Genomic DNA, 56698 nt, shown 5'->3' with positions numbered 1-56698 from the left:
TTCCTCGGCGTCCACCTGACCCGTATGATCGACGGTAGCGTTACCGTCGGCCCTAACGCGGTGCTGGCGCTGAAGCGCGAAGGCTATCGCAAGCGCGATATCTCACTGAGCGATACCCTTGAGATCCTGACCTCGCCCGGCATTCGCCGGGTACTGCAAAACAACCTGCGCTCCGGGCTTGGCGAAATGAAGAATTCGCTGTGCAGAAGCGGCTATCTGCGGCTGGTGCAGAAATACTGCCCCAGCCTGACATTAAGCGATTTGCGCCCGTGGCCTGCCGGCGTGCGGGCACAGGCGGTATCGCCGCAGGGCAAGCTGATCGACGATTTCCTCTTTGTCACTACCGCGCGTTCCATCCACACCTGTAACGCACCGTCGCCGGCGGCCACGTCGGCTATCCCGATCGGCGCGCACATCGTCAGCAAGGTGCAAACCCTGCTGGCAAGCCAGAGCAATCCCGGACGCACGCTGCGTGCGGCACGTAGCGTGGAGACACTACACGCCGCTTTTACTCGTTAACCCCTTAAGACAGGAAGCGATTATGCAACTTAAAGATGCAACTCTGTTTCGCCAGCAGGCGCTAATTGATGGCCAGTGGCGCGATGCGCAAAACGGCGACGTGATTGCGGTGACCAACCCCGCCAACGGCCAGCAGCTGGGTAGCGTGCCGAAAATGGGCGCCGACGAAACCCGCGAAGCGATTGAAGCCGCCAACCGCGCCCTGCCAGCCTGGCGTGCCCTGACCGCCAAAGAGCGCGCCACGCTTCTGCGCCGCTGGTTCGATCTGATGATGGAGAACCAGGACGATCTCGCCCGCCTGATGACCCTCGAACAGGGGAAACCGCTGGCGGAAGCCAAAGGCGAAATCAGCTACGCCGCCTCCTTTATTGAGTGGTTCGCCGAAGAAGGTAAGCGCATTTACGGCGATACCATTCCCGGTCATCAGGCCGACAAGCGCCTGATTGTCATCAAGCAGCCCATCGGCGTTACCGCCGCCATCACCCCGTGGAACTTCCCGGCGGCGATGATCACCCGTAAAGCGGGCCCGGCGCTGGCCGCCGGCTGTACCATGGTCCTGAAACCGGCGAGCCAGACGCCGTTTTCCGCGCTGGCGCTGGCCGAACTGGCGAATCGCGCCGGTATTCCCGCCGGGGTATTTAACGTGGTCACCGGTTCCGCCGGGGCCGTCGGCAACGAACTGACCAGCAACCCGCTGGTACGCAAGCTCTCCTTCACCGGCTCGACCGAAATTGGCCGCCAGCTGATGGAGCAGTGTGCGAAAGACATCAAAAAAGTGTCGTTAGAACTCGGCGGCAACGCGCCGTTTATCGTCTTTGACGACGCCGACCTCGATAAAGCCGTCGAAGGGGCGCTGGCGTCGAAGTTCCGCAACGCCGGGCAGACCTGCGTCTGCGCCAACCGACTGTATGTGCAGGACGGCGTCTATGACCGTTTCGCTGAAAAACTGCAGCAGGCGGTGGAAAAACTGCATATCGGCGACGGCCTGCAGGACGGCGTCACCACCGGCCCGCTGATCGATGATAAAGCGGTAGCTAAGGTCGAAGAACATATTGCCGACGCCCTTGCGAAAGGCGCGCGCATCGTCACCGGCGGCAAACCGCACGCGCTGGGCGGCAACTTCTTCCAGCCCACCATCCTGGTCAACGTCCCGAGCAGCGCCAAAGTGGCGAAAGAAGAGACCTTCGGCCCGCTGGCGCCGCTGTTCCGCTTTAAAGATGAAGCCGATGTGATTGCCCAGGCCAACGATACCGAATTCGGCCTCGCCGCCTATTTCTACGCCCGCGACCTGAGCCGCGTCTTCCGCGTCGGCGAAGCGCTGGAGTACGGCATCGTTGGCATCAATACCGGCATTATCTCCAACGAAGTCGCACCGTTCGGCGGCATTAAAGCCTCCGGTCTGGGCCGCGAAGGTTCGAAGTACGGCATCGAAGATTATTTAGAAATCAAATATATGTGTATCGGCCTTTAACAGGAGAGCAGGACATGACCAGCAATAAAGCGTTAATGCAGCGCCGTAGCGACGCGGTGCCGCGCGGCGTCGGACAGATTCACCCTATCTTTGCCGACCGTGCGGAGAACTGCCGGGTATGGGACGTTGAAGGCCGTGAATATCTCGATTTCGCCGGCGGTATCGCGGTGTTAAATACCGGCCACCTGCATCCTGAGGTGATCGCCGCGGTGGAAGGCCAGCTGAAGAAGCTGACCCACACCTGCTTCCAGGTGCTGGCCTACGAGCCCTACCTGCAGCTTTGCGAAATGATGAACCAGAAAGTGCCCGGCGATTTCGCCAAGAAAACCCTGCTGGTGACCACCGGTTCGGAAGCGGTGGAAAACGCGGTCAAAATCGCCCGCGCGGCGACCGGGCGTAGCGGCACCATCGCCTTTACCGGCGCCTATCATGGCCGTACCCATTACACCCTGTCGTTAACCGGTAAAGTGAACCCTTACTCCGCGGGTATGGGGTTAATGCCGGGCCACGTTTATCGCGCGCTCTACCCGTGCGCGCTGCACGGCATCAGCGATGATGACGCGATCGCCAGCATCCATCGCATCTTCAAAAATGACGCCGCGCCGGAAGATATCGCCGCTATCGTCATTGAACCCGTCCAGGGCGAAGGCGGTTTCTACGCCGCCTCCCCGGCCTTTATGCAGCGCCTGCGCGCGCTGTGTGACGAGCACGGCATCATGCTGATCGCCGATGAAGTCCAGAGCGGCGCGGGCCGTACCGGCACGCTGTTCGCGATGGAGCAGATGGGCGTGGCGCCGGATATCACCACCTTTGCCAAATCCATCGCCGGCGGTTTCCCGCTGGCGGGCGTCACCGGACGGGCGGAAGTCATGGACGCCATCGCGCCGGGCGGATTGGGCGGCACCTATGCCGGCAACCCGATTGCCTGCGCCGCCGCGCTGGCGGTACTCAAGGTTTTCGAACAGGAAAACCTGTTGGAAAAAGCCAATCAGCTCGGCGACAAGCTGCGTAAAGGCCTGCTCAATATCGCCGAAACGCATCGCGAAATCGGCGACGTCCGCGGCCTGGGGGCGATGATCGCCATTGAACTCTTTGAAGAGGGCGATCACAGCAAACCCAACGCCAAACTGACGGCGGATATCGTCGCCCGCGCGCGCGATAAAGGCCTGATCCTGCTCTCCTGCGGACCGTACTACAACGTGCTGCGTATTCTGGTGCCGCTGACTATCGAAGATGCGCAGATCGCGCAGGGACTGAAGATTATCGCCGACTGTTTTAACGAAGCTAAACAAGGCTAACACTCCTGCACCGGATGGCGACGCTCACGCGCCCCGTCCGGTTGCCTGTCGGCCGGATTGGGCGCAACCGCTATCCGGCAAACGGCGCCAAAAAACAATAAAAGGGGTTAATGATGGGGCAACTGTCGCAATCACATGATTTAGGGGGCGGGCTGAAATCACGCCACGTCACCATGTTATCTATTGCCGGCGTTATCGGCGCAAGTTTGTTTGTCGGTTCCAGCGTCGCCATTGCCGAAGCGGGCCCGGCGGTGCTGCTCTCCTACCTGTTCGCCGGGCTATTGGTGGTGATGATTATGCGTATGCTGGCCGAAATGGCCGTCGCCACCCCGGATACGGGCTCCTTTTCGACCTACGCCGACAAAGCGATCGGCCGCTGGGCGGGTTATACCATCGGCTGGCTGTACTGGTGGTTTTGGGTCCTGGTTATCCCCCTGGAAGCCAATATCGCCGCCATTATTCTCAACTCATGGATCCCCGGCGTACCGGTATGGCTATTCTCGCTGGTCATCACCCTCGCCCTCACCGGCAGTAATCTGCTGAGCGTCAAGAACTACGGCGAATTCGAGTTCTGGCTGGCTATCTGCAAAGTTATCGCCATTCTGGCCTTTATCGTGCTGGGCGCGGTGGCCATCACCGGCTTCTATCCCTATGCCGAAGTGAGCGGGATTTCGCGCCTGTGGGATCACGGCGGCTTTATGCCTAACGGCTTCGGCGCGGTGCTCAGCGCCATGCTCATTACCATGTTTTCATTTATGGGCGCAGAGATCGTCACCATTGCCGCCGCCGAATCGGATACCCCGGATAAACATATCGTTCGCGCCACAAATTCCGTTATCTGGCGCATCTCTATCTTCTATCTGTGCTCCATTTTCGTGGTCGTCTCGTTGATTCCGTGGAACATGCCGGGGCTGAAGAACGTCGGTTCATACCGTTCGGTACTGGAGTTACTGCATATCCCCTACGCCAAGCTGATTATGGACGGCGTGATCCTGCTGTCGGTGACCAGTTGCCTGAACTCGGCGCTGTATACCGCTTCGCGAATGCTCTATTCCCTGAGCCGCCGCGGCGATGCGCCAGCTATAATGGGCAAAACCAACCGCAGTAAAACGCCGTATGTGGCGGTGCTGCTCTCCACCGGCGCGGCCTTCTTAACCGTGGTGGTGAACTACTATGCCCCGGCGAAGGTCTTTAAATTCCTCATCGATAGCTCCGGCGCCATCGCCCTGCTGGTCTATCTGGTCATTGCCGTATCTCAGTTGCGGATGCGCAAAATCCTGCTGGCGAAAGGCGGTGAAATTCGCCTTAAGATGTGGCTCTATCCGTGGCTCACCTGGCTGGTTATCGCCTTTATCACCTTCGTACTGGTGGTGATGCTGTTCCGTCCGGCGCAGCAGCTGGAGGTCATTTCCACCGGCGCGCTGGCGATCGCTATCATCTGCACGGTGCCGATTATGTCGCGCTGGAAAAAGCTGTTATTGTGGCAAAAACTGCCGCTACAAAATACGCGTTAACCCTGTTCCCGGCGCAAGCCGGGAAATGTGTTCAGGAGCAAGACTATGACCGCCATTCCTCAAGCGACGGCCATTGATGGATACCGCTGGTTGAAGAACGACATCATCCGCGGCGTTTATCAGCCTGATGAAAAACTGCGTATGAGCCTGCTGACGTCGCGCTATGAGCTTGGCGTCGGGCCGCTACGGGAAGCGCTCTCGCAGCTGGTGGCCGAGCGGCTGGTGACGGTGGTCAACCAAAAAGGCTATCGTGTCGCCTCGATGTCCGAGGCGGAACTCCTCGATATCTTCGATGCCCGCGCCAATATGGAAGCCATGCTGGTGCGCCTCGCCATTGAGCGCGGCGGCGATGAGTGGGAAGCCGAGCTGCTGGCCCGCGCGCATCTGCTTAATAAGCTGGAATCCAGCGAAGCCAGTGAGCGCTTACTCGATGAATGGGATCAGCGCCATCAGGCGTTTCATACCGCCATTGTCGCTGGCTGTGGTTCGCAGTATTTACTGCAGATGCGCGAACGGCTGTTCGATCTGGCGGCGCGCTACCGCTTCATCTGGCTACGCACCACCGTGCTGTCGGTAGAAATGCTGGAAGATAAACATGTCCAGCACCAGACGCTGCTGGAAGCCATCCTGGCACGCGACGCCGAGCGAGCCAGCGCGCTCATGCGCGAGCACTTACTTACCCCCATCCCGATTATCCAACAGGCGATGGCCGGCAAACTGCAGACGCAGCAGACCTGATTCAGGCGGCGGGCTTTTTATAATACGGCAGCTGCGTGACCGGATACTCGTAGTGTTCCTCCACCACGCAGCGGTCCGGCGTCGCCATTCCCGAGTAGAAGAAAAAGTACTCCTGACTGTCCGGAAAAAAGACCAGATCGTCGCCGTTACGAAAGCTGGTTACCCGATAGGGAATATGATTTTTGGTCTGCGCCTGACGCATGCCGGAAGCGACCTGGAAATGGTCGCCCCACTTCATGGTCGATAGCTGGTAATGGAAACGCGAGATGGTCACGTTTTTGCGTAAAGAGCAGGATAATTTTACCGCTGTGCCGGCGAAAGCCGGAGAAAGGAAGCAGCTTAATAAACTGATAGATAATAAAAATTTCATGAAGGTCTTATAATTTTAGGGTCAATATTTGACGGTAACATGAATTGGCTGCGCAGGCAGGGATCGCGGCGGATTTTCGTGCCGCCACGTCCTATTCCAGGAATATTCCTAATTATTCTCGCCGCGTAGCACTTCGCGAAAGTGCATCACCAGCGGGCGCTGGTTAGCTTTGTGCCATACCGCCCACAGCTGGGTCGAATAGCTCATCCACGGAATTTCCCGCAGCACGACCCCCTCAGGGGCGTTATGCCGCAGGCTGTGCTGGATCAGCGCCACGCCCAGTCCCGCAGCCACCAGCCCCAGGGCCGTTAATGGCTCTCCGGCTTCCAGACGAATATCCGGATTAAAGCCCGCACGCACGCAGGCGGCGACAAAATCATCGCGCGAATGGGCATCGTCGTTATGGATAACCGCGATCCACTGCTGATCGGCCAGCTGCGCCGGCTGCAAGTTTTCCGCAGCGGCCAGCGGATGATTCTGCGGCAAAGCCAGCAGCATCCGGTCATCAAGCACCTGGGTATACTCCAGATCCTGTTCGCCCGCCGAAGGCGGCATGTCCACCAGCGAGAAGTCCAGACTGCGCTGGCGCAGGCCCTCAATCTGCGTGGCTGGCGGCTGGCTATACAGCGCGATATGCACGTCCGGGCGAGACGTTCGTAGGCTGCGCAGCGCGGTAGAAAGCACGCCGGAGTGCATGGCGTTTTCGATATAACCGATACACAACCCGCCATCTTCGCCGCGCCCCAGTCGTTTACCTAATGATTCGAGACGGTTGGCATGGGTCAGCAACGAGCGCGTTTCGGCCAAAAACGTCTGCCCGTCCGCCGTCAGGCGAATACGCTGCTGGTTACGTTCAAACAGCATGAGCCCAAGGCGCTCCTCCAGCTGGGCTATCTGGCGGCTGAGCGGCGACTGCGAAATATGTAAGCGTTCGGCGGCACGGCCAACATGCTCCTCTTCCGCTACCACCACAAAGTACTTCAACTGGCGTAAATCAATCATGTGAGACCTCAAAGGACTTAAGTCAGACGAATTATGTCCTATCAAGTCATAACACCGCAAGGTATTGTGATCTCCGTCACAGGGCGACAGCACAAATCGCCCGCACAGAACCCTTCCCACAACGGGAACCCAATATCGAGGACATCTTAGATGAGCATCAAACATATTCTACCAGGCAACATTGGTTTAGGCGGCGCGCCGCTGGGTAACATGTTCCGCAACATCCCGGAAGACGAGGCGCACGCCACCGTCGCCGCCGCCTGGGATCTGGGCGCTCGTTACTTCGATACCGCGCCGCTGTACGGGTCCGGTCTTTCTGAAATCCGGATGGGCGAAGCGCTCTCGCAATACCCTCGCGACCAGTTCGTTCTGAGCAGCAAAGTCGGCCGCATCATGCTTGATGAAATGGAAGACCCGGCTACGCGTGATTTCGGTGAGAAAGGTGGTCTTTTCGAATACGGCCTGAAAAACAAAATCCTCAACGATTACTCGGCCGACGCCACCCTGCGTTCTATTGAAGACAGTTTAAAACGGCTGAAAACCGACCATCTCGACATCGTATGGATCCACGATCCGGCGCAGGATTTCTACGGCGACAGCTGGCTGGAGCAGTTCAACATCGCCCGTACCGGCGCCTTCCGCGCGCTGACCCGCCTGCGTGAAGAAGGCGTAATTAAGGCATGGGGGCTGGGCGTGAACCGCGTCGAACCTTGTGAATTGACCTTAGCGCTCGACGAACCGAAGCCGGATGCGTTCCTGCTGGCTGGCCGCTACTCGCTGCTGGACCACAAACGCGCCCTGCAGCGCCTGATGCCGGAAGCGCTGGAACAGAATGTCGATATCGTTGTCGGCGGCCCTTACAGCTCGGGCGTTCTCGCCGGCGGTGAACACTTCGAATACCAGAAAGCCTCTGCGGCGATCCACCAGCAGGTGGCGCAGATCAAGGCCATTGCCGCCCGTCATCAGGTGGATGTGAAAGCCGCGGCGCTGCAGTTTGCCCTGGCTCATCCGGCGGTGGCCGCCGTGATCCCAGGCTCCAGCCGTCCGGGCCGTATGGCGGAAGATCTGGCCGCGTTGAAAGCGACCATCCCAGCCGCTTTCTGGGAAGAGATGCGCAGCCAGAATCTGGTGGCTGATAACGCGCCGCTGCCGATTCGTTAATTTTAGCGGGGCCACAGGGCCCCTCTTAAAACAAGAGAGACACCATGAAACTGGATCTAACCCATAAAGTCGCCGTGGTGAGCGGCTCCACTTCCGGCATCGGGCTTGGCATCGCTAAAGGCCTTGCTCAGGCGGGCGCGACCGTGGTCATCGTCGGCCGTCAACGGCGCGGTGTTGATACCGCCATGGCGGCGATGAATGCCGAACTCCCGGATGCGCAGCTGCGCGGGGTGGTCGCCGACCTCAGCACCGAGGAGGGCGTCAGCGCGCTGCTCGCCGCCGAGCCGCATGCTGATGTGGTGGTTAACAACCTCGGCATCTTTAACGATAAAGATTTCTTTAGCGTACCGGATAGCGAGTGGATGCACTTTTATAACGTCAACGTGCTTTCCGGCGTGCGGCTGTCGCGCCACTACGCCCGGGGGATGATCGACAACGGCTGGGGACGCATTATTTTCGTCTCCTCGGAATCCGGCGTCGCGATTCCTGCCGACATGATCAACTACGGCGTGACCAAAAGCGCCAATCTCGCGGTCTCCCACGGGCTGGCGAAACGTCTGGCCGGTACCGGCGTCACCGTTAACGCCATTCTGCCCGGCCCCACCTTCACCGAAGGTTTGCAGGAGATGCTGGCGGAGGCCGCCGCGCAGTCTGGCCGCAGCCCGCGTGAACAGGCTGATGAATTTGTGAAGACCGCGCGCCCAAGCTCGATTATCCAGCGGGCGGCGGACGTCGACGAAGTGGCGAACCTGGCGGTGTATCTCGCCTCGCCGCTCTCGTCAGCCACTACCGGCGCTGCGCTACGCGTCGATGGCGGCGTCGTCGACACCCTGGCAATGTAATTCTAATTATCTGACATAAAGAGAGAAATAAAATGGCTAATACTACTGTATCTATCGAAATCCCGGCTTCTGTCGACCAGGTCTGGCAACTGATGGGCGGCTTTGACTCGTTGCCCGACTGGCTGCCGTTCATCCCGAAAAGCGTAGTGAGCGAAGGAGGACGCGTGCGTACGCTGACCACTTCCGATGGCGGCACGGTCATTGAACGTCTGGAGGCGTTTGATAACCGCCAGCGCAGCTATAGCTACTCGATAATCCAGGCGCCGTTCCCGGTTGTGGATTACCTCTCCACGATCGCGGTAGTGGCCACTGCCGATAGTAATATCACCCGCGTCGAGTGGTCCGGCAGCTTCACGCCGGTTAACGTCAGCGACGCGGATGCCGAAGCGCTGTTCAGCGGTATTTATCGCGACGGCCTGCAGGCATTGAAAAATAACTTTAGCGCCTGATTGTTGCCAGGAATGGCCAGGCCATTCCTTTTATGAACAAAAGAAGAAAAGTCTATTGCCCGTTGCCGTCTTTTTCAGACAACGGGCGGGGCATATCCTTTACGCCATCACGTTGCAACGGGCGACGTTAACGAAACAACTTACCAGGATTATGAACATGAAAACCGTATCGACTATTTTTTCCGCAGCCGCACTTTCACTTTTTGCCTTTACCGCTTCCGCGCATAGCGTCACTGCGACCGGTAATACGCTTGACTCCGCTGAAGCGGTGATTGCCAAAAAAGCGAAAGAACTGAATGCGAGTGATTATAAAATCACCAGCGCCCATATGGGGAATAAGGTGACGATGAGCGCCGAGCTGTACAAGTAAAGTCGGATACTCTTCAGAGCCCCGGCAACTCAGCATCTTGAGTTGGCCGGGGGCTAAGAATTCTCACTCTCCAGACTCCGGTTGTTTCACCTGCAATTAGTCCTTCACCCTGAATTCCACTCTACGTTTACGCTCAACAACAATTAATACTTCGGTATTAATCCCCCTCTTTCCCGCTTAAATAACTCGCATAAAGAACATTAAAAAACAGTTTTATTTTTAAACTGAGATTTGTCGACACTACCCAACTCATAGTCTACAATGATGATTGATAACCATTTATTGCAAATGTGAATGATTATCAGGCTTTCCAGTTAGTTTAAAAAAATAGCATAACGATGTTTAAATAACTCATTTTAAACGAGCAAAAAATGGCAGATAACAATATAAAAATTTATCACTCCCGTTATAGCAAGTTGATAAAACTACTGGATTTCCTCACCGTCAACATTTTGATTTTTATCTATTTAAAATATTTTTACACTGAACCCTCTACCGCTTCCGCGCTCGTTGGCATTATCTATTCATTAGTATTCATAAGAATTAATGAGTATTTCCAACTGTATTCCGGACAATTTAAAGGCCACTATTTCACAAAATCAGCCGCACTTATATTAAGCGTATGCCTAAGTAGTATTGTTTCATTTTTATTTTTTGTCGTTGCCGAGTGGTTAATTAACGCACAATCTGTAGTTAATTTTATCCCGCTGGCCGTCAGTTTGGCTAAGTGTTCGATATTTATATTTTTAATTGTCTTTGTGGTGCGGGCAATCACCGCGCATTATCTGTTTAACTCGGTGTTACGGGTGGCGATTCTTGGTATTACGCCTGCGGGCCTGGCCATCGAGCAGGCTTTACAAAAAGAGTACTCACAGCGCGGCATCATCATCAGCTATTTTGAAGATCGCAACAACCAGCGCGATAGCCGACTGATGAGTATTGAAAGAAAAGGCAACTCGCGCGATCTGCTGGCTCTGGCGAAAACAGGCGGCGTTGATGAAATTTACATCGCGCTCCCCATGGTTGCGCAGCAGCGTATTAAGCAATTTCTCAATGAATTCTCTGACACAACCGTCGATGTATTCCTGGTACCGGACCTGTTCTCTTACAGCTCACATATTTCCCAGCTGCGCATGTTCGGCAATCTGCAGACTATCAGTATCTTCACTTCGCCTTTTGATGGCGAAGGGGCGATCATCAAGCGTATTGAAGATATCATTCTCGGCTCTTTCTTTACCTTAATTAGCCTGCCGGCGATGCTGTTCGTGGCGATTGGTATCAAGCTCACCTCGCCGGGGCCGATTTTATTTAAACAGAATCGTTATGGCCTCAACGGCAAGCAAATAGAAGTATGGAAATTCAGGACCATGCGGGTCATGGAAAATAGCGCCGTGGTCACTCAGGCGACCCGCAACGATCCGCGCATCACCAAATTCGGCGCTTTTTTGCGTAAAACCTCACTGGATGAACTGCCGCAGTTTTTCAACGTGCTACAGGGGCGGATGTCGATCGTCGGTCCGCGCCCGCACGCGGTGGCGCATAACGAGCAGTATCGCGTGCTGGTGGAGAACTACATGATTCGCCATAAGGTTAAACCAGGGATCACGGGGCTTGCGCAGATTAACGGCTTCCGCGGCGAGACCGATACGCTGGACAAAATGGAGAAGCGAATTCAGTACGACCTGGCCTACATCCAGTCCTGGTCGCTGTTCCTCGATCTCAAAATCGTCTTTTTGACTTTCTTCCGGGGCTTTGTTGGCAAAAATGCGTTCTAGGTTCGCCGTTCTGGCCGGTTTGTTGTCTGTGCCTTACGCACACGCCGACCTGCAGGCAAAACCGCATACCGGGGTTGCCGGCATCGATTTCGAGAGCCAGTTGGGTTATGACATCGGTTACGATGACAACGTGACCTGGCAGCGCTACGACCAAAATAAAATCGGTTCCAGCTACCAGAATATTAAACCTATCGTCAAAGCCATCGGCGAACGTTATGAAGACCGCTACCTGTTGATGTATTCCGGCGATTACCGCAACTATGGCAACGATAGCGCGGATAATCGCAATAACCATTTTTTTATGTTTAACGGCAAATGGCGATTTGGCAGCATGCACGGGCTGTCATTGGATCTCGATGAGACGCTGGGTCATGAAGAGCGCGGCCGCGACACCACCGAAGGCTTTTTGCCCGAGCAGTTTAAAGAGTTTGGCATCAACAAACCGATCGGCACCCGCTTCTTTAATAGCGAGCTTCGTTACAGCTACGGCGCGCCGGAAGGTCGCGGTAAAGTTGAAGTCGCGCTACTGCATAAACAGTTGCGTTTTCGCGACCTCGACAGCATCAAAGACGCCAGCGATGACTTTAACTATTACATGCACGATCAGGAGTGGCATGAAAACAGCCTGGTGGCAGAACTGTTCGACCAGAAAGCTAAAACGCTGCGCTATCGCTATAGCTTTATCACCAACCAGCGCCGCTACGAGCTGAACCCGTTAAAAGACAGCAATGAGTATTACCTGCTGTTCGGCATGAAGAATCGCCTGTCGGGTAAAACGGAGATTAACGGTAACGTCGCCTGGCTCTACAAAGACTTTATCCATAACCCGGACTCACAGGGTTTTAACGGCTTGAACTGGGATATCAACGCCGACTGGAAACCGCTGGAACAAATGAAAGTTAACCTACACAGTTCCCAGCGCATCAAGGACCCCACCGACTCCGGCGGCTATATCCTGGTGTCAAATTTCGGCGTCGGCTATGAACATCACTGGCTGGTGGATCGTTTCTCAACTCTGGTCGATTATTCATATATCACCGAAGACTATAAGCATCAGAGCAATAAGCGCAAAGATAAGTCTAATCTGCTGTCGCTGACCTTTAACTATGATTTCCGACCATCGGTTAACTTTAAGCTGAAGCTGCAATGGAACACCATGCACTCAAATAAAGATACGGACACTTTTTATATTGGCCCGGACTACTCGCATGCGGTTGACCGCACCCTGGGCTACGACGATTCGGCCATTATTTTTATGACGCAGGTACAACTATGACCTTTTTAAACAGGACACTGGTGATGCTTCCGCTGCTGGCGCTACTGCTGGCGGGCTGTTCGACGCCGCCGCAGACCATTAAAACGCCGCCGGACGCCGTCTACCTTTTGGACCAGGGCGATGAAGTCAATATTGCGGTCTCCGGGGAGCAGGATCTGACGATGCGGGTAAAAATCGATAATAGCGGCAGCATTGATTACCCCTATATCGGATCGCTGCTGTTAAAAGGCAAAACGCCTGAACAGGTGAGTAATGAAATCGCCGATAAACTGCGCGGTAACTACCTACAGGCGCCGATGGTCACGGTGAGCATCGCCGAATACCGCAAAGTTTATCTGCTCGGCGAAGTGAAAAAACCGGATGGTTATGCCTGGGAGCCGGGTTTAACGGCGGAAAAAGCCATCGCCCTGGCCGGCGGTTTCACCGACCGCGCCGATCGTCATGATATTCAAATTCGACAGGCCCGCGGCGGAAGGCTGCTGGAACATGTCGCCGCCGACTCCGCCGTGCAGGCAGGAGATACCATCATTATTGGCATGAGTTTCTTCTGATATGGCAATTTCACTGGTCGAAAACGCGAAAAAGAAAGAAGGCTTTATCGACTTCACGCCTTATTTCAACAAAATTAAGCACAAGCTTATCTGGTGCCTGGCGGTGGTGATTGTCGCCGCCGTGGCGTCATTTATTCTGACGCGCTTTATGTCTTCCAGCTACACGGCGACCGCTACCGTGCTGTTCAAAGCGCAGTCGCAGGACGTCTCTCCCCTACCGCGGCTGGAAAACTACGACTCCACGCGCAGCGATTACTACGAGACCAAGTACGCGTTAATGGGGTCACGAGTAGTGCTCGATGCCGCGGTGCGTAAATTAAAGCTGGAGCAGGATAGCGAATTTAACGGCGGCGATAATCTCGACGAAACCGCGCGTATTAATAATGCTATTCAGGCGCTGCAAAAAAGCCTGACCATTTCCGGCGTGCGCACCACCCAACTGGTTGCCGTATCGATGGAAGCGAAATCACCGCAGAAAGCCGCCGATATCGCCAACGGCGTCGCCCAGGCCTTCATCGATTACAGCCTGCAGCAGAAGCAAAACACCTTGCTTCAGGCGCAGGGCTGGAACGAAAAAATGATGGACGACCTGAAAACCAAAATGGATCAGCAGAAGGCGGACATCGATAACTTCCTCAAGCAGAACGGATTACTAACCTTCCGCAGCATGGATGGTTATGAGACCGAGCGGCTGGGGATTGTGATTAACCATCTGGCCGACGCCACCCAGCGCCGCCTGAAAGCGCAGACGGTATGGGACAAGGTCCGTCGCCAGCAGGGTAAACCGGTAGAACAGATTATCTCGCTGCCGGAAATCTCCGGTCATCCGCAGGTGCAGGATTTACGCATTGCGCTCATCCAGACGCGGCGCAATCTTTCCGAAGCGGCCAAACACTACGGCCCGCAGCATCCGAAATATCTGCAGGCCCAGGCGCAGCTACAGGCGGTGAATGCCCAGCTCGGCCAGGTACTGGGCGAGCTGTTTAACGGCCTGCGCCAGCAGTATCAAATCGCCCTCGACGATGAGCAGCACTACCAAAAAATGCTCAACGATCAGAAGGCCGATTTCCAGGCGCTCGGCGCCAAGCGCGACCAGTACAACACCATGACCACCGCGCTGAATAAAACCGAAGAGCTTTATAAGTCGCTGTACCAGCGCGCTAACGAGCAGAAATTGTCGGAGACCTTCTCGGTACCGGATGAAGTCATTTACGACGCCGCCGTGCCGCCGGACCGCCCTTCTAAACCCCAGCGCGGCCTGTTAATCGTGATGATTACCATGATGGCGCTGGCGCTGTATATCATGTACCTGATCGTCAGTACCGCGCTGGATAAAACGGTGAATAGCCTCAGCGAGCTCAAAGCGAAAACCGCCCTCGAGGCCAGCGGCGAATTTCCGCTCCTGACGCATCTGGAAAATGCGCAGCAGATTTTCCATAACGTGCTCTACGCCGATATGATCCACAGCCTACGGCTGGCGTTGCTCAATCAGCGCGATAAACCCGCCACCATCCTGGTGACTTCGGTGCAATCCCGTTCCGGCAGTTCGTTTATTGCCGAACTGCTGGCTTGCTCAGCCTGCAAATCGCGTAAAACGCTGCTGATTGACCTCGACTACCTGGCCACTCAGGGATTATCGGCCAAATTTCCGCAACATAAACAAGGCTTTAGTCAATTGCTGAACGGCGAGTGCATGCCGGAGCAGTCCGTCGTTAAACTGGATGATCAACTGGACTTTATGCCACGCGGCAAACTCAACGACTCTTCGCTGCTGTTGCTCACCTCTGAACGCCTGCCGGCGCTGCTGACAACGTTGCATCAGACTTACGATACGCTAATCATCGACGCTCCGGCGCTCAATCAGGCGCAGGATAGTCTGCTGCTGGCGGCACAAAGCGATATGACTCTGCTGGTGGTTAAGGCCGGCGAACTGGCTCCGCGGATCCGCAAAGCGGAACAACGTCTGCAGAGTGCGGGCAATCGCCGGGTGGCAAGCGTGCTCAACCAGGTGCGCGAAGAACATCTGGAAACGCAGGAAGGTAAACGCCTGCTTGAGCGCCAGATGCGCGAACTCATTGCTCCGAAATAGCGCCTATGAATCTGATTAAGAGTATTTCATCCATCGCCAGTTCATCGGTGCTTTCACAGCTGATCGGCGCCTTTTCGGTCTGGCTCATCTCTCATCGCTACGGGATGGCGGAGGTCGGCCATTACGCGATGATCTACAGCAATGTGCTGATCGGCGCGCAGGTTTGTACCTTTGCCTCGCAGTTGCTAATCCCCCGTCAGGAGGATCACGAGCTTGGGCAGAACGTGGTGTTCTGCCTGCTGCAGAGCCTGGTGATGGCCCTCCCCTGGGCAGTCATTACCGGGCTTATCTTCGAACTTAACATTGCGTTTCTCTATTTGCTGACCTTTGGCTATGCGCTGGTGCTGGTGGCGGAAAACCTTTCCCTGCGCGGCGGCAACTATCCTTTCCTGACTTTCCAGCGCATTGCGGTGTCGCTGGTGGTGGCCATTGCGCTGCTGGTGATGCCCAACCCAACGCTGTTTTATCTGGCGTGGATGGTCGGGATCCTGCTGCTATTGATCGCCTGCCTGATTCGCCTGTTTAACTTCAAAAGCTTAACGCTGCGCCACTTTTCGATTGCCACGAATCTGCGTTTTTTACGCGAGCACTGGCAGCATATTAGCCGCGTCGGCAGCGCCGAGGTGCTGGCGATGGCCAGTAATAACCTGCCGACCATGCTGATTAACATCTGGTTCTCGCCGCTGGTCGCCGGCTACTTTTCGGTAGTCAGCCGTTTCTGCCTGTCGCCGGTGATGATTATCGGTAACGCCGTGCGCAACTCCATCTTTTCTAAATGGTCGATGGATTTTCGCAACCACACCTTTAACTATCCGGAATATAAAAAGGTTCGCCTGCTGCTGCTGGGCGCCGCCGCGGTATGCATCCTTGGTATCTGGATTTTCTATCCGCTGGTGATGCGCCTTGGCTTTAGCGAGGAGTGGCTGAATTCGATCCCCACCTCGCGCTACATGCTGCCTTATCTGTTCGCCGCGCTGGCGGTCAGCCCGCTGACGGTGATCGAACTGATCTTCGGCTCCCGGCGCTACTTTTTGCGTATTCAGATTGAGCAGTTGCTGATTATCGTTATCGCCTTCATCGCCTTGCCGTACTTTGGCGTCAGTTATGAAATCGCCCTGCTGGCCTTCTCGTTCCTGACCTTCGCGCGTTACTTGTTCATTTTGCTCAAAATGAATCAGCGGGCGAAAACGCTTTCGCTGCAGGAGCAGAAAATATGCAGCTAAACACCGGCCGCTATCTCGAAGCCTATGCCCTGATGACGCTGGTGTTCTGCGGTACGGTCCAGTACTTCACCGGTATCGCGGCCGTGCTGTGGCTGCCATTTTTTCTGGTGCTGGTGATGGCGGTGCTGCTCCTGATGCAGAGCCGCCCGCAGCCGCTGGCGCTCACCGGGCGGGAAAAGCTGATACTGGCGCTGTATCTGACTTTTATCGTACTCGGGCTGGTCTCAACGGTACTGCAGTCAGGGATCGTCACCGCCATCGTCGGCTTTAAAAACGAGCTGGCGCTCTCGCTGCTGATGTTCTGCATGCTGTTGGGCATGTTTAGTGAATCACAGCTGTACCGTCTGACGCGGCTTTTCTACTGGATCTACTATGTGCAGATCCCGGTCGCTATCTATCAGGTGATTTTCGTGGTGCCTAAACGGGTGGCGTTTCGCGGCGAAGATGAGAAGTGGGACTCGGTGGTCGGCACTTTCGGCGGCGACCCGATGGGCGGCGGCAACACCGCGGCGATGGGGATGTTCTGTCTGCTGATCATGCTCATGAAAGTGTCGGAGTTTAAGCACGGCATCTGCTCATTTAAATCGCTGGTGATCCACATCGCGCTGGGTTTCTTCCTCTGCGTAGTGGGGGAAGTAAAATTCGTCATTCTGCTATCGCCGTTCCTGCTGGCCCTGCTATGGATCCTGCCCGGCTACGTAAGCGGCGTGAGTAAAGTTAGCCTGCGATCGCTGCTGATCATCGCCGCCGGCATGGCGCTATTAATTTTTGTCGCTATTACCGTGTTGGCCTCCAACTATTCCTCGGCCTTCGGCGGCGACCCGACCAAAAGCGCGCTATCGGTATTTATCGATTCACTGGGCTATATTTTTGATACTAACTACATTATGCCAAGCGGCGAATTGGGGCGTTTTACCACCCTCTTCTTCTGGCTGCAGCATAACGAACTGTTCGGCCCGGGCGGCATGCTGTTTGGTTACGGTCTTAACGCCACCAACAGCGGCAGTACCGTCTCGCCGGGCTATATCGGCGTCTGGTATCACCTGATCCTCGATTCCACCGCCTTAAGCATGCTGCTGTGGGAAGTGGGGATTATCGGCATCATTCTGTTCATTGGCACCATCGCCTCAATACTGGTCGCCATGCGGCCGAAAGAGACCTTTTCGCGCCACGATCTCAAGCTTGAGGATCTGCAACTCCTTAGCTCGGCGCCGGCGTTCTACGTTTTTGTCATTGGCTGTCTACTCAGCCTGCCCTACAGCCAGATCCTGATGATCATTCCCATGCTACAGTTTTTATTATGGTTATCCCTTGGGGCGCTGATTGTCATCCACCGCGCTGTCCGTCTTAACTCCGGTACCCACTATGAATAAAACGCCATCAATTACCGTCAGCATCAAGACTCTGAATGAAGCGCAGGGCATCGAAAAAACCATCGATAGCGTGCGCAAACAGCTGCAACCGTACCCGCATCAAATCATCGTCGCCGACAGCTTATCAACGGATAACACCCGCGAACTGGCTATCGCGAAAGGTGCGATGGTGGTGTGTCTGGATAACGCCGCCGACCGCTGCTGCGGTATCGGCCACCAGCTGGGCTGGCTGTATAGCGAAGGCGATTATTTGCTGCTGCTGGATGGCGATATGGAGCTGGAGCCGGGCTTTCTGGATACCGCGGTCGAATTCCTGGAGACACATCCGGAGTACGCGGGAGTCGCCGGCAGCGTCGAGATGGATGATGCCTCTAACTATGAGTTCAAATCGCGCAAGCAGCGCCTGCACCTGATCTATCCGCAGGGCGACACCGATCATCTGGGCGGCGGCGGCCTGTATCGCCGTGAAGCGATCGAGAAAATCGGCTATCTGACCAACCTCAACCTGCACGGCTACGAAGAAGCGGAGCTGGGTATTCGTTTACAGGCAGCAGGTTACAAGCTGCATCGCCTGGCGGCGCCCTACTTTAGCCACGCCTCTTACACCATGCCAACCTTTAAAATGCTGGCCTACCGTTGGAAGAACGGCTTTCTGTGGGCGCCGGGCGAGTTGCTCCGTAACTGCTGGGGTAAAGCCCATTTCCCGGCGGCGCTGCGGATTGTACGTAATGAGCTGATCTTCACCCTCTATCTGCTGGTTTTACTGATTTGTCTACTGACCTTCAATGGCAAGGTTATCGCCATCGCCCTGCTGCCGCTGCTGGCGTTTATCGCTCTGAAGGCCATTAAAAATAAATCGCTGCGCGATGGCGTGCAGAGCGCGATTAACTTATCGCTATTTTCAGCGGGGCTGCTGCGCGGAGTGATTAATTCAGTGCGCGATCCGATGAAACGCCCGGCGGTGACCGTCTCGAATCCACAGCATATTGATACTGAAAATGAAAATTCTCTTCGTTAACAAATTCTTCTTTATCAAAGGCGGCGCGGAAACCGTTTATTTTCAGGAGCGCGACGCGATGCTGCAAGCCGGCTACCAGGTGGTCGACTTCAGCATGCAGCACGCGGAAAATAAACCGTCGCCGTGGGAGGAATTTTTCGTCCATAACGTCGATTATCACGACAGTCACGGCCTGATGAGCAAAATCAAAGCCGGGGTGGACTTTATTTATAATGCCGAGGCCTGCGCGAAGCTCAACACGCTTTTGTTGCGCGAGCGGCCGGATATTGTTCATTTTCATAATATCTATCATCAACTTACGCCTGCCGTTATCGGCGTGGCGAAACGCTTTGGCTGCAAAACGGTACTCACCGCCCACGATTACAAAATCGTCTGCCCTTCCTACACCATGCTGCGCGATGGTCATGTCTGCGAAGAGTGTCTCACCGGGTCGGTGATCAACGCTTTTCGTCACCGCTGCCAGCAGGGCGATACTTTCAAAAGCCTGCTGCTATCGTTGGAAGCCTACTGGCAGAAATTCGCCCAAAATTACGCCATGCTCGACTGTATCATCGCCCCGAGCGAGTTTATGCGCCAGACCCTGCTGCGTAAGCTGCCCGACGCCCGCATTGAAGTGATCGTCAACGGTATTGATGCCAACAACACCGTGCCCGGCGAAACCGCAGGCGACTATTTTCTCTATATTGGCCGCCTGAGCCGGGAAAAAGGTGTACCGACGCTGGCGCAGGCGCAGCAAAAAATGCAGGAGGCGATGCCGCTTAAGATTGTCGGCGACGGCCCATTGGGCGCAGACCTGCGCGCGCGTTTCAGCGGCCCGCAGTTCCTCGGCTATATGAAACACGGCGAGGAGCTGAATAACCTCATTCGCGGGGCCCGCGCGGTAGTCGTCCCCTCTGAATATTATGAAAACTGCTCCATGTCGGTGCTCGAAGCCATGGCTTTTGGCCGCCCGGTGATCGGCGGCAATATTGGCGGTATCCCGGAACAGATCCGTGACGGCGTCGACGGCTATCTGGTTGAGCCCGGCAATAGCGATGCGCTGGCGCAACTGATGGACAAACTGGCTGCGGACCCTGAACTGGCCCGCAGTATGGGAATTAACGCCCGCCGGCGGCTGGAAGAAAAATACGATCTCGCCCGCCACATGCAGGTGCTGCAGGCGCTTTATCAGCAACTTGTCGGGGAGAAAAAATGACCATCAACGTCACGGTATTAGGCACTCGCGGGATCCCCGATGTGCAGGGCGGCGTGGAAACGCACTGCCAGAATTTATACCCGGAAATCTATCGCCAGGGCAGCGCGGAAGTTTGCGTGATCGCCCGCTCGCCCTATGTGAACTACCGACGCAGCGAATATCAGGGCGTTAAACTCAAGAGCCTGTGGGCGCCGAAAAGCCGTAAATTCGAGGCTATTATTCACTCGACGCTGGCGGCATTCAGTACCTTATTCGACGGCTCCAACGTGGTTCACGTTCACGCCGTCGGCCCCGGCCTGGTGGTGCCGTTGCTGCGTCTGCTGGGAAAACGCGTCGTCTTTACCCATCATGGCCCGGATTACGATCGGCAGAAATGGGGCCGGATGGCCAAAGAGATGCTGCGCCTTGGCGAAAAATGGGCGGTGAAATACGCCAATGAAGTGATCGTCATTTCCGAGGTCATCAATAATCTGATTAAGCACAAGCATGGCCGCCATAACGCCCATGTTATCTACAACGGCGTGCGCCAGGTCGACCTGCCTCCTGCGGATCGGCAGGCGGAGATCCTCGATAAATACGGTCTAAAACCGGGCCAGTATATCGTTGCCGTGGCCCGTTTTGTCGAAGAGAAAGGACTACACGATCTCGTTGCCGCCTATACCGCCGCCGGATGTTCGGTACCGCTGGTGCTCATTGGCGATGCCGACCACGCCGATGAATATAGCGAGCGTCTGAAGCAACAGGCGACCGCCACGCCAAACGTTATCCTTACCGGCTTTATCAGCGGCGCGCCGCTGCATACGCTGTTCTCGCAGGCCGGGCTATTCGTGCTGCCCTCTTATCATGAGGGATTGCCGATCGCGCTGCTGGAAGCCATGTCGTGGTCGCTGCCGGTGGTAGTCAGCGACATTCCGGCCAACCTTGAAATTGGCCTACCGCCAGCAGACTACTTCCCGGTCGGCAACGTTCCGGCCCTGACGCAGAAACTGCAGCAATGGGTCGCAGGTGAAAAAGCGGATTACAGTGAGTTTATGCCGAAGTACCGCTGGCCGGAAATTGCCGCGCAAACCGCGCAAGTCTATCAGCGCTTAACGTAAGCAGGTTACTCGTGCCGAAATCTACAGCTGAACTGGTAGTCGAGCGCTTTTATGCCGCGCTTGACCAGGAGGTGGAAACCTCATTAACCGCGGAGCAGAAACGGGGAATCGAGCAGGCGCTGGTACGCGCCAACCTGGCGTCACGCCATCGCATCGATTTTCGCCACAGCTTTCCGTTCCTGCATCGTCGCTATTTTGTGGTGTTTCTTTTTGGTCGCGATCTGCGCAAAGTTTCGCGCGAAAGCACTCTGTTCGGACGCATCTTCGCGACGCTGCTGATTACGCTTGGCGTGGTATTCGCCCTGCTGTCGATCCTGCTGGCGCTCTATATGCTGAAATCAGCATTAGGCATTGATGTATTTAAAAATTTCCACGTCGGTATCTGGACGTGGTTTGTTAATCTTCATGACCACATGACAAAGTGAATTGAGTATGGCGAAATCATCTCGGCGTAGAGCCCCCCTGTTTCGCGCCCTGCTGCTGGCCAGCACGCTGGCGTCAGCATCCGTTGGCGCGCAAACCACGGTCATCACCCCGCCCCCATTCGACGGTCTGCTCACCAATCCGGGCATCGGCGTCGCCAGCTTTCATGATGGCTATGGTGAAAAACCGACCCGCGCCGAGTATCCCGATACCGGTTTTGAGTACGATCGCTTCTACTGGAGCGAGCTGGAACCACAGGAAGGGGTCTACAATTTCGCGCCGATCGATAACGCTTTTAGCGTCGCCGCCAGCCATCAGCCAGCCATGAACGTCGGCCTGCGGGTAATGGCGCTCGACGAGCCGCAAACGGGATCAAAAATTCCCGACTGGCTGATCGCTAAAGGGATCAAAGGACAGTGGGTCGCCGACGGCAAAACCTTCGTGCCGGATCTCAGCGATCCAACGTTTATCGCCTATGCGCAAAAACTGCTGAATGCCCTTGGTCAGCGCTACGACGGCAATCCGGAACTGGCCTTTATCGATATCGGCATGGTCGGATCCTGGGGCGAATGGCACAACTCCAACTTTAGCGACATTCCGCCGTTAATGGAGAAATACACGCCGGAGCAGCTCAATCGCTATGTTGATATGCATTTCGATAGCTTCCCGAAAACGCCGAAAATCATGCTGATTAGCGGCGGCGATTCGCTAGCCTCGGCCAGCCGCCGCGGCGCGGGCTGGCGGGCAGACTGCTGGGGCGACTGGCATAACTTCTCCAGCGAGTGGAGCCATATGCGCGATGATTATCCGCAGCGTCTGGCCGCCGCCCAGGCCGCCGCGCCGGGGTTTGTCGATAGCTGGAAACGAGCGCCCGTCAGCCTTGAGATCTGCGGCTATATGAGCGAATGGCAGAGCGTGCAGCACTACACGCGTGAAGAGGTGCAGGCTACCTTCGACTGGGCGCTGCAGCAACACGCCAGCAGCCTGAACCTGAAATCAAGACCGATTCCGGCGGAATACCGCGATATTGTCGATAAAGCCTTACTGCGAATCGGCTACCGTTTCCGGGTTAACAAACTCGCCTTCGAGACGCCGGTTAAGGCTGGTAAGCCGTTAGCGATCAATGTCACCTGGCGTAATGATGGCGTCGCTCCGGCCTACCTGTTCTACCCGGTACAATGGCGCGTGGTCAACGCCGCCGGCACCACGGTTACCCAGTTAAAAACCCAGGATGATGTGCGCCGCTGGCTGCCGGGGGATATGCAAAGCACTGTCACTCTCACGCTACCCGCCTCGCTGCCCGCAGGCGATTACGCATTGCAGACCGCCATTACCGATGCCCAGGGCAAGCCGCGGCTGCTGCTGGCCAACCAAGGCAAAACCGCCGACGGCTGGTATCAACTGACCACCTTTTCCCTTAAGTAAACGGAGAATTCATGCCTAATGCCATCAGTCAGGTCCGCCGCGAGATCAAACATACCGGCAGTATGAAGGCGAAAATCGCGATTCTGCTCTATCGCCTCGCGACGCTGTATCGCAGCCGCAACCCGTTTTACAAGCTGCTCGGCATTCCATTCGTTATTCTCAATAAAGTGATTAACGAATGTCTGTTTTGCGTCGAACTACCGTGGCAGACGCGGATCGGCTACGGGCTGAAGCTGTATCATCCGCACTGCATCGTCCTCAACCGCGGCACCGTCATCGGTGAAAACTGTATCCTGCGTCAGGGAGCCACCATCGGCAGCCTGACGGATAGCGAAGGCCGCGAAGGGGCAAGCCCGGTGATTGGCAATAATGTCGAATTCGGCGCCCACGTGGTGGTCATCGGCCCGGTGACGTTGGGTGATAATGTTAAAATTGGCGCGGGTACCGTGGTGACGAAAGATCTGGCCGCCGGTCAGGTAGTGGTCGGCCAGCCATTCCGAGTGTTGAAATCGTAATACCGGCAACGGAGATAGCCAGCCTTAGCCTGGCTCCGTTATTCCTCAGGCCCGGCGAATAAGTACCGGTACGCTCTTATAAGCCGGCGTCAGGCTCTCTTTATCGACCGCATCCAACGACAGCAGAATATTGGCCTCCGGTAGATAAGCGGCAACCGAGGCCGCCGCCATCGGTACGATAAACACCGTCTGATTCAACAGCGCTTTCTCACCGTCCGGTTCGCCCCGCGCATCCAGTGCCATGATATTGACCCGATCCCCCTGCCTCAACTGACGCTTACGCGCTTCTTCCTCACTGAGGAAGATAATATCGCGGCGGCCGGTTACGCCGCGATAGCGGTCATCCATGCCGTAGATGGTGGTGTTGTATTGATCGTGGCTGCGGATGGTAGTCAATACCAGACTATCCACCGGTAGCGCATCATCAACGGCGGTCAGATTGCAGACATGGAACGTCGCTTTACCCGATTCGGTACGATATTCGCCACGCGAAGCCGGGTTATCAAGGCGGAAGCCGCCCGGCGCGGCAATGCGCGCATTAAACTGATGGAATTCCGGGATCACCGCTTCAATCGCGTCACGGATCAGACGGTAATCACCCGTCAACCGCTCCCAGGAGACTGGGCTATCCGGTAGCGTCGCGCGGGCCAGTCCGGCGACAATGGCCGGTTCGGATAGCAAATGCGGAGAAGCAGGCTTCAGCGAACCGGTAGAGGCATGTACCATGCTCATCGAATCTTCGACGGTGATCGACTGTACGCCCGAGATTTGCAGATCGCGTTCGCTGCGGCCAAGCGCCGGGAATAAAAAGGTATCTTTGCCCGCCAACAGATGCGAGCGATTCAGCTTGGTAGCGATATGGACCTGCAGTTCCAGGCGGCGCATGGCCGGGAATGTACGCAGCGGATCCGGCATCGCTACCGCCAGATTACCACCCATGCAGATCAGGCCGCGCGCGCGTTTATCTTCAATCGCTTTGATACTTTCGACCGAGGAACGGCCATGCTGGCGCGGCGCCTTGATGCCAAAGTAGCTCTCCAGTCGCAGATTAAACTCTTCACTCGGGGCTTCGTTAATGCCGACGCTTCTGTCGCCCTGCACGTTGGAGTGACCGCGCAACGGACAGATGCCCGCGCCTTTGCGCCCCATATTACCGCGCATCAACAGTAGATTAACCAGTTGTTGTACGTTCTGCGTGCCGTTGCGATGTTGAGTGATACCCAAACCATAGCTAATGATCACCCGCTGATGACGGCTGTAGATCCCGGCAAAGTATTCGACCACTTCGCGTTTAACCCCTGCTCCACGCTCGATATCGTCCCACGATAGCGCTTCAAGATCGGCCAACAGCGCCGGATAGCCCGAAGTGTGCCCGGCAATAAAGTCGTGATGAATGACCGGATGCTGCGCATCTAAGGCCAACAGCGCTTTCATTGCTCCGCGGAAGAACCAGGCATCGCCGCCGACGCGGATCTGGAAATAGTCGCTGGAAAGGTCGGTATGCTGACCTAACAACATATCGGACGGCGACTGCGGAAAACTAAAGCGTTCCAGACCACGCTCGCGTAGCGGGTTAACCGAGATGATTTTACCACCGCGCTGCGCTACTTCCCGTAGCGTAGAGAGCATTCGCGGATGGTTCGTTCCGGGGTTATGACCCACGCAAATCACCAGATCGGCCGCCTCAAAATCGCTAAGTTCAACGGTTCCTTTACCAATACCAATAGACGAGCCCAGCCCCGTGCCGGTGGGACTATGGCACATGTTGGAGCAGTCAGGGAAATTGTTGCTGCCATATTCCCGGGCATACAGTTGATAGAGAAACGCCGCTTCGTTGGAGGTGCGCCCCGAGGTATAAAACTCCATCTCGTCCGGCGCAAAACCACGCATGATCTCGCCGATTTCGGCAAAGGCCTGTTCCCAGGCGACCGGTTGATAGGTATCGCTGATGATGTCGTACTTCATCGGATGAGTGAGACGACCGTAATTTTCTAGCTCATAATCACTGCGCTGCCACAGTTCCGCAAGCGTATGATGAGCAAAGAATTCAGGCGTCGCTTTCTTTGCCGTTGTCTCCCACGACACGGCCTTGACGCCGTTTTCGCACAGCTCCATCGGCGAGCGGTGTTCTGGGTCCGGCCAGGCGCAGCCAGGGCAGTCAAACCCTTTAACCTGGTTCATTTTAAATAGCGCGATGGTATCGCGCAGCGGCGTTTTTTGCCCCAAAACGTGGGTGGTACAAGCTTTAACGGCCCCCCATCCGCCGGCGGCTCCGGCGTATTGTTTCAGGCCTCGGGTATTATTAGTCATCAGAATACATCAGCGTTATTTTCAATCGCTCTTTATTAACACAGCGTTTCTGATGTGCTGATTCCCACCATGGAGTAACGGTAAGCGGATAAATAATAAAAAAGAAGTAGAATTATAATTCGAATAGCGTCCAGCATTAATAAAATACGAATTAACCATTAATAAACAAATGGTTATATTTATTTAAAGCATTGATTCAGGCTGTAATATGTCACCCAAATATCATTACATGGTAAACAGAACGTAAAACCACAGCATTAGCCCCCCAGGAAGGGGTAAATAATATTTTCGTTTAACTACCTACTATATTGCCGCCTCGTATAACGAGAGGCGGATTGGTGCGGCGGTTATTTACAATTGGTATCGATTTTTATCGGACGGTGCCTGCGGCAACAGGCACCGGGGAGAAATTACGCGCGCAGGCGAACCGGTTCGCTGAAATCGTCAGCCGGTTCGAGTTTCAGATTGAACGTTGCCAGCAGCGCCGCAGCGCGCTCGTGGAACTCACGCAGCGTTTTTTCGAGTCTTTCACGAACTTCAGGATCGTCGATGTCGACCGCTTGCCAGTCACCCTCTTTATCAAACAGGCCGAACTGGTAGCTATAAGTGAAACGAGATTCCTGTGCTTCCATTTCCATCCACCAGCCCCAGAATTCCCGCTTCTCCGGCGCTGGTTTAACGTTGACGCAAACTGCCAGGCAGTCGAAAAAAAAGCGGTTCTCTTCACACTGCCCTTCACGGATATAGGGGCCTAGCGCCGTGAATTTTTTAATCAGCTTACTTTTCAGGTGTCCACTCGGTAACGTCATTGCGATCTCCTTTAGTGATGCAACTGTTTTACCAAACCAATAAAATTTAGCAATATATTAACCAAATCTATGATTGATCCAGCGGGCAATCTGACGCAATGCGTGATCGAAATTACGGTAAACCGGCTTAAACGGTATCTCCAGCAGCTTGCCATCCGCCGAGGACGAGGTGATTAACCGCGACTCCTCTTCGGGGCTAAAGGGATCGTCTTTCCAGTAGCCGGAGAGCATCGGCGTAGGGCAACGGCGGCCCAGCAAGCCCTGGGTTTTTAATGAATAACGGTTGAGCTCGACGCGCAGCGCTTCGTCGGAAGCATCGTGCATGCCAAGACGCGATGCCAGCACATCGAGGAACATCTCAGGCACCCGCGCCATCAGTTGCGGATCCACCAGCAGGTTATGCACCACCGGTCCCAGACAGGCCACCGCCTTCAGCCGCTGCGATTCCAGATACCCCAGACGAACCGCAATATTGGCGCCGAAGCGGAAACCAAATGCCGCCACCCGGGTATGGTCAACCCAGGGGACATTCTGCAGATGCTGCAGCACGTACTGATGCAGCATGCTGGTGTCCTGGCTCAGCGTCCACTTGGTTGAGAAACCGATGGACGGCATGTCCAGCGTCAGCATGGCGATACCCAGCGGGGCAAAATACTTCTCATACAGGCTGTAATAATCGGTTTGCAGCGAATCCAGACCACCGCACATCAGCACCGTCGGGAACGGGCCTTCGCCTTTCGGCATATGCAGGAAGCCCGTCACCGGCGCGCCGCCGGGGATAGCGAACTCCAGTTCACGCAGCTCGCCCGGCAGTCGTTGCGCCGCCTCTTCATAGGCCCGATTGGCCAGCGTCTGCGCCTGATCGGCTAGCCCATCGCCCTTAATATGCGGGTAGGCGGCGATGCTATAGAGGTTGGAGGCGTGCAGCCAGTGGCGACCGCTCTGCAGAGGATCGGCTTCCTGAGTCGCTTTTTGCTGCCACATCATCGCTTGTTTAGTCCACTCATACACCCAGTTGCCGCCGCGATAGCCAATCACCGTATCGTAGAGTTCAGGGTCGGAGCGTTCGGCATCGCTCATCACGATGCGCGCCTGGACATCCCATATCTCTTGCGGCGAGACGCCGCGCCAGATCCACATCAGGCGATTGATTAAGCGATACCAGTGATCGACGTGATTACCGCTCAACGCGGTCTGCATGCCCTGATGCTGGCCGGATGAAAACCGACGGACCAGCGTTGAGGTTTCCGGGTATTTGAATCGGGGTTTAAACAACGTTTCGCTAAGGTTAGCCTGTGACATGTGCCGCCTCCATCATGTTGCTGCTTGCGCTATTGTAACCCGCGTCAGAGTAAAAAAAACCACGCCCGGCATAACCGGGCGTGGTAATTATTCACTATTGGCGGGAATTAACGGCCAGCGATTGGCGGTACGAAGACGACGCCCATATCCCACGGCTGTTCAATCCAGGTATCCTGCGGGATATCAACCACATAATCATCAACCAGCGGACGGCCCGCCGGCTTGGCGAAAATGGTGACAAAGTGCGCTTTAGGATACATTTCGCGGATAGCGACAGCGGTGCCGCCGGTATCGACCAGGTCATCAATAACGATGAAACCTTCGCCATCGCCTTCAGCGCGCTTCAGTACTTTCAGTTCGCGCTGGTTGTCGTGATCGTAGCTAGAGATACATACGGTATCAACATGACGAATACCCAGTTCACGCGCCAGTAAAGCTCCCGGTACCAGACCGCCACGGCTAACGGCAATGATGCCTTTCCATTGTTCAACCGGCAGCAGACGGCTTGCCAGTTTGCGGGCGTGAATCTGCAACATGTCCCAGGTGACGACGTATTTTTCGCTCATGTGAATTGTCCCAGCCTGTGTATAACGGCTTAAATATTGTTCGAGGGGGAAAATGGTTGCGCGAGATTATAGAGACCTGACGCACTAAAAACCAGTATTAAGCGCCTCCAGCAACGCTTTTTGCGTGCTTTACACTAGCAGAGCGCGCGGAAAGTGGTATTCTCAACCACATCGCGCAAGCCCGAGCTTGTAGTGAATCTTATTGCTAACCCTCGACCTGTAAACGACTTTTGCAGGTGACTGTAAGGAGACTCATCGTGTCTGAATTGTCTCAATTATCCCCGCAACCGCTTTGGGATATTTTTGCCAAAATTTGCTCCATCCCGCACCCGTCCTATCACGAAGAACAGCTCGCCGAGCACATCATGGGTTGGGCAAAAGAGAAAGGCTTACACGCGGAACGCGACCAGGTTGGCAACATTCTGATTCGTAAAGGCGCGACTGCCGGTATGGAAAACCGCAAGCCGGTAGTTCTGCAGGCGCACCTCGATATGGTGCCGCAGAAAAATAACGATACCGTGCACGACTTCACCAAAGACCCGATTCAGCCGTATATCGACGGCGAGTGGGTTAAAGCGCGCGGCACCACCCTGGGCGCGGATAACGGCATCGGTATGGCCTCCGCGCTAGCGGTGCTGGCCGACGATAGCGTTGCCCACGGCCCGCTGGAAGTGCTGCTGACCATGACCGAAGAAGCCGGCATGGATGGCGCGTTCGGTCTGCAGGCCAACTGGCTGCAGGCGGATATCCTGATCAATACCGATTCGGAAGAAGAAGGCGAAATCTACATGGGTTGCGCCGGCGGTATCGATTTCACCTCTAACCTGGCGCTGACTCGCGAAGCGATTCCTGCCGGTTTCCAGAGCTTTAAACTGACCCTGAAAGGCTTAAAAGGCGGCCACTCCGGCGGTGAAATCCACGTCGGTCTGGGCAACGCTAACAAGCTGCTGGCGCGCTTCCTGGCGGGCCATGCCGATGAACTGGATCTGCGTCTGGTGGATTTCAACGGCGGTACGCTGCGTAACGCCATCCCGCGTGAAGCCTTCGCGACCGTCGCCGTCGCCGCGGATAAAGCGGATGCGCTGAAAGCACTGGTGAATACTTACCAGGAGATCCTGAAAAACGAACTGGCGGCCAAAGAGAAGAATCTGGTCGTCCTGCTGGAAGCGGTCGCTAACGATAAAGCGGCGTTGACTCAGGCCTCCCGCGACTGTTTCGTGCGCCTGCTGAACGCGACGCCGAACGGCGTGATCCGCAACTCTGACGTCGCCAAAGGCGTGGTTGAAACCTCGCTGAACGTCGGCGTCGTGACCATGACCGACGACAACGTACAGATCCACTGCCTGATTCGCTCGCTGATCGACAGCGGTAAAGACTACGTCGTCAGCATGCTGGATTCGCTGGGCAAACTGGCGGGGGCGAAAACCGAAGCCAAAGGCGCTTACCCAGGCTGGCAGCCGGATGCCAATTCCCCGGTTATGCACCTGGTGCGCGAGACCTATCAGCGTCTGTTCAACAAGACGCCGAACATTCAGATTATCCACGCTGGCCTGGAATGCGGTCTGTTCAAAAAACCGTATCCGGACATGGACATGGTTTCCATCGGCCCAACCATTACCGGCCCGCACTCCCCGGATGAGCAGGTTCATATCGAGAGCGTCGGCCAGTACTGGACGCTGCTGACCGAACTGCTGAAAGCGATTCCGGCTAAGTAAGCCCTACACCGGCGGCGCCATGCCGCCGGTTGTCTCTCCGACCCGGTTATGACCTGTATTGTCGGGTGGCGGCTAACGCCTTACCCGACCTACGCCGGCTACAGTAATGTGCAGTTTGGTAGCCCGGATAAGGCGCAACGCGCCGCCTCCGGGAAAATCCCGGGCGGCGACTGGACCACAACAGACTCTCAGCTTTATAAGATAAAAGCTTTTCTCAAGCTAAAGAAGTCGCAAACCGATAACAGTATCTATTCAGCCTTCCCCGAACCGCGTTTTTCCATTCGATAGTTGGTGAACCACTCTCCACGCGATTCTACTCGCTGCTCAGCGACGACACGGAATCCCTGACGAAGAAAACTGGATCGTGCCGTTATACTCGCATCGACCGACAGTACCTTTCCCGGATGGCTGGCGCAGACCGCCCCGATGAGCGCATGGCCTATTCCCCGGCGGGTATAATCCGGCGAGACGAATAAAAGGTCGATATAATCATTAACGGCAGTGATAAATCCAACCGGCTGATTATCAATAACCGCCACCAGCACTTGCGAATGAGCAAGCTTCTGCCGCCAGCGGGATTCATCAACCTGCGCCCAGGCGGCAATTTGCGCGGGAGAATAATCCCGGCTGGCGGTCTCTCTCACCGCGCGCAAAAAAATGGCGCACAGCGCCGGAAAATCATCTTCTAGATACGACCTGATCGTTAACATCGTTATAGTCCAAGTACCAGTTGTCTTTCGAGCTGTGGGTCGAGCAGCGTCACGTGTAACCCCACCAGCCGCACGCCGCGGCTGCCCCGACGTTCAAGCCAGGCGTTGCGTGCGGTCGCGATTAAATCCTCTTTGTTTAACCGCGGCCAGACGTGCTCCTGAGTGGTGAGCTGAAAATCGTTAAACTTCAGTTTGATACCTTGGCGGGCGATCAGTAGATCCGGTTTTACCTTCGCCAGACGGCGTTCGAGCTCGGGATAGAGATTTTCGATAATCGCTTCGCAGTCTGACCACTCGTGAATATCCTCCGCCAGAGTGCGCTCGACGCCGACCGATTTACGCTGACGATCGTTATGGATTTCGCGCTCGTCAATGCCGTGGCTGCGCTCCCACAGGATACGGCCAAACTTACCAAAGCGTTTAAGCAGCATCGCCAGATCGCTGTTCTGCACGTCGCCACAGGTACGCAGCCCCATATTTTCCAGCTTCGCCGCCGACACCTTCCCGACGCCTGGGATTTTCGCCAGCGGCAGAGACCGCACAAATTCCGCCACCTGGTGCGGGGCAATGACGAACTGACCATTCGGCTTGTTCATATCTGAAGCGATTTTGGCGAGAAATTTAACCGGCGCCACCCCCGCCGAAGCGGTGAGGTTCAATTCGTGCTCGATGGTCTGGCGGATCTCCTGGGCCATCAGCGTGGCAGAACCGTGGCAGTGTACGCTGTCGCTCACGTCAAGGTAGGCTTCATCCAGCGACAGCGGCTCGATTAATGAGGTATAGCGGGAGAAAATTTCGCGGATATGGTTCGAGGCTTCTTTGTAGGCATCAAAGCGCCCCGGCAGCAGCGTGAGGTGCGGACACAGTTTAAGCGCCGTCGCCGTCGGCATTGCGCTGCGCACGCCAAACTTACGCGCAGGATAGTTCGCGGTACTAATCACGCCACGCTGTACCCGGCTGCCGCCAATGGCAATGGGGATATCGCGCAACGCCGGGTTGTCACGCATTTCCACCGCTGCGAAGAAGCAGTCCATATCGACATGGATAATTTTACGCATCGCCTTGCCCAACACTGTATACCCATACAGCATAGCAAAACTACGTGCGAATTTTATTCTTTTTTTAATTCAACCGCCAAAAAAGCTGTTACAACATAAAAGTGAAACAAATCACGTTTATTTTCATGCATTTAAATAATGAATCAGGAAGATACAATCATGAAGAAAATACTCACGGTACTCTGCCTGCTGGCAACCGGCAGCGCTTTCGCCAACCCGCAGCTGATTGCCCACCGCGGCGGCACCGGCGATGCGCCGGAAAACACCCTACCGGCCATCAAGCTGGCGCTGGAAAACCACGCGCAGGCCATCTGGATTACGGTACAGCTAAGCCGCGACGGCGTACCGGTGCTCTATCGCTCAAGCGATCTCTCCGCCCTGACCAACGCCGAGGGCAAGGTCTCAAGCTTAACCGCCGCCGAGCTGGCAAAAGTCGATGCCGGCTGGAAATGGGGCGATGACAGCCATCCGTGGCGCGGCAAGCAGGCCACGATCCCGACCTTACAAAGCGTGCTGCAGCAGTGGCCGCAGACCTTCTTCTACATCGATATAAAATCACCGGATGCCGATCCGGCGGTGATGGGCGAACGCCTGCTGGAGGTGTTAAAAAATACCCATAGCCTCGAGCGGGTGCGGGTTTATTCCACCGAAGACCGCTATATCGCCGCTCTGCCGCAACCAATCCCACGCTTTGTTAGCCGCAGCGAAACCCGAACCAGGCTGGCAAACGTTTCGCTCAGCCACCAGTGCCAGCAAGACAGCCAGCGCGATGGCGATAAGTGGTACGGGCTGGAACTAAAGCGCAAGGTAGAGGTAGTCGAGAAGTTTACCCTCGGTGAAGGCGTTTCTCCGGCGACGCTCACCTGGGATAAAGAGGCGATGGATTGCTTCCGCTCGCAGGGTCCGGCCCACATCATTTTCTTCGGTATCAATAGCGCGGAAGATTATCGTACGGCGAAAGAACTGGGCGCCGACGGCGTGATGGTGGACTCTCCGGCGCAGGCGAGAAACTGGCAGTAAGATAAAAAAGGCCGCGAAAGCGGCCTGAAAACGCAAGCGTAGCGCCGTCGGCGCATTAGAGAATGCGCTGCTGCTGGCGCTGCGCCTCGCGGGCAAGACGTTTCTTACGCGCGTCGCACGGTTCCGGACAGTCGCAGACTTTCTCCAGCCCCAGCGAGGAGATCCCGCCGCAGCTGCCTTGAATACTCTTACGCTTCACCAGGTAGCCCAGGGACATGCCGAGGATCACCAGCGCAAAAATCACAAAGGTCGCGACAAATACCGTCAACATCATCAGCCTCCAAAGTCGTCGAGCATGATGTTCTCATCTTCAACGCCCAGGTCTTTGAGCATTTTAATCACTGCGGCGTTCATCACCGGCGGCCCGCACATATAGAACTCGCAATCTTCCGGCGCCGGATGGTCGCGCAGATAGTTTTCATACAGAACATTATGGATAAAGCCCGTATGCCCGGTCCAGTTATCTTCCGGCAGCGGATCGGAGAGCGCGACGTGGAAGGTAAAATTGGGGTTTTCGCGCGCCAGCTGTTCAAACTCATCGTCATAGAACATTTCACGCAGCGAACGCGCGCCGTACCAGAAGCTGATTTTACGCGTGCTGTGCAGGCGCTTAAGCTGGTCAAAGATGTGTGAACGCATCGGCGCCATGCCCGCGCCGCCGCCGATAAACACCATCTCGGCGTCGGTCTCTTTGGCGAAGAACTCGCCAAACGGCCCGGAAATCGTCACCTTATCGCCAGGCTTCAGCGACCAGATATAGGACGACATTATCCCCGGCGGCGCATCCGGAACCTTCGGCGGCGGCGTGGCGATACGCACGTTGAGCATAATGATGCCCTCCTCTTCCGGGTAGTTAGCCATCGAGTAGGCGCGCAGGGTCGGCTCTTTCACATCAGAGACATAGCGGAACAGGTTGAACTTGTCCCAGTCTGAGCGATATTCATCGGGAATATCAAAGTCGGCATAGGCCACTTTATGCGACGGGCATTCGATCTGAATATAACCGCCGGCGCGGAACGGCACCGCTTCACCATCCGGCACCCGTAATTTGAGCTCTTTAATGAAGGTCGCTTTGTTATCGTTAGAGATAACCTCGCACTCCCATTTTTTCACGCCGAAAATCTCTTCCGGCAGCTCAATTTTCATATTCTGCTTCACCGCCACCTGGCAGGCCAGGCGGCACCCTTCTTTGGCTTCGCGTTTGGTGATATGCGAAAGCTCGGTCGGCAGAATATCGCCGCCGCCTTCTTTGATGGTCACCCGGCACTGGCCGCAGGAGCCGCCGCCGCCGCAGGCGGAAGAGACGAAGATACCGTTGCTGGAGAGCGTGTTCAGCAGTTTGTCGCCCGCCGGCGTGCGGATCTGTTTATCCGCTTCGTTATTGATTTCAATAACCACGTCGCCCGCGTTCACCAGCTTCGAGCGCGCCACCAGGATGAGCCCCGACAGGACCAGCACGATCAGCGTGAACATCACCACGCCAAGAATAATTTCCATACTTTTCCGCCCTTATAGCTGCACACCGGAGAATGACATAAAGCCGAGCGCCATCAGTCCGGTGGTGATAAAGGTGATCCCTAACCCGCGCAGACCGGCGGGCACGTTGGCGTACTTCATTTTTTCGCGGATCCCCGCCATCGCGACAATCGCCAGCATCCAGCCAATACCGGAACCAAAGCCGTAGACAATAGATTCCGGGAAGTTGTAATCGCGCTGCACCATAAACGACACGCCGCCGAAAATAGCGCAGTTAACGGCGATAAGCGGCAGGAAGATCCCTAACGCGTTATAGAGTGCCGGGAAGTACTTATCGAGAATCATCTCAAGTATTTGCACCAGCGCCGCAATCACCCCAATAAAGGTGATGAAGTTAAGGAAGCTGAGGTCTACGCCTTCCATCAATGCGCCGTCGCGCAGCACCAGGTTATAGACCAGATTGTTGATCGGTACGGCAAGACCCAGCACCACCGTGACCGCAACGCCGAGGCCAAACGCGGTGGAAACCTTTTTCGACACCGCGAGGAAGGTACACATCCCGAGGAAAAAGGCCAGCGCCATGTTCTCAACGAACACCGCGCGGACAAACAGGCTAATGTAATGAGCCATGACCGGTTACTCCTTTTCCTGCTGTTCAGGCTTCCAGCTACGCAGGGCCCAAATCAGCAAACCGATAATGAAGAACGCGCTCGGCGCCAGCAGGAACAGGCCGTTCGGCTGATACCAGCCGCCGTTCTGCACCGTTTCCAGTACGGTGATACCGAACAGCTTGCCGCTGCCGATAAGCTCGCGCAGGAAGCCGACGATAATCAGGATCGCGCCGTAACCGAGACCGTTACCGATACCATCCATAAAGCTGGCCAGCGGCGGCGATTTCATGGCATAAGCTTCGGCACGCCCCATCACGATACAGTTCGTGATGATAAGCCCGACGAACACCGACAGCTGCTTAGAGGTCTCATAGGCGAAAGCCCGCAGCAGCTGATCCACCACGATAACCAACGAGGCGATGATCGCCATCTGCACGATGATACGTACGCTATTGGGAATATGGTGGCGAATCATAGAGATAAACATGCTGGAAAACGCCGTCACCAGCGTCACAGCAATGGTCATGACGAAGGCGGTTTCCAGTTTGGTGGTCACCGCCAGCGCGGAGCAGACGCCGAGCACCTGCAGGGCGATGGGGTTATTGGCGATAAGCGGCCCCACCAGCACGCGCTTCACCTCTTTCATATCGCTCTGTTCAGCCATTATTCAGCTCTCCCTCACGAACTTTTTTCAGGAACGGACCAAAGCCCAGTTCGCCCATCCAGAAATCAAAGCTATGCTGCACGCCGTTTGATGTCAGCGTGGCGCCGGATAAACCGTCAACCGCGTGGAGATCGCCTGCGCGCGCGCCGCCTTTTACCACCTTCAGCGACGGCATACCGTTGTCATCCAGCACCTGTTTACCGACAAACTGCTGACGCCAGTTCGGATTTTCCACCTCGCCGCCCAGCCCCGGCGTTTCGCCCTGGTCGTAGTAAGTAATGCCTTTCACCGTGCGCCCATCGACGTCCAGCGCCACGAAGGCGTACATCATCGACCACAGGCCATTGCCATAGATAGGCAGCACGACTTCCTGAATCTGCTGCTGCGCGTCACGCACCAGGTAAATTTCCGCCAGGTTGCTGCGGCGTTTAATCCCGGCCGGATCCTGGCTGGCGTCCAGCGCGATGCTCTGCTGCGGATCTTTCAGCGCCTGAGCCTGATTAAATTTGCCTGGGTCTTTATCCAGCAGTTCGCCGGTCGCCAGATTGACCAGCCGCGGGGTAATGCGCGCGGCGAAGGTTTCCGCCACCGCGTCAGCATCCATCCCCTGCTGCATCAGGCCGGCGACGGCCAGGATATTGCGCTGTTTATCCAGCGCGCGTTGTTCCTGCTGACGCGACTTGAGGCCCACGGCGGAACCGGCGACCACAATGGAGCACACCAGACAAAGCACCAGCACCACCAGCAGCGTTTTGCCGATGCTATCGTTACTTTTCTTCTCAGCCACGCGACTTCCTCCGCTTGATATTGGCCTGCACCACCAGGTAATCGAACAGCGGCGCAAACAGGTTGGCGAACAGAATCGCCAGCATCATCCCTTCCGGATAGGCCGGGTTGACGACGCGAATCAGCACGCACATCACGCCAATCAGCAGGCCGTAGCTCCATTTACCTTTATCGGTAAAGGAAGCCGATACCGGGTCAGTCGCCATAAACATCATGCCGAAGGCGAAACCGCCGAGCACCAGATGCCAGTACCACGGCATCGAGAACATTGGGTTGGTATCGGAACCGATAAAGTTAAACAGCGTGGCGGTGGCGATCATGCCGACCATCACCCCGGCGACGATGCGCCAGGAAGCGATACGGGCAAAGATAATGAACGCGCCGCCGATGAGGATCATCAGCGTCGACACTTCGCCAATCGAGCCGGGAATGTTGCCGAGGAAGGCGTCCATCCAGCTCACCGGGATGCCGGTGGCGACGTTAACCAGCGCTTCACCGCCGCCGCTAGCCCACTGGGAGAGCGGCGTCGCGCCGGAGAAACCGTCCGCCGCCGTCCACACCAGGTCGCCGGAAATCTGCGCCGGGTAGGCAAAGAACAGAAACGCGCGCCCCGCCAGCGCCGGGTTGAGGAAATTGCGCCCGGTGCCGCCGAAAATTTCTTTGGCAATCACCACGCCGAAGGAGATCCCCAGCGCCGCCTGCCATAGCGGCATCGTGGGCGGCACAATCAGCGCGAAGAGAATCGAGGTAACGAAAAAGCCTTCGTTGATCTCATGTTTGCGCACAATCGCGAACAGTACTTCCCAAAAACCGCCAACGATGAATACGGTCAGGTAGATAGGCAGGAAAAATACCGCCCCCAGCGTCATCATGCTGAGCCACCCGGCATCGGCGCTGAAGCTCACCCCTAACCATTGGGCAACGCTATAGTGCCAGTTGTTGGCAATCACCTGCTGCAGCTGTTCGGCGCCGTATAGCTTGTGCAGCGCCGGAATTGTCTGCAAGCCGACGTTGTACATGCCCCAGAACATCGCCGGGAACACTGCAAACCAGACGAGGATCATCATCCGCTTGAGGTCGATGGCGTCACGTACGTGCGCGGCACCGCGGGTGACTAAACCCGGGGTGTAGAAGATTGTCGCCGCCGCTTCATACAGCGGGTAATATTTTGCTAACTTGCCGCCGTGGGTGAAATGCGGCTCAAGTTTCTCAATCAGGTGCTTTAAGCCCATCTCTTATCCTTCCTGCTCAATCTGGGTTAACACGCTGCGCAGCGCCGGGCCGTATTCATATTTGCCCGGACAAACGTAGGTGCAGAGCGCCAGATCTTCTTCATCCAGCTCCAGACAGCCCAGCGCCTGGGCGCTATCGCTATCGCCGGCGAGCAGATCGCGCAGCAATATGGTCGGCAGAATATCCAGCGGCATCACCCGCTCATAGTTGCCGATCGGCACCATCGCCCGCTCGCCGCCGTTAGTATCAGTGGAGAAATTAAAGCGCTTGCGCTTAAAGAAATGACCAAGGGTGGTACGGGTAATCGAGAACTTCTCTTTGCCCGGCATCACCCAGCCAAACAGCTCTTTTTCACGGCCTTCTCGTACCACGCTGACCTGCAAATGGTAGCGCCCGAGGAAAGCGTGAGGGCCGCAGGCATGGGTGCCGCTCAAGACTGAACCGGAAATTACCCGGTTTTCATCATCCACCAGCTCGCCCGCCAGCAGTTCATCGAGGCTGGCGCCGAGACAGGTTTGCAGCAATCGCGGCTGTTTTACCTGCGGGCCGCCAAGGGCAATGACGCGGTCGCTGTACAGCTCGCCGTCGAGGAACAGTCTGCCAATGGCGATGACCTCCTGATAGTTGAGATGCCAGACCTGTTTGGTCAGGCTGACCGGCTCAAGGAAGTGAATGTGCGTACCGGCAAGCCCTGCCGGATGCGGGCCGCTAAACTGGTTGAATGTCACCTGCCCGGCGGGATGGCCGCCCAGCTTGCCGCCGCTGGCCTGACAGACGTGGACTTTACCGTCCGTCAGGTGCGTTAGCACCGTCAGACCGGCATCAAAGGCTTCACGCTGGGCCAGGATAATCGGCTGCGGTTCAGCCGCCAGCGGGTTGGTATCGATAGCAGTGACGAAAATAGCCGCCGGAACGCTATCCAGCGCGGGAATTTTGCTGAAAGGACGGGTACGAAACGCCGTCCACTGCCCGGAGTCCAGCAGCTGTTGCTGCACCGCTTCCCGCGCTAAATCGTTAAGATCTTCTAATGCGTAGCGGGTAAACGACACCGCATCATTACTGCCGTCGACGTCAATCACCACCGATTGCAGCACCCGGCGCTCGCCGCGATGAATGGCGCTAACTACCCCGCTGGCTGGCGCGGTAAAACGTACCCCGGCGTTCTTTTTGTCTTCGAACAGCACCTGGCCTTTCTGCACCCGATCGCCTTCGCTCACCGCCATCGAGGGGCGCATGCCGACGTACTCCTCGCCGAGCAGCGCGACGCGTTTCACCGCAGGCCGGGACGAGATCTGCTGTAATGGCATGCCAGCTATGGGCAAATCCAGCCCTTTCGTGATTTTAATCATATCGTTAGCAGGTATCCGTAACCTAAACCCCGGCTCAAGCCGAGGCCAGCATTATTGATGGAATATCAGAATAAGAAAGGAATAGCGGTGCCACGGGGGCACAAGACGGGAGAGAAGCATCCTTTCTTACCCTGGTCATAAACGGCGGGAGTGTAACATTTTGTGAGTGGCAGAAGTAGGAAAAGCGCCAATAAGTGCTTCTAAAATGCGAGCTATTGCGCAAAGTTCTCACTGCGCTTTGCGGCAATATTCGCTATAAAGGAACATTAAATTGTAAACGCAGCCACACCGTGCTTGCGAAAAACTGCCGTGATGCTAATGTGAGCGCTCTAAATCCAGAAAACTCTGATTTCGGGTATCTCTTGCCGTCCTGGCATGTGGTTTTTTGTTTTATCAAGGAACAAGCAGTATGCGCAAAATCGCATTCTTTATTGCGATGCTTCTGTTGCCGTGCGTGTCATTTGCTGGGTTACTCAGCAGTAACAGCCCGACAACGCCGGTTAGCAAAGAATATAAACAGCAGTTAATGGGCTCCCCCGTTTATATTGAGATCTTCAAAGAAGAGCGGATGCTCGATCTCTATGTCAAAATGGGCGAAACCTACCAGCTTCTCGATAGCTACCGGATCTGTAACTACTCCGGCGGCCTCGGGCCGAAGCAACGCCAGGGCGATTTTAAAAGTCCGGAAGGATTTTATAACGTCTCGCGCAGTCAGCTAAAACCAGACAGCCGCTTTTATAAAGCGATCAATATCGGCTTCCCGAATGCCTACGATCGCGCGCACGGCTATGAAGGTAAATACCTGATGATCCACGGCGCCTGCGTTTCCGTCGGCTGCTACGCGATGACCGACACCGGCATTGACGAGATCTTCCAGTTTGTCACCGGCGCGCTGGTATTTGGCCAGCCAAGCGTGCAGGTCAGCATCTATCCGTTCCGGATGACCGACGCCAACATGGCGCGGCATAAGTTCTCGTACTATTCGGATTTCTGGAAGCAGCTGAAGCCAGGCTATGACTACTTCCAGCAGACCCACAAACCGCCGGTGGTTTCGGTGATGGATGGCCGCTATATCGTCAGCAAGCCGCTCAGCCACGAGGTTATCCAGCCGCAGCTGGCCTCAAACTATACGCTCCCCGAGGCAAAATAACGCCCACTCGCCTGGCATGATTTTATTCCAGGCCTCATTGCCGGTCAGCGGCTGAGTGGCGATAACGGAGACCACATCGTTTGGTGTGGTCTCACGTTGAAAATCAATTTCCACATCCTGATCCAGCAGCTTCGCCACGCCAAACGGCGCCCGACGGGTGATCCAGTACAGGTTGGTTGAACAGTACGCCATTACATAGCGCCCGTCCGATAACAGCATATTAAACACGCCCTTCTCACGCATTTCGCCCGCCAGCGTCGCGATGTATTTAAACACGCCGACCATATTGCCCGGCGTGCGCGGATAGCGCTCGGTTAAACGGTGCAACAGCCAGCAGAAAGCCGTTTCGCTGTCGGTCTCGCCCACCGGGCGGAAATTCCCCGTCTTCAGCGATTTATAACCTTTGAGCTGGCCGTTATGGGCGTAGGTCCAGTGGCGCCCCCACAGCTCGCGAGTAAACGGATGGGTGTTTTCCAGCGCCACCTCGCCGCGGTTAGCCTGACGGATATGGGCGATGACGGAACAGGATTTGATGGGATAATCCTGTACCAGTTTGGCTATCGGCGACTGAAAGCTCGGCTGCGGATCTTTAAATGTGCGACACCCTTTCCCTTCGTAAAAGGTAATGCCCCAGCCGTCTTTATGCGGCCCGGTGCCGCCCCCGCGCTGAACCAGCCCGGAGAAGCTAAAACAGATATCGGTCGGCACATTGGCGCTCATCCCGAGCAATTCGCACATAGATCACCTCATACCACTGCACAAAATATCCTGCCGCTAAAGCCTTGTCGCCGCAGCTCCTCAACATGGAAGCCACGGCGCCGTCATCATGGCAAGTTAAGCTTTAACCATCTCTTTTTCGATCAACATAATCAGAATATGAATCACCTTAATGTGAATCTCCTGAATGCGATCGGCGTAACCGAAATGCGGTACGCGGATTTCAACATCGGCGGAACCCGCCATTTTGCCGCCGTCTTTACCGGTCAGGGTGATCACTTTCATTCCCTGCGCACGAGCGGCTTCAATCGCTTTGATCACGTTGCCGGAGTTGCCGGAAGTGGAGATCCCCAGCAGAACATCGCCTGCGCGGCCAACCGATTCAACGTAGCGGGAGAAGACGTATTCATAGCCAAAATCATTACTCACGCAGGACAGATGGCTGACATCAGAGATAGCGATCGCCGGATAACCAGGGCGGTTTTCGCGATAACGCCCGGTCAGCTCTTCCGCAAAATGCATCGCATCGCAATGAGAACCGCCGTTGCCGCAGGAAAGCACTTTACCGCCAGCTTTGAAGCTATCCGCCAGCAGTACCGCCGCGCGTTGGATAGCATGAATGTTGGCCTCGTCCTGCAGAAAGTTGGCCAGCGTTTCCGCGGCTTCGTTCAGTTCGTTACGAATAAGATCCTGGTACATGAGGATAATCCTTCAGTATTGGTTGGAATAACCCTGGCAGTGTACCGGATAGCCGCCGAAGCGAGAAGCAGCAGGCGACGTTATCCCCCGTCCTTTTGATTTTACGTGCCGCTTTTCCAGCCAACAATGTGAGCAAGGTTGTAATTATTTTGTAAACACATTGCTAAAACAAATTACATCCACTACAACCAATACATCACAAGTGGTCAGACCTCCTACAAGATAAGGGAGCATTTCTCTATGATGATTTTGAGTATTGTTGCAACCGTAGTGTTACTCGGCGTGCTCTTCTATCACCGAGTCAGCCTGCTTCTCAGCAGCGTGATTTTGCTCGCCTGGACCGCGGCGCTCAGCGTGGCGGGGCTGTGGAATATCTGGCTGCTGCTGCCGCTGGCGATTATCCTGCTGCCGTTCAACTTTGCGCCGATGCGTAAATCCCTTTTCTCCGCCCCGGCATTCCGCGCTTTCCGTAAAGTAATGCCGCCGATGTCGCGTACGGAAAAAGAAGCCATCGATGCCGGCACCACCTGGTGGGAAGGCGATCTGTTCCGCGGCAACCCGGACTGGCACAAGCTGCATAACTATCCGCAGCCGCGCCTCACCGCCGAAGAGCAGGCTTTCATCGACGGCCCGGTAGAAGAAGCCTGCCGCATGGCGAACGACTTCGAAATTACCCATGAGATGGCGGATCTGCCGCCGGAGCTGTGGGCGTACCTGAAAGAGCATCGCTTCTTCGCGATGATCATTAAGAAAGAGTACGGCGGGCTGGAGTTTTCCGCCTATGCCCAGTCTCGCGTGCTGCAAAAGCTGTCCGGCGTTTCCGGGATCCTGGCGATCACCGTCGGCGTGCCTAACTCCTTAGGGCCGGGCGAACTGCTGCAACATTACGGTACCGAAGAGCAGAAAAATCACTACCTGCCGCGCCTGGCGCGTGGTCAGGAGATCCCATGCTTCGCGTTGACCAGCCCGGAAGCGGGCTCCGACGCCGGCGCGATCCCGGATACCGGCGTAGTCTGTATGGGCGACTGGCAGGGTCAGCAGGTGCTGGGTATGCGCCTGACCTGGAACAAGCGCTATATCACCCTCGCGCCGATCGCCACCGTGCTGGGCCTGGCTTTCAAACTCTCTGACCCGGACCGTCTGCTGGGCGGCGAGGAAGAGCTCGGTATCACCTGCGCGTTGATCCCTACCTCAACGCCGGGCGTGGAAATTGGCCGTCGTCACTTCCCGTTGAACGTGCCATTCCAGAACGGCCCTACTCGCGGTAAAGATATTTTCGTACCGATCGATTACATCATCGGCGGCCCGAGCATGGCCGGCCAGGGCTGGCGTATGCTGGTTGAGTGCCTGTCCGTGGGTCGCGGCATTACTCTGCCGTCCAACGCCACCGGCGGCCTGAAATCCGTCGCCATGGCGACGGGCGCCTACGCCCACATTCGCCGTCAGTTCAAAATCTCGATTGGTAAAATGGAAGGGATCGAAGAGCCGCTGGCGCGTATCGCAGGTAACGCCTACGTAATGGACGCCGCCGCTTCGCTGATTACCTACGGGATTATGCTTGGCGAGAAACCGGCGGTGCTGTCGGCAATCGTTAAATATCATTGTACACACCGCGGCCAGCGTTCAATCATTGACGCTATGGATATTACCGGCGGTAAAGGCATCATGCTGGGCGAAGGCAACTTCCTTGCCCGCGCTTATCAGGGCGCGCCGATCGCCATTACCGTTGAAGGGGCGAATATCCTCACCCGCAGCATGATGATCTTTGGTCAGGGGGCGATTCGCTGCCATCCGTATGTACTGGATGAGATGGCCGCCGCGCAGAACAATGACGTTAACGCCTTCGACAAGCTGCTGTTTAAACATATCGGCCACGTTGGTAGCAACAAAGTACGCAGCTTCTGGCTGGGCCTGACTCGCGGCCGCACCAGCAGCGCGCCGACCCGTGACACCACGCGCCGCTACTATCAGCACATGAACCGCCTGAGCGCCAACCTGGCCCTGCTGTCGGATGTATCAATGGCGGTGCTGGGCGGCAGCCTGAAGCGTCGCGAACGTATCTCCGCGCGTCTCGGCGACGTGCTGAGCCAGCTTTATCTGGCATCGGCGGTGCTGAAACGTTATGACGATGAAGGCCGTAATGAAGCGGATCTGCCGCTGGTCCATTGGGGCGTGCAGGATGCGCTGTATCAGGCGGAGCAGGCTATCGATGACCTGCTGAAGAACTTCCCGAACCGCTTTGTCGCAGGCGCGCTGCGTCTCGCCATCTTCCCGACCGGCCGTCACTACGATGCGCCGTCCGATAAGCTGGATCATAAAGTGGCGAAAATCCTGCAGGTTCCGAGCGCGACCCGCTCTCGTATCGGTCGCGGTCAGTACCTGACGCCAAGCGAACATAACCCGGTTGGCCTGCTGGAAGAGGCGCTGCTGGATGTGATGGCGGCGGATCCAATCCACCAACGCATCTGCAAAGAGCTGGGTAAAAATCTGCCGTTCACCCGCCTGGATGAGCTGGCCACTAATGCGCTGGCCAAAGGGTTAATTAATCAGGAGGAAGCCGCAATCCTGACCCGTGCAGAAACCAGCCGTCTGCGCAGTATTAACGTTGATGATTTCGCGGCGGATGAACTGGCGACCAAACCGGTAAAGCTGCCGGAAAAAATCCGCAAGATTGAAGCGGCATAATAAAAGCAATACTGCACATCACGACGAAGGCGGGGAATTTCCCCGCCTTTTCTTTTGTTACTCCCCCGCCAAAGTAGCATTTTTTTAACAAAATATTCCATGCCGCCTCCCGCTGCTGATATGGTATTAAAATTATCTAAACGCCCTCTTTATAATGGAGTTCACCACTGTGCCTGGCTTGAAAATTACGCTGTTGCAGCAACCGCTGGTGTGGATGGATGGTCCCGCCAACCTGCGCCATTTCGATCGTCAGCTGGAAGAAGTGAGCGGGCGCGACATCATTGTACTGCCTGAGATGTTTACTACTGGTTTTGCCATGGAAGCGGCGAAGCAGTCGATGCCGCAGGAAGAGGTCGTTGAGTGGATGCAGGCGAAAGCGGAGCAGACCAACGCGCTGATTGCCGGTAGCGCGGCATTGCAGACCGACCGCGGCCCGGTGAACCGCTTTCTGCTGGTAGAGCCCGGCGGTAAAACGCATTTTTACGATAAGCGTCACCTGTTCCGCATGGCGGATGAACATCACCATTATGAGGCAGGAACCGAACGAGTGGTCTTTGAATGGCGCGGCTGGCGGATTCTGCCGCTGGTGTGCTATGACCTGCGCTTCCCGGTATGGTCGCGTAACCACAACGATTACGACCTGGCGCTGTATGTTGCTAACTGGCCTGCCCCGCGTTCGCTGCACTGGCAATCGCTGCTGGTCGCCAGAGCCATTGAAAACCAGGCCTACGTCGCCGGCTGCAACCGCGTCGGCACCGATGGCAACGGCCACCACTATCGGGGCGATAGCCGTATCATTAGCCCGCAGGGAGAGATTATCGCCACCGCCGAACCGCATCAGGCGACGCGGCTCGATGCCGATCTGTCGTTGGCCGCGCTGCAGGAGTATCGCGAGAAATTTCCGGCCTGGCAGGATGCCGATCCTTTCACGATCGGCTAAACACTTTTCGGGAGCCACTGCGCTCCCTTTTTATTCCACCACGATCCGCAAAGCGCAGTAGACCAATAACGCTGCCAACACCCAGTTCAGTTGGCGCCCGTACAACAAAAACAGGCGCTGAAACAGATGCCCCGCCAGCGCCCAGCACAGATTTCCCAGCGCGCCAATCGCCGCCAGCAGCAGACTCACGCCGATGAGCCAAATCGGCTCGCGGGTAACGGGCAGGACAAAGGTAGAGAGCGCGGTGATGCCATACAGAATAATTTTTACGTTGACGAACTGCAGGCCCAGGCTCGCCCAGAAACCCACCGGCTCTGTACTCAGCGCGCCTGCCCCCGGTTTGCTTTTGGCTATCTGCCAGGCCAGCCACAGGATATACGCCGCGCCAATCCATCCCAATATCCGGGTAAATCGCGAGTCGAGTTCCACCAGCGAAAAGGTTAACGCCGCGCAAATCAGCATGGTGATAATAAAACCGACGCTCATCCCCGCCAGCACCCGCAGGCTGCGGCGTAAGCCATGGGAGGTGACGCTGCTGAGGGCAAGAATATTATTAGGGCCGGGAGTCAGCGCGGTTATCAGGGTATAAGTCAAAAAAGCACTAATCAAAGCTGGGGTCACTTGTCTTCTCCTTCGTTTTGGCAGACAGTACCCGATGCCATTCATTTAAAAAAATGAATGTTTTTTGATTCTGAATTCGATATTTTCGATAGTTGGTGGCGAAATGGATCTGCGGCGTTTTATTACTCTCAAAACGGTAGTGGAAGAAGGCTCGTTTTTACGCGCGGCGCAAAAGCTATGCTGTACGCAATCCACGGTAACCTTTCATATTCAACAGCTTGAGCAAGAGCTTGCCGTTCAGCTGTTTGAAAAAATTGGCCGCCGCATGTGCCTGACCGAATCCGGTAAAAAGGTGCTGCCGCACGTCCATGAACTGGCGAGGGTGATGGAAACCATTCGCGAGGCGGCTCGCGAGGATGGCGAACCGGCTGGCGAGCTACGCGTTGCCTGTGGGGAAACCCTGCTGGCCTATAAAATGCCGCAGGTGCTACAGCGCTTTAAACAACGGGCGCCGCAGGTACGCTTATCGCTGCAGTCGCTCAACTGTTATGTCATCCGCGATGCGCTACTCAACGATAGCGCCGATTTGGGCGTGTTTTATCGGGTTGGCAACGATGACGCGTTAACCATGAAAAGCTTTGGCCAGCAGTCGCTGACGCTGGTCGCCTCGCCGCAGCATCCGGCGGTCGATTTTACCCACTGCGGGCAACATATTCCGCTGAGCTTTGTTATCAATGAGCCACAGTGCGTATTTCGGCAGATTTTTGAAAGCACGCTGCGCCAGCGCGCCATTACCCTGGAAAATACCATTGAGCTCTGGAGTATCGAAAGTATTAAGCAGTGCGTGGCGAGCAATCTTGGCGTCAGCTATCTGCCGCGTTTCGCCGTTGAGGAAGAGCTTAAGCGCGGTACGCTGGTTGAACTCCCGTTCAGCGATATTCCACTCACTATTAACGCGATATGCGCCCATCACGCCGGTAAAGTGGTCAGCCCGGCAATGCGGGTATTTATGCAGTGTGTTGAGGAGGCGTTAGGGGCGGATTAAATGATAATTCCCCCAAACGACGAAGGCCTGAATCATTGCTGATTCAGGCCTTCTTAATAGTGGCGGAACGGACGGGACTCGAACCCGCGACCCCCTGCGTGACAGGCAGGTATTCTAACCGACTGAACTACCGCTCCGCGTTGTTGTTCCGTTGGGAACGAGGCAAATATTACGGTTTCCCTACATCGTCGTCAACGCTTTTTCTTCACTTTTGAATCGTTTGCTGCAAAATTAGCCCGCCCGCCTATTTTTAGCGCATATTGCCGGCAATCAGGCGCGCCACAGGCAGCTTCCGCCCTTCTTCTGCACCAAGTCGAGACGCGATTCATGGTCCGCCAGCTCGCTGTCAGAGGCATAAACCACACGTAATTTACTGGCGGCGCGGACAACGCGCTGTATTCCAATATCGCCGGCCTGCTGTTGGCCTTCCCCTTCCATCGAAAACGCCATGCTGGTCTGCCCGCCGGTCATCATCAGATAGACGTCGGCCAGTATCTGGGCATCGAGCAACGCCCCGTGCAGCGTACGCTTGCTGTTGTCTATCTCATAACGTGAACAGAGCGCATCGAGGCTGTTACGCTTGCCGGGGAACATCTTACGCGCCAGCGCCAGGCTATCGGTGACCTTACAAAAGGTCTCCGTTTTCTCAATGCCGCGGTTCAGCTTTTTGAATTCATAATCCATAAAGCCGATATCGAACGATGCGTTATGGATGACCAGCTCCGCGCCGCGGATATACTCCATGAACTCATCGGCAACGTCGGCAAATGTCGGCTTATCCATGAGGAATTCATCGGCAATACCGTGAACGCCGAAGGCTTCAGGGTCCACCAGCCGATCGGGCTTCAGGTAAACATGGAAGTTATTACCGGTGAGGCGACGGTTGATCACCTCTACGGCGCCGATCTCGATGATCTTATGCCCTTCATAGTGGGCGCCGATCTGGTTCATACCGGTGGTTTCGGTATCGAGAACAATCTGTCGTGTAATTGCAGTGCTCATAGCGGTCATTTATGTCAGACTTGTCGTTTACATATCGATTTCAATTACAGGAAGTCTACCAGAGATGCTCAAACAGGTAGAAATTTTCACCGATGGTTCTTGCCTGGGAAATCCTGGGCCTGGCGGCTACGGCGCTATTATGCGCTATCGCCAGCATGAAAAAACCTACAGCGCGGGCTACCGCCTGACGACTAACAACCGCATGGAACTGATGGCTGCCATCGTCGCTCTCGAAGCGCTTAAAGAGCATTGCGAAGTGGTGCTAAGCACCGATAGCCAGTACGTCCGCCAGGGGATAACCCAGTGGATCCATAACTGGAAAAAACGCGGCTGGAAAACCGCGGACAAAAAGCCGGTTAAAAATGTCGATCTGTGGAAACGTCTTGATGCCGCTCTCGGCCAGCATCAAATTAAGTGGGAATGGGTCAAAGGCCATGCCGGGCACCCGGAAAACGAACGCTGTGACGAACTCGCGCGCGCTGCGGCGTCTAACCCCACGCTGGACGACGTCGGCTACCAGCCGGAAAGCTAATTTCCCCCGTCGCGCCACTGCCTGGTGGCGCCAACGGCCGGACGCAGCTGCGTCTTCGCCTTCCCGGACTTCATCGGATTTAGCGTCAGCGGAATGGTTCTTTTCCGCGCGACGATCATCTGCAAACACCCCAAAGCCGGCAGATGAGTACTTAACATTTTTCCCCCCTGCTTCGACCAGGGCAGCACCTGATAGCGACCGTAGTGCAGCACCTCAAAATTGAGCAGCGCCAGCCAGTCAAGCTGTCGCGTCATGGTAAACATGCGGCTGTTATAGGGGATAGTTTTTCGCAGGATCGGCGTCACTTTGCGCAATCCGACGAGGCTCATCGGATTAAAGGCGGTCAAAATCATCCAGCCATCGTCAATCAGCACGCGGTCAGCTTCCCGCAACAGCCGGTGCGGATCGCTGCACCATGGCAAAGTATGCGCCAGTAAACAGGCATCCACAGATTTGGCGGCGAAAGGAAGATAGAGTGGGTCGGCTTTGACCTGGATAGGACTTCCCCCCAGCGAAACGTTCACCTGATGGGAGATCGCGCAGGCTTCGGTATTGATTTCCGCGCTCAGATTGCCAATCTTAAGTAGATGAAAGCCATATAATTTAGCCAGCCACGGTTTCATATGCCGTTCCAGCGACTCGCGATAGTATTCACCCCACGGCATACTGGACCAATGCTCTGGAGCTGTAATTGTATGAGGTATCCTTGCCGGCTTCATCGCAACCTTCCGCAACGCTTTGAGAGGTAATTTATGAATCTTATCAGTATTCCTGCATTTCAGGACAACTACATCTGGGTTCTTAGCGACGATAACCGTCGTTGTGTGATAGTCGACCCGGGCGAAGCCGCGCCGGTACTCGCGGCCATTGAAGAAAACGGCTGGCAGCCAGAAGCGATTTTGTTAACCCACCACCACCACGATCATGTTGGCGGCGTGAAAGAACTGCGGCAAAAGTTCCCGCAACTTGTGGTTTACGGGCCGGCAGAAACCCAGGATAAGGGAAGCACGGATATTGTATCTGATGGCGATAGCATTACTGTTTTGGGCCGCGAATTTTCTATTTTCTCCACTCCCGGTCACACATTAGGACATATCTGTTTCTACAGCGAACCTTATCTATTTTGTGGCGATACAATGTTTTCCGGAGGCTGTGGCAGATTGTTCGAAGGTACAGCGGACCAAATGTATCAATCATTTATGAAAATAAACGCCCTTCCCGATGACACACTAATTTGTTGCGCACATGAGTACACTTTAGCAAACATGAAGTTTGCATTGAGTATCCTGCCAGATGATATGGATATAAAGGATTACTACCATAAAGTTAATGAGTTACGCGCAAAAAACCAAAAGACACTACCCGTTACTCTGAAAAATGAACGCCGTATAAATTTATTTTTACGTACGGATGACAATGATTTAATTAAAGAAATATCCAAAGAAACAAATTTGCAACACTCAGCGCAGAGATTTGCATGGTTAAGGTCAAAGAAAGATGACTTCTGAGATTTAACGCTTGTCATCCTCGGCCTTCACCGTTATCCTTGCTCGTCTTTTAAGCAACTATTGACACACACATGAAGGCACGAGCGATATTACTCGCCTCTGTCCTGCTGGTAGGGTGCCAGGCGTCGAAGCACGACGGCACCGTAGAGCAGCGAGCACAGAGCCTTTCTGCAGCTGGTCAAGGGGAAGCAGGCAAGTTCACAAGTCAGGCGCGATGGTTAGATGATGGAACCCTCTACGCGCAAGACCAGGATCTGTGGACTTCCATAAGCGACGAGCTAAAGATGGGAATTCCGGAAAACCCCCGGATTCGCGAACAGAAACAGAAGTACTTACGTAATAAGAGCTATCTCCACGATGTAACTTTACGGGCTGAACCGTATATGTACTGGATAGCCGGGCAAGTTAAGAAACGTAACATGCCAATGGAACTGGTATTACTACCCATAGTGGAGAGCGCTTTTGACCCACACGCGACGTCTGGCGCCAATGCCGCAGGCATTTGGCAGATCATTCCGAGCACAGGGCGCAATTATGGTTTAAAACAGACCCGCAGTTACGATGCGCGTCGTGATGTCGTCGCGTCTACTACCGCGGCGCTGGACATGATGCAACGTCTGAACAAAATGTTCGACGGCGACTGGTTACTGACCGTCGCGGCATATAACAGCGGCGAAGGCCGGGTAATGAAGGCCGTGAAGGCGAACCGTTCGCGTGGTAAACCCACCGATTTCTGGTCGCTCTCGCTGCCGCATGAAACCAAGGTCTACGTGCCAAAAATGCTGGCTTTGAGCGATATTCTCAAAAACAGCAAGCGTTACGGCGTGAAGCTGCCCACGGCTGATGAAAGCCGGGCGTTGGCGCGCGTTCGCCTCGATAGCCCGGTTGAGATTTCTCAGCTCGCGGACATGGCAGGAATGCCGGTTAGCAAGCTGAAAACCTTCAACGCCGGCGTCAAGGGGTCCACGCTTGGCGCTAGCGGGCCAAAGTACGTCATGGTGCCTCAGAAGCACGCAGCGCAACTGCGTGAATCTCTGGCCTCTGGCGACATTGCCGCCGTACAGCCGACGCAGCTTGCTGACAATACGCCGCTGACCAGCCGTAGCTATAAAGTACGTTCTGGCGACACAATTTCCGGGATTGCTTCGCGTCTCGGCGTTACCACCAGGGATCTGCAGCAGTGGAATAACCTGCGCGGTTCTGGGCTTAAAGTCGGGCAAAATCTGGTTGTCGGCGCAGGCAGCAGTGCGCAACGTCTGGCGAACAACAGCGATAGCATCACCTATCGTGTTCGTAAGGGCGACTCGCTGTCGAGCATCGCAAAACGCCACGGCGTCAATATCCGCGACGTTATGCGCTGGAACAGCGATACCGATAACCTGAAGCCAGGGGATCAGCTGACGTTGTTTGTGAAAAACAACGACAGACCTGAATCCTGATTCCAGGATAATGAGAAAGGCACCGCTTCACCGGTGCCTTTTTTATTGCCAGCGTTACACTGCTTTATGCGCTTCAAACATGATGGTATCGCTGGTAAACGATCCATCCTGCTGTAATTCGAAGTAGGCTTTAACCTCTGCCGATGCGCTCTGCTGATATAAGCGAATCGCCTCCGCCAGCGCCTCGGGCGTGCGCATCCGCGCGACCCACGAGCTAAACTCCAGCGGCAGACGGTCGGTCAATAAATGATTGATCGCCAGGCCTGCGTCATTGGCCAGCGCCAGCCACTCGCCGCTGGAGTAGTTACGCACGTGCGAAGTGTCGCGCAGCGCTTCTACGGTTTGCAGCCAGACATCACGCACCGGATGCCCCGGAGACATCACGTCCATGATGATCATCACCCCACCCGGCTTCAGCACGCGTTTCACCTCACGCAGCGCCTGGCCGACATCATGCCAATGGTGAGCGGAGTAGCGGCTAATCACCACATCAAAACTGGCGTCGGAGAACGGCAGCTTTTCAGCATACCCCTGCTGAGTGACGATGTTGGTAAAGCCTTTGTCTTTTGCCGCCTGAGCGACAACCTCCAGCATCTGGCTCGATAAATCATACGCGGTAACCTGCGCTACCTGGCCGGCAGCGGTAAAGCTGGCGTGCCCTGCCCCGCATCCCATATCCAGCAACGTTGCCTGCGGGAAATCCGCCAGCCGTTCCGCCAGACGCTGCAGATCGCGCCCGGAGGCGTGCACGGCGCTGGTCAGATAGGCGCTTGCCTGTGAGCCAAACTGCTTTTCGACGTTGTCATGATGAGAGCGTGTTGTCATTGTGTTGTCCTTCGGTGGTTTGAGTAATAAAGGGCAGCATCGTGCTGAACGCAGACCTGCCCGATGGCAGGCCTGACATACCTTAATTAATCAGGCTTGCCGGGACTGAATTCGACTAGTAGCGGGTTGTGATCGGAGGCGCGGGTCACCAGCACGGAAGCATCGTGCACGCTTAATCCACGGTAGAACACAAAATCGAGCGGGCGACCAAACGCGCGGCGGCGCTGATCGTCAGAGAAACGAACCTCGCGTAACGACATCTCACGCGCAAAGCGGTACAGCGCGTTCATCCGCGGGCGGCTCCAGGCGTTGAAATCACCAGCCATGATTACCGGCCCGCTGTGATGGGCAATCTGATCGCCAATTGGCAGCAGCTGTTTACTATAGACATCGACGCCAAGACTAAAATTAACCGCATGGATATTCACCACCATTAACAGCCGTGCATCGGGCAGCGGATAAACGGTCACTAACGCCGATTTAGGCAAACGTAAAATAGGTTCGCGCTCGCGCAAGGGACAGCAATAGATGGGGTGAGCGGAGGCCAGCGTCATCACGCCGGAAGGATGCTGCGGCAATACCAGCGCCGGCACCTGATCGGCGGCCAGATAGTTTGAAGTCGCGAACCTGACCAGTTCTGGGGTGGTTTGCGCCTCCTGCAACAGGACCAGATGCGCGTCTTTGCCGAAATTTTTGAGTACCGACTGCCATTCAGCACGCTGCTGCTTGAAGATATTCCACACCAGCACGCGAATTTTCTCATCGCTGCTTAACGGCGCGCCGGCGGGATAAACCGGACTGACGCCCGCAAACGCCCCCGGAGGCAAGATTCTCTCCGCGGGTTGTCCGGCGACATAGCGCATGGCATAGGTATTCTTTCGCAATTTGGGCATTGAACCTCGATAACAGGAAACCAGCCCGACTGCGGCTGGTTCTTCTGTTATAGGGATTTTCCCATACACTTTCAATGCAATTTGCGAGAAAGCCTTATCCTTCGAGAGAAACGGCTGCCGAACGGCGTGGAGATTTATCTAAACGACCGCTCAGTACGACCAGTAGCAAAGCCACCAGCACAATCAGCGCGCCAATCCACGGCGTCTGCGCCAGACCGTACAGCTCGACCGTCTGTCCACCAATGACCGAACCGAGGGCAATACCAATATTGAAGGCAGCGATGTTCAAACCAGAAGCAACATCAACGGCGCCCGGCGTGTACTGTTCAGCCTTTTGTACCACATAGACCTGCAGACCCGGAACGTTGCCGAAGGCGAAAATCCCCATCACCAGTACCGTTGCCAGAGCGGCGTAGTGCAGATTAGCCGTGAACTGGAAGACCAGCAACAGTACCACCAATGCAGCGAAGATAAATTTCAACGCGGCGACAGCGCCATGTTTATCAGCGAGCTTACCGCCCCACACGTTACCGATAGCGACAGAGATACCGTAACCCAGCAGGATCCAACTGACCGCAGACGGGCTAAAGCCAGCCAGGTCCTGCATCATCGGCGCGAGGAAAGTAAATGCGGTAAACACGCCGCCATAGCCCAGCGCGGTAATCGCGTAGATCATCAACAGGCGCGGATGAGTCAAAACTTTCATCTGATCGCGCAGGCTAGCTCCGGCGCGGCCCGGAATATTATTTGGCACCAGGATCAGGCTGCTGATAAGCGCAATGACGCCCAGAATCGATACCGCGAGGAACGTTTCACGCCAGCCAAAATGCTGACCGATGAATGTCCCGAACGGCACCCCGGTTACCAGCGCGACCGTCAGGCCACCGAACATGATAGCAATGGCCGAGGCGGCTTTCTCTTTTGGCACCAGGCTGGTGGCAATCGTCGAGCCGATAGAAAAGAATACGCCGTGCGCCAGGCCGGTCAGCAGGCGGGCCACAATCAAAGTGCCATAACCCGGAGCCTGCCACGCTAGCAGGTTACCGGCGGTAAAAAGCACCATTAACGCCAGCAGGAGTTGCTTACGCGGCATGCGCCCGGTTAACGCGGTCAGCACCGGCGCGCCAACCGCCACGCCTAGCGCGTAGATGGAAACCAGCAGGCCCGCAGACGGTAGCGAGATAGCCAGTTGTTCGGCAATGGTCGGTACCAGACCGACGATCACAAATTCGGTAGTGCCAATAGCAAAGGCACCGATGGTTAATGCAAGTAGCGCCAGTGGCATAATTTACTCCGTAGCATCAGGATTAAGATGACACGTAGTATGAAGGGATGTTTAAATAACAAAAACCATCAAAATCTCAATAGAATTTTGCTATAGGTGCAACAATGAGAGCCACGTCAGAAGAGATCGCTATCTTCGTCGCCGTAGTGGAAAGCGGCAGTTTTAGCCGGGCGGCCGAGCAGCTCGGACAGGCAAACTCTGCCGTCAGCCGGGCAGTCAAAAAGCTGGAATCAAAGCTAGGCGTTAGTTTGTTAAACCGGACCACGCGCCAGCTGAGCCTGACAGAAGAAGGTGAGCGTTATTTCCGCCGCATGCAGGTGGTGTTGCAGGAAATGGCGGCTGCCGAAAATGAGCTTCTGGAGACGCGTACCACCCCTCGCGGATTGCTCCGCGTTGATGCCGCCACGCCGGTGATGCTGCATTTTTTAATGCCGCTGGTAAAACCGTTTCGTGAACGTTATCCGGAAATGACGCTCTCGCTGGTCTCCTCGGAAACCTTCATTAATCTTATCGAACGCAAAGTCGACGTTGCGATCCGCGCGGGTACCCTCACAGATTCCAGCCTGCGCGCCCGTCCGCTATTCAATAGTTACCGTAAGATCATCGCTTCGCCTGATTATATCACCCGCTACGGCACGCCGGTAAATGCGGAAGATCTTGCGGATCATCTCTGTCTGGGATTCACCGAACCCGTCTCGTTGAATACCTGGCCTATTGCCGCCAACGATGGACAATTACTGGAAGTGGGTTGCGAAATTACCTCTAACAGTGGCGAAACGCTAAAACAGCTCTGTCTTGGCGGCAATGGTATTGCCTGTCTATCGGATTATATGGTGGATAAAGAGATTGCCAGCGGGGAGTTTGTGGAGCTACTTGCCGACAAGCGCTTGCCGGTGGAGATGCCTTTCAGTGCGGTGTACTACAGTGATAGAGCCGTCAGCACGCGTATCAGGGCATTTATTGACTTTCTGAGTGAGCATGTCAAACAGCTCCCGAAGGAGCTGTAAAAAACTATCATCCGGCAGCGGCATCAACCGTCTGCCGGAATCAGTGGATTAATCCCACTTCGGCGCCAGACCTTCCGGGCTTACCAGTCGGTCGTTGCAATCCAGCGCGGCAATCGCTTTACGATCTTCATCATCCAGCTTCAGATCCAGCGCTTTCAGGTTGCTCGCCAGGTTTTCACGCTTGGTGGAAGATGGAATAACCGCATAGCCTTCGCCCATCGCCCACGCCAGGATTACCTGTGCCGGGGTGGCATTATGTTTCGCCGCGATACGGGCAATCACTTCATCTTTCAGCGCTTTACCGTAGGCCAGCGTCATATAAGAGGTGATGTGGATACCGTGTTCACGCGCCCAATCCACCACTTTACGGTTCTGCAGGTACGGAGACAGTTCAACCTGGTTGGTCGCGATATTTTCAGCGCCAACGGCGGCGATCGCACGCTCCATCAGTGGAATAGTGAAGTTAGAGATACCGATCTGACGGGTCAAACCCAGTTTCTTCGCTTCCATCAGCGCAGCCATAAACTCTTCAACAGCAACCGCATCGTTCGGCGACGGCCAGTGAATCAGCGTCAGATCAACATAATCGGTACGCAGCTTCTGAAGACTCTCTTTCAGGCTGGCGATCAGCTTGTCTTTACTCAGGTTTTCGATCCAGATTTTGGTGGTGATGAACAGTTCATCACGCGGCACGCCGCTTTCCGCGATAGCCTGACCAACAGCGGCTTCGTTTTCATAGATCTGTGCGGTATCGATAGTACGATAGCCCAGCTCCAGCGCCATTTTTACAGAGTTGATGACTACGTCGTCTTGCAGACGGAAAGTGCCAAGACCAAATGCAGGGATTGCCATGATAGATGTTCCTCGTTAATTATTCATTTCGCTTAACTGAGGCCATTATGGTTGAAGGTCGGGCTGGGAAAAAGATCGATAAATGCAGAGGATTTTTGCTGATTTAGCAATAATTAGAATGGAGAAAACAAAAAAGCCCTGAGCAGATGCTCAGGGCTTCAAATAAGTGGCGGAACGGACGGGACTCGAACCCGCGACCCCCTGCGTGACAGGCAGGTATTCTAACCGACTGAACTACCGCTCCACCGAATTTTT

General features: G+C 55.5%; 55 protein-coding genes and 2 tRNA genes (1 of these 57 cut by a window edge). 31 read left to right on the top strand and 26 right to left on the bottom strand.

The genetic code is table 11. The features are described 5' to 3' along the window. The 5 genes from lhgO to csiR all read left to right on the top strand — a co-directional run. On the top strand, positions 1-519 hold the final stretch of the coding sequence (gene lhgO / locus PGQ95_RS22360; RefSeq protein ID WP_113374945.1) for an L-2-hydroxyglutarate oxidase. 750 nt of this gene lie to the left of the window's left edge; only the last 519 of its 1269 coding nucleotides appear in the window; the start codon falls outside the window, past its left edge; the stop codon is at positions 517-519. 22 nt (positions 520-541) lie between these two features. Beyond that, positions 542-1990, top strand: a complete 1449-nt coding sequence (gabD, locus tag PGQ95_RS22355) for an NADP-dependent succinate-semialdehyde dehydrogenase (RefSeq protein ID WP_113374944.1) — start codon at positions 542-544, stop codon at positions 1988-1990. Between the two features lie 14 nt (positions 1991-2004). Continuing rightward, complete coding sequence (gene gabT / locus PGQ95_RS22350) at positions 2005-3288, top strand: 4-aminobutyrate--2-oxoglutarate transaminase (protein WP_015368062.1); 1284 nt, start codon at positions 2005-2007, stop codon at positions 3286-3288. A 113-nt stretch (positions 3289-3401) separates the two neighbouring features. After that, positions 3402-4802: a GABA permease gene (gabP, locus tag PGQ95_RS22345; RefSeq protein WP_015704496.1), complete on the top strand. Its 1401-nt coding sequence runs from the start codon at positions 3402-3404 to the stop codon at positions 4800-4802. Between the two features lie 45 nt (positions 4803-4847). After that, complete coding sequence (csiR, locus tag PGQ95_RS22340) at positions 4848-5540, top strand: DNA-binding transcriptional regulator CsiR (RefSeq protein ID WP_087859126.1); 693 nt, start codon at positions 4848-4850, stop codon at positions 5538-5540. Position 5541: 1 nt separating this feature from the next. Here the strand turns inward: csiR and PGQ95_RS22335 are convergent, their stop codons facing one another. Next, on the bottom strand, positions 5542-5910 hold the full coding sequence (locus tag PGQ95_RS22335) for a hypothetical protein (protein WP_228302482.1): 369 nt from the start codon (positions 5908-5910) through the stop codon (positions 5542-5544). Positions 5911-6018: 108 nt separating this feature from the next. Further along, on the bottom strand, positions 6019-6912 hold the full coding sequence (locus PGQ95_RS22330; protein WP_430919387.1) for a LysR substrate-binding domain-containing protein: 894 nt from the start codon (positions 6910-6912) through the stop codon (positions 6019-6021). A gap of 150 nt (positions 6913-7062) precedes the next feature. On the opposite strand from PGQ95_RS22330, the gene PGQ95_RS22325 reads away from it, so the two are divergent. From PGQ95_RS22325 to PGQ95_RS22250, 16 genes are all read left to right on the top strand, one after another. Beyond that, positions 7063-8073 carry an aldo/keto reductase gene (locus PGQ95_RS22325; protein WP_430919385.1) on the top strand — a complete coding sequence of 337 codons (1011 nt, stop codon included), beginning with the start codon at positions 7063-7065 and terminating at the stop codon, positions 8071-8073. A 44-nt stretch (positions 8074-8117) separates the two neighbouring features. After that, on the top strand, positions 8118-8915 hold the full coding sequence (locus tag PGQ95_RS22320) for an SDR family NAD(P)-dependent oxidoreductase (protein ID WP_430919383.1): 798 nt from the start codon (positions 8118-8120) through the stop codon (positions 8913-8915). A gap of 32 nt (positions 8916-8947) precedes the next feature. Beyond that, complete coding sequence (locus PGQ95_RS22315) at positions 8948-9364, top strand: SRPBCC family protein (protein ID WP_045391102.1); 417 nt, start codon at positions 8948-8950, stop codon at positions 9362-9364. Positions 9365-9521: 157 nt separating this feature from the next. Next, a complete protein-coding gene (locus tag PGQ95_RS22310; protein ID WP_087859121.1) occupies positions 9522-9734 on the top strand; it encodes a DUF1471 domain-containing protein in 213 nt (70 codons plus the stop codon). A gap of 371 nt (positions 9735-10105) precedes the next feature. Continuing rightward, positions 10106-11509, top strand: coding sequence for an undecaprenyl-phosphate glucose phosphotransferase (locus tag PGQ95_RS22305; RefSeq protein ID WP_087859120.1), 1404 nt, complete (start codon positions 10106-10108; stop codon positions 11507-11509). Then, complete coding sequence (locus tag PGQ95_RS22300; protein ID WP_213317720.1) at positions 11499-12785, top strand: outer membrane beta-barrel protein; 1287 nt, start codon at positions 11499-11501, stop codon at positions 12783-12785. Before PGQ95_RS22305 ends, PGQ95_RS22300 begins: the two co-directional genes overlap by 11 nt. Next, positions 12782-13336 carry a polysaccharide biosynthesis/export family protein gene (locus PGQ95_RS22295; RefSeq protein ID WP_430919380.1) on the top strand — a complete coding sequence of 185 codons (555 nt, stop codon included), beginning with the start codon at positions 12782-12784 and terminating at the stop codon, positions 13334-13336. The genes PGQ95_RS22300 and PGQ95_RS22295 overlap by 4 nt, the downstream gene beginning before the upstream one ends. A gap of 1 nt (position 13337) precedes the next feature. After that, positions 13338-15425 (top strand): GumC family protein, encoded by a 2088-nt coding sequence (locus PGQ95_RS22290; RefSeq protein WP_430919378.1) that lies wholly within the window; start codon positions 13338-13340, stop codon positions 15423-15425. 5 nt (positions 15426-15430) lie between these two features. Continuing rightward, positions 15431-16648 (top strand): lipopolysaccharide biosynthesis protein, encoded by a 1218-nt coding sequence (locus PGQ95_RS22285; protein WP_045391116.1) that lies wholly within the window; start codon positions 15431-15433, stop codon positions 16646-16648. Beyond that, a complete protein-coding gene (locus PGQ95_RS22280; RefSeq protein WP_430919376.1) occupies positions 16639-18021 on the top strand; it encodes a capsular biosynthesis protein in 1383 nt (460 codons plus the stop codon). Before PGQ95_RS22285 ends, PGQ95_RS22280 begins: the two co-directional genes overlap by 10 nt. After that, a complete protein-coding gene (locus PGQ95_RS22275; protein ID WP_045391122.1) occupies positions 18014-19039 on the top strand; it encodes a glycosyltransferase family 2 protein in 1026 nt (341 codons plus the stop codon). Before PGQ95_RS22280 ends, PGQ95_RS22275 begins: the two co-directional genes overlap by 8 nt. Next, positions 19020-20234, top strand: a complete 1215-nt coding sequence (locus PGQ95_RS22270; RefSeq protein ID WP_113374935.1) for a glycosyltransferase family 4 protein — start codon at positions 19020-19022, stop codon at positions 20232-20234. The genes PGQ95_RS22275 and PGQ95_RS22270 overlap by 20 nt, the downstream gene beginning before the upstream one ends. Continuing rightward, positions 20231-21331 (top strand): glycosyltransferase family 4 protein, encoded by a 1101-nt coding sequence (locus PGQ95_RS22265; RefSeq protein WP_430919373.1) that lies wholly within the window; start codon positions 20231-20233, stop codon positions 21329-21331. The genes PGQ95_RS22270 and PGQ95_RS22265 overlap by 4 nt, the downstream gene beginning before the upstream one ends. A gap of 11 nt (positions 21332-21342) precedes the next feature. Next, on the top strand, positions 21343-21756 hold the full coding sequence (locus tag PGQ95_RS22260; protein ID WP_015704480.1) for a hypothetical protein: 414 nt from the start codon (positions 21343-21345) through the stop codon (positions 21754-21756). 7 nt (positions 21757-21763) lie between these two features. Continuing rightward, a complete protein-coding gene (locus PGQ95_RS22255) occupies positions 21764-23179 on the top strand; it encodes a DUF4832 domain-containing protein (RefSeq protein WP_430919371.1) in 1416 nt (471 codons plus the stop codon). An 11-nt stretch (positions 23180-23190) separates the two neighbouring features. Further along, entirely contained in the window at positions 23191-23694 is a 504-nt protein-coding gene (locus PGQ95_RS22250) for a serine acetyltransferase (RefSeq protein WP_430919369.1), read from the top strand. A 45-nt stretch (positions 23695-23739) separates the two neighbouring features. Here PGQ95_RS22250 and PGQ95_RS22245 read toward each other — a convergent pair whose 3' ends face one another. The 4 genes from PGQ95_RS22245 to gpt all read right to left on the bottom strand — a co-directional run bounded on the left by PGQ95_RS22245 (position 23740) and on the right by gpt (position 28681). Continuing rightward, entirely contained in the window at positions 23740-26004 is a 2265-nt protein-coding gene (locus PGQ95_RS22245; RefSeq protein WP_430919367.1) for an FdhF/YdeP family oxidoreductase, read from the bottom strand. Between the two features lie 410 nt (positions 26005-26414). Next, complete coding sequence (gene crl, locus PGQ95_RS22240) at positions 26415-26813, bottom strand: sigma factor-binding protein Crl (RefSeq protein ID WP_015368042.1); 399 nt, start codon at positions 26811-26813, stop codon at positions 26415-26417. 57 nt (positions 26814-26870) lie between these two features. Beyond that, positions 26871-28115: an esterase FrsA gene (gene frsA / locus PGQ95_RS22235; RefSeq protein ID WP_015368041.1), complete on the bottom strand. Its 1245-nt coding sequence runs from the start codon at positions 28113-28115 to the stop codon at positions 26871-26873. Positions 28116-28222: 107 nt separating this feature from the next. Next, the gene (gpt, locus tag PGQ95_RS22230; protein ID WP_002889733.1) at positions 28223-28681 is read right to left on the bottom strand and encodes a xanthine phosphoribosyltransferase; all 459 of its coding nucleotides are present in this window, start codon (positions 28679-28681) and stop codon (positions 28223-28225) included. 257 nt (positions 28682-28938) lie between these two features. Between gpt and pepD the strand changes: the two genes are divergently transcribed. Next, the gene (gene pepD / locus PGQ95_RS22225) at positions 28939-30396 is read left to right on the top strand and encodes a cytosol nonspecific dipeptidase (RefSeq protein ID WP_430919365.1); all 1458 of its coding nucleotides are present in this window, start codon (positions 28939-28941) and stop codon (positions 30394-30396) included. Between the two features lie 248 nt (positions 30397-30644). On the opposite strand, the gene PGQ95_RS22220 is transcribed toward pepD, so the two are convergent. Further along, the gene (locus PGQ95_RS22220) at positions 30645-31106 is read right to left on the bottom strand and encodes a GNAT family N-acetyltransferase (RefSeq protein WP_308958710.1); all 462 of its coding nucleotides are present in this window, start codon (positions 31104-31106) and stop codon (positions 30645-30647) included. 2 nt (positions 31107-31108) lie between these two features. Then, on the bottom strand, positions 31109-32164 hold the full coding sequence (gene dinB, locus PGQ95_RS22215; RefSeq protein ID WP_271031965.1) for a DNA polymerase IV: 1056 nt from the start codon (positions 32162-32164) through the stop codon (positions 31109-31111). 159 nt (positions 32165-32323) lie between these two features. On the opposite strand from dinB, the gene PGQ95_RS22210 reads away from it, so the two are divergent. After that, positions 32324-33184 carry a glycerophosphodiester phosphodiesterase family protein gene (locus PGQ95_RS22210; RefSeq protein WP_430919362.1) on the top strand — a complete coding sequence of 287 codons (861 nt, stop codon included), beginning with the start codon at positions 32324-32326 and terminating at the stop codon, positions 33182-33184. 55 nt (positions 33185-33239) lie between these two features. Here the strand turns inward: PGQ95_RS22210 and nqrM are convergent, their stop codons facing one another. From nqrM to PGQ95_RS22175, 7 genes are read right to left on the bottom strand one after another with little or no spacing between them, the layout of a single operon-like run. Further along, a complete protein-coding gene (gene nqrM / locus PGQ95_RS22205; RefSeq protein WP_101827581.1) occupies positions 33240-33455 on the bottom strand; it encodes a (Na+)-NQR maturation NqrM in 216 nt (71 codons plus the stop codon). A 2-nt stretch (positions 33456-33457) separates the two neighbouring features. Then, positions 33458-34681, bottom strand: a complete 1224-nt coding sequence (gene nqrF, locus PGQ95_RS22200) for an NADH:ubiquinone reductase (Na(+)-transporting) subunit F (RefSeq protein WP_020079561.1) — start codon at positions 34679-34681, stop codon at positions 33458-33460. Positions 34682-34693: 12 nt separating this feature from the next. Further along, positions 34694-35290 (bottom strand): NADH:ubiquinone reductase (Na(+)-transporting) subunit E, encoded by a 597-nt coding sequence (gene nqrE, locus PGQ95_RS22195; protein WP_015368115.1) that lies wholly within the window; start codon positions 35288-35290, stop codon positions 34694-34696. 6 nt (positions 35291-35296) lie between these two features. Continuing rightward, complete coding sequence (locus PGQ95_RS22190) at positions 35297-35935, bottom strand: NADH:ubiquinone reductase (Na(+)-transporting) subunit D (protein ID WP_002889716.1); 639 nt, start codon at positions 35933-35935, stop codon at positions 35297-35299. After that, positions 35928-36722: a Na(+)-translocating NADH-quinone reductase subunit C gene (locus PGQ95_RS22185; RefSeq protein ID WP_015704472.1), complete on the bottom strand. Its 795-nt coding sequence runs from the start codon at positions 36720-36722 to the stop codon at positions 35928-35930. The genes PGQ95_RS22190 and PGQ95_RS22185 overlap by 8 nt, the downstream gene beginning before the upstream one ends. Next, on the bottom strand, positions 36715-37953 hold the full coding sequence (locus PGQ95_RS22180; RefSeq protein WP_015704471.1) for an NADH:ubiquinone reductase (Na(+)-transporting) subunit B: 1239 nt from the start codon (positions 37951-37953) through the stop codon (positions 36715-36717). Before PGQ95_RS22180 ends, PGQ95_RS22185 begins: the two co-directional genes overlap by 8 nt. 3 nt (positions 37954-37956) lie before the next feature. Then, a complete protein-coding gene (locus PGQ95_RS22175; RefSeq protein WP_430919359.1) occupies positions 37957-39303 on the bottom strand; it encodes a Na(+)-translocating NADH-quinone reductase subunit A in 1347 nt (448 codons plus the stop codon). Positions 39304-39712: 409 nt separating this feature from the next. Here PGQ95_RS22175 and dpaA point away from each other — a divergent pair, with 409 nt between their 5' ends. Further along, positions 39713-40453: a peptidoglycan meso-diaminopimelic acid protein amidase gene (gene dpaA, locus PGQ95_RS22170; RefSeq protein ID WP_113374924.1), complete on the top strand. Its 741-nt coding sequence runs from the start codon at positions 39713-39715 to the stop codon at positions 40451-40453. On the opposite strand, the gene PGQ95_RS22165 is transcribed toward dpaA, so the two are convergent. After that, entirely contained in the window at positions 40424-41191 is a 768-nt protein-coding gene (locus tag PGQ95_RS22165; protein ID WP_015368120.1) for a class II glutamine amidotransferase, read from the bottom strand. The genes dpaA and PGQ95_RS22165 overlap by 30 nt on opposite strands. A gap of 96 nt (positions 41192-41287) precedes the next feature. Next, positions 41288-41869 carry a D-sedoheptulose 7-phosphate isomerase gene (gene lpcA, locus PGQ95_RS22160; RefSeq protein ID WP_004099149.1) on the bottom strand — a complete coding sequence of 194 codons (582 nt, stop codon included), beginning with the start codon at positions 41867-41869 and terminating at the stop codon, positions 41288-41290. Between the two features lie 240 nt (positions 41870-42109). Here lpcA and fadE point away from each other — a divergent pair, with 240 nt between their 5' ends. After that, entirely contained in the window at positions 42110-44554 is a 2445-nt protein-coding gene (gene fadE, locus PGQ95_RS22155; protein WP_047047387.1) for an acyl-CoA dehydrogenase FadE, read from the top strand. Positions 44555-44723: 169 nt separating this feature from the next. Beyond that, positions 44724-45494 (top strand): amidohydrolase, encoded by a 771-nt coding sequence (locus PGQ95_RS22150; RefSeq protein ID WP_430915545.1) that lies wholly within the window; start codon positions 44724-44726, stop codon positions 45492-45494. A 30-nt stretch (positions 45495-45524) separates the two neighbouring features. Here the strand turns inward: PGQ95_RS22150 and eamB are convergent, their stop codons facing one another. Then, positions 45525-46115, bottom strand: coding sequence for a cysteine/O-acetylserine transporter (gene eamB, locus PGQ95_RS22145; protein WP_430919356.1), 591 nt, complete (start codon positions 46113-46115; stop codon positions 45525-45527). A 103-nt stretch (positions 46116-46218) separates the two neighbouring features. Between eamB and PGQ95_RS22140 the strand changes: the two genes are divergently transcribed. After that, the gene (locus PGQ95_RS22140) at positions 46219-47100 is read left to right on the top strand and encodes a LysR family transcriptional regulator (RefSeq protein ID WP_430919354.1); all 882 of its coding nucleotides are present in this window, start codon (positions 46219-46221) and stop codon (positions 47098-47100) included. Between the two features lie 60 nt (positions 47101-47160). Here the strand turns inward: PGQ95_RS22140 and PGQ95_RS22135 are convergent. Beyond that, positions 47161-47237 (bottom strand) — tRNA-Asp (locus tag PGQ95_RS22135). A 133-nt stretch (positions 47238-47370) separates the two neighbouring features. Beyond that, a complete protein-coding gene (gene dnaQ, locus PGQ95_RS22130) occupies positions 47371-48102 on the bottom strand; it encodes a DNA polymerase III subunit epsilon (RefSeq protein ID WP_015368125.1) in 732 nt (243 codons plus the stop codon). 64 nt (positions 48103-48166) lie between these two features. On the opposite strand from dnaQ, the gene rnhA reads away from it, so the two are divergent. Then, on the top strand, positions 48167-48634 hold the full coding sequence (gene rnhA / locus PGQ95_RS22125; protein ID WP_015368126.1) for a ribonuclease HI: 468 nt from the start codon (positions 48167-48169) through the stop codon (positions 48632-48634). On the opposite strand, the gene PGQ95_RS22120 is transcribed toward rnhA, so the two are convergent. Further along, positions 48631-49353 (bottom strand): class I SAM-dependent methyltransferase, encoded by a 723-nt coding sequence (locus PGQ95_RS22120; RefSeq protein WP_047047163.1) that lies wholly within the window; start codon positions 49351-49353, stop codon positions 48631-48633. The genes rnhA and PGQ95_RS22120 overlap by 4 nt on opposite strands. 33 nt (positions 49354-49386) lie before the next feature. On the opposite strand from PGQ95_RS22120, the gene gloB reads away from it, so the two are divergent. Both gloB and mltD read left to right on the top strand, forming a co-directional pair. Next, positions 49387-50142 (top strand): hydroxyacylglutathione hydrolase, encoded by a 756-nt coding sequence (gene gloB / locus PGQ95_RS22115; protein ID WP_430919352.1) that lies wholly within the window; start codon positions 49387-49389, stop codon positions 50140-50142. A 71-nt stretch (positions 50143-50213) separates the two neighbouring features. Continuing rightward, positions 50214-51581 (top strand): murein transglycosylase D, encoded by a 1368-nt coding sequence (mltD, locus tag PGQ95_RS22110; RefSeq protein ID WP_087859100.1) that lies wholly within the window; start codon positions 50214-50216, stop codon positions 51579-51581. A 54-nt stretch (positions 51582-51635) separates the two neighbouring features. On the opposite strand, the gene PGQ95_RS22105 is transcribed toward mltD, so the two are convergent. From PGQ95_RS22105 to PGQ95_RS22095, 3 genes are all read right to left on the bottom strand, one after another. Continuing rightward, positions 51636-52406: a class I SAM-dependent methyltransferase gene (locus PGQ95_RS22105; protein ID WP_430919350.1), complete on the bottom strand. Its 771-nt coding sequence runs from the start codon at positions 52404-52406 to the stop codon at positions 51636-51638. A gap of 86 nt (positions 52407-52492) precedes the next feature. Further along, positions 52493-53290, bottom strand: a complete 798-nt coding sequence (locus PGQ95_RS22100; protein WP_015704463.1) for an endonuclease/exonuclease/phosphatase family protein — start codon at positions 53288-53290, stop codon at positions 52493-52495. Positions 53291-53393: 103 nt separating this feature from the next. After that, positions 53394-54584, bottom strand: a complete 1191-nt coding sequence (locus PGQ95_RS22095; RefSeq protein WP_087859098.1) for an MFS transporter — start codon at positions 54582-54584, stop codon at positions 53394-53396. A gap of 104 nt (positions 54585-54688) precedes the next feature. Here PGQ95_RS22095 and yafC point away from each other — a divergent pair, with 104 nt between their 5' ends. Next, positions 54689-55591, top strand: coding sequence for a DNA-binding transcriptional regulator YafC (yafC, locus tag PGQ95_RS22090; RefSeq protein ID WP_123273271.1), 903 nt, complete (start codon positions 54689-54691; stop codon positions 55589-55591). Positions 55592-55639: 48 nt separating this feature from the next. On the opposite strand, the gene dkgB is transcribed toward yafC, so the two are convergent. Further along, complete coding sequence (gene dkgB / locus PGQ95_RS22085; protein ID WP_049061038.1) at positions 55640-56443, bottom strand: 2,5-didehydrogluconate reductase DkgB; 804 nt, start codon at positions 56441-56443, stop codon at positions 55640-55642. 167 nt (positions 56444-56610) lie between these two features. Beyond that, a tRNA-Asp gene (locus tag PGQ95_RS22080) sits at positions 56611-56687 on the bottom strand. Positions 56688-56698 lie beyond the last annotated feature (11 nt).

The organism is Klebsiella sp. 141240, from assembly GCF_050600805.1.
GTDB classification, from domain to species: Bacteria; Pseudomonadota; Gammaproteobacteria; order Enterobacterales; family Enterobacteriaceae; genus Klebsiella; species Klebsiella aerogenes.
The sequence above is the reverse complement of the archived record's forward strand: the minus strand, read 5'-3'. Positions and strand labels throughout refer to the sequence as shown.

Bases quoted from the DNA above. Each gene is read 5' to 3' on its own strand.
- gabD (WP_113374944.1), top strand. From the start codon at position 542: ATGCAACTTAAAGATGCAACTCTGTTTCGCCAGCAGGCGCTAATTGAT.
- gabT (WP_015368062.1), top strand. From the start codon at position 2,005: ATGACCAGCAATAAAGCGTTAATGCAGCGCCGTAGCGACGCGGTGCCG.
- gabP (WP_015704496.1), top strand. From the start codon at position 3,402: ATGGGGCAACTGTCGCAATCACATGATTTAGGGGGCGGGCTGAAATCA.
- csiR (WP_087859126.1), top strand. From the start codon at position 4,848: ATGACCGCCATTCCTCAAGCGACGGCCATTGATGGATACCGCTGGTTG.
- PGQ95_RS22335 (WP_228302482.1), bottom strand. From the start codon at position 5,910: ATGAAATTTTTATTATCTATCAGTTTATTAAGCTGCTTCCTTTCTCCG.
- PGQ95_RS22330 (WP_430919387.1), bottom strand. From the start codon at position 6,912: ATGATTGATTTACGCCAGTTGAAGTACTTTGTGGTGGTAGCGGAAGAG.
- PGQ95_RS22325 (WP_430919385.1), top strand. From the start codon at position 7,063: ATGAGCATCAAACATATTCTACCAGGCAACATTGGTTTAGGCGGCGCG.
- PGQ95_RS22320 (WP_430919383.1), top strand. From the start codon at position 8,118: ATGAAACTGGATCTAACCCATAAAGTCGCCGTGGTGAGCGGCTCCACT.
- PGQ95_RS22315 (WP_045391102.1), top strand. From the start codon at position 8,948: ATGGCTAATACTACTGTATCTATCGAAATCCCGGCTTCTGTCGACCAG.
- PGQ95_RS22310 (WP_087859121.1), top strand. From the start codon at position 9,522: ATGAAAACCGTATCGACTATTTTTTCCGCAGCCGCACTTTCACTTTTT.
- PGQ95_RS22305 (WP_087859120.1), top strand. From the start codon at position 10,106: ATGGCAGATAACAATATAAAAATTTATCACTCCCGTTATAGCAAGTTG.
- PGQ95_RS22300 (WP_213317720.1), top strand. From the start codon at position 11,499: ATGCGTTCTAGGTTCGCCGTTCTGGCCGGTTTGTTGTCTGTGCCTTAC.
- PGQ95_RS22295 (WP_430919380.1), top strand. From the start codon at position 12,782: ATGACCTTTTTAAACAGGACACTGGTGATGCTTCCGCTGCTGGCGCTA.
- PGQ95_RS22290 (WP_430919378.1), top strand. From the start codon at position 13,338: ATGGCAATTTCACTGGTCGAAAACGCGAAAAAGAAAGAAGGCTTTATC.
- PGQ95_RS22285 (WP_045391116.1), top strand. From the start codon at position 15,431: ATGAATCTGATTAAGAGTATTTCATCCATCGCCAGTTCATCGGTGCTT.
- PGQ95_RS22280 (WP_430919376.1), top strand. From the start codon at position 16,639: ATGCAGCTAAACACCGGCCGCTATCTCGAAGCCTATGCCCTGATGACG.
- PGQ95_RS22275 (WP_045391122.1), top strand. From the start codon at position 18,014: ATGAATAAAACGCCATCAATTACCGTCAGCATCAAGACTCTGAATGAA.
- PGQ95_RS22270 (WP_113374935.1), top strand. From the start codon at position 19,020: ATGAAAATTCTCTTCGTTAACAAATTCTTCTTTATCAAAGGCGGCGCG.
- PGQ95_RS22265 (WP_430919373.1), top strand. From the start codon at position 20,231: ATGACCATCAACGTCACGGTATTAGGCACTCGCGGGATCCCCGATGTG.
- PGQ95_RS22255 (WP_430919371.1), top strand. From the start codon at position 21,764: ATGGCGAAATCATCTCGGCGTAGAGCCCCCCTGTTTCGCGCCCTGCTG.
- PGQ95_RS22250 (WP_430919369.1), top strand. From the start codon at position 23,191: ATGCCTAATGCCATCAGTCAGGTCCGCCGCGAGATCAAACATACCGGC.
- PGQ95_RS22245 (WP_430919367.1), bottom strand. From the start codon at position 26,004: ATGACTAATAATACCCGAGGCCTGAAACAATACGCCGGAGCCGCCGGC.
- crl (WP_015368042.1), bottom strand. From the start codon at position 26,813: ATGACGTTACCGAGTGGACACCTGAAAAGTAAGCTGATTAAAAAATTC.
- frsA (WP_015368041.1), bottom strand. From the start codon at position 28,115: ATGTCACAGGCTAACCTTAGCGAAACGTTGTTTAAACCCCGATTCAAA.
- gpt (WP_002889733.1), bottom strand. From the start codon at position 28,681: ATGAGCGAAAAATACGTCGTCACCTGGGACATGTTGCAGATTCACGCC.
- PGQ95_RS22220 (WP_308958710.1), bottom strand. From the start codon at position 31,106: ATGTTAACGATCAGGTCGTATCTAGAAGATGATTTTCCGGCGCTGTGC.
- dinB (WP_271031965.1), bottom strand. From the start codon at position 32,164: ATGCGTAAAATTATCCATGTCGATATGGACTGCTTCTTCGCAGCGGTG.
- PGQ95_RS22210 (WP_430919362.1), top strand. From the start codon at position 32,324: ATGAAGAAAATACTCACGGTACTCTGCCTGCTGGCAACCGGCAGCGCT.
- nqrM (WP_101827581.1), bottom strand. From the start codon at position 33,455: ATGTTGACGGTATTTGTCGCGACCTTTGTGATTTTTGCGCTGGTGATC.
- nqrF (WP_020079561.1), bottom strand. From the start codon at position 34,681: ATGGAAATTATTCTTGGCGTGGTGATGTTCACGCTGATCGTGCTGGTC.
- nqrE (WP_015368115.1), bottom strand. From the start codon at position 35,290: ATGGCTCATTACATTAGCCTGTTTGTCCGCGCGGTGTTCGTTGAGAAC.
- PGQ95_RS22190 (WP_002889716.1), bottom strand. From the start codon at position 35,935: ATGGCTGAACAGAGCGATATGAAAGAGGTGAAGCGCGTGCTGGTGGGG.
- PGQ95_RS22180 (WP_015704471.1), bottom strand. From the start codon at position 37,953: ATGGGCTTAAAGCACCTGATTGAGAAACTTGAGCCGCATTTCACCCAC.
- PGQ95_RS22175 (WP_430919359.1), bottom strand. From the start codon at position 39,303: ATGATTAAAATCACGAAAGGGCTGGATTTGCCCATAGCTGGCATGCCA.
- dpaA (WP_113374924.1), top strand. From the start codon at position 39,713: ATGCGCAAAATCGCATTCTTTATTGCGATGCTTCTGTTGCCGTGCGTG.
- PGQ95_RS22165 (WP_015368120.1), bottom strand. From the start codon at position 41,191: ATGTGCGAATTGCTCGGGATGAGCGCCAATGTGCCGACCGATATCTGT.
- lpcA (WP_004099149.1), bottom strand. From the start codon at position 41,869: ATGTACCAGGATCTTATTCGTAACGAACTGAACGAAGCCGCGGAAACG.
- fadE (WP_047047387.1), top strand. From the start codon at position 42,110: ATGATGATTTTGAGTATTGTTGCAACCGTAGTGTTACTCGGCGTGCTC.
- PGQ95_RS22140 (WP_430919354.1), top strand. From the start codon at position 46,219: ATGGATCTGCGGCGTTTTATTACTCTCAAAACGGTAGTGGAAGAAGGC.
- dnaQ (WP_015368125.1), bottom strand. From the start codon at position 48,102: ATGAGCACTGCAATTACACGACAGATTGTTCTCGATACCGAAACCACC.
- rnhA (WP_015368126.1), top strand. From the start codon at position 48,167: ATGCTCAAACAGGTAGAAATTTTCACCGATGGTTCTTGCCTGGGAAAT.
- PGQ95_RS22120 (WP_047047163.1), bottom strand. From the start codon at position 49,353: ATGAAGCCGGCAAGGATACCTCATACAATTACAGCTCCAGAGCATTGG.
- gloB (WP_430919352.1), top strand. From the start codon at position 49,387: ATGAATCTTATCAGTATTCCTGCATTTCAGGACAACTACATCTGGGTT.
- mltD (WP_087859100.1), top strand. From the start codon at position 50,214: ATGAAGGCACGAGCGATATTACTCGCCTCTGTCCTGCTGGTAGGGTGC.
- PGQ95_RS22105 (WP_430919350.1), bottom strand. From the start codon at position 52,406: ATGACAACACGCTCTCATCATGACAACGTCGAAAAGCAGTTTGGCTCA.
- PGQ95_RS22095 (WP_087859098.1), bottom strand. From the start codon at position 54,584: ATGCCACTGGCGCTACTTGCATTAACCATCGGTGCCTTTGCTATTGGC.
- yafC (WP_123273271.1), top strand. From the start codon at position 54,689: ATGAGAGCCACGTCAGAAGAGATCGCTATCTTCGTCGCCGTAGTGGAA.
- dkgB (WP_049061038.1), bottom strand. From the start codon at position 56,443: ATGGCAATCCCTGCATTTGGTCTTGGCACTTTCCGTCTGCAAGACGAC.